At 64.9% G+C, this 56,541-nt stretch carries 54 protein-coding genes and 1 tRNA gene (2 of these 55 cut by a window edge); 30 read left to right on the forward strand and 25 right to left on the reverse strand.

Annotated elements, in window-relative coordinates:
* The 5 genes from M2343_RS01860 to M2343_RS01880 all read left to right on the forward strand — a co-directional run.
* Positions 1–129, forward strand: partial view of a cytochrome c oxidase subunit 3 gene (locus M2343_RS01860; RefSeq protein WP_264575379.1) — the final stretch only. It extends 702 nt beyond the left edge of the window; only the last 129 of its 831 coding nucleotides appear in the window; the start codon falls outside the window, past its left edge; its stop codon occupies positions 127–129.
* Positions 130–266: 137 nt separating this feature from the next.
* Entirely contained in the window at positions 267–695 is a 429-nt protein-coding gene (locus M2343_RS01865) for a DUF983 domain-containing protein (protein ID WP_264575380.1), read from the forward strand.
* On the forward strand, positions 692–1,330 hold the full coding sequence (locus tag M2343_RS01870; RefSeq protein ID WP_264575381.1) for an SURF1 family protein: 639 nt from the start codon (positions 692–694) through the stop codon (positions 1,328–1,330). The genes M2343_RS01865 and M2343_RS01870 overlap by 4 nt, the downstream gene beginning before the upstream one ends.
* Before the next feature lie 44 nt (positions 1,331–1,374).
* Positions 1,375–2,778 (forward strand): threonine synthase, encoded by a 1,404-nt coding sequence (thrC, locus tag M2343_RS01875; RefSeq protein WP_264573255.1) that lies wholly within the window; start codon positions 1,375–1,377, stop codon positions 2,776–2,778.
* A 121-nt stretch (positions 2,779–2,899) separates the two neighbouring features.
* Complete coding sequence (locus M2343_RS01880) at positions 2,900–3,796, forward strand: class I SAM-dependent methyltransferase (protein ID WP_264575382.1); 897 nt, start codon at positions 2,900–2,902, stop codon at positions 3,794–3,796.
* Between the two features lie 242 nt (positions 3,797–4,038).
* Here M2343_RS01880 and M2343_RS01885 read toward each other — a convergent pair whose 3' ends face one another.
* On the reverse strand, positions 4,039–4,680 hold the full coding sequence (locus M2343_RS01885; protein ID WP_264575383.1) for a heme exporter protein CcmB: 642 nt from the start codon (positions 4,678–4,680) through the stop codon (positions 4,039–4,041).
* A complete protein-coding gene (gene ccmA, locus M2343_RS01890) occupies positions 4,677–5,291 on the reverse strand; it encodes a heme ABC exporter ATP-binding protein CcmA (protein ID WP_264577471.1) in 615 nt (204 codons plus the stop codon). Before ccmA ends, M2343_RS01885 begins: the two co-directional genes overlap by 4 nt.
* Before the next feature lie 57 nt (positions 5,292–5,348).
* On the opposite strand from ccmA, the gene M2343_RS01895 reads away from it, so the two are divergent.
* A complete protein-coding gene (locus tag M2343_RS01895; RefSeq protein WP_181560179.1) occupies positions 5,349–5,642 on the forward strand; it encodes a 4a-hydroxytetrahydrobiopterin dehydratase in 294 nt (97 codons plus the stop codon).
* Positions 5,643–5,669: 27 nt separating this feature from the next.
* On the opposite strand, the gene M2343_RS01900 is transcribed toward M2343_RS01895, so the two are convergent.
* Entirely contained in the window at positions 5,670–6,284 is a 615-nt protein-coding gene (locus M2343_RS01900) for a DNA-3-methyladenine glycosylase family protein (RefSeq protein ID WP_181560178.1), read from the reverse strand.
* Positions 6,285–6,378: 94 nt separating this feature from the next.
* On the opposite strand from M2343_RS01900, the gene M2343_RS01905 reads away from it, so the two are divergent.
* Positions 6,379–6,696 carry a 2Fe-2S iron-sulfur cluster-binding protein gene (locus M2343_RS01905; protein WP_264575384.1) on the forward strand — a complete coding sequence of 106 codons (318 nt, stop codon included), beginning with the start codon at positions 6,379–6,381 and terminating at the stop codon, positions 6,694–6,696.
* 40 nt (positions 6,697–6,736) lie between these two features.
* Here M2343_RS01905 and M2343_RS01910 read toward each other — a convergent pair whose 3' ends face one another.
* From M2343_RS01910 to M2343_RS01920, 3 genes are read right to left on the reverse strand one after another with little or no spacing between them, the layout of a single operon-like run.
* Positions 6,737–7,150 carry a DUF2147 domain-containing protein gene (locus tag M2343_RS01910; RefSeq protein WP_264575385.1) on the reverse strand — a complete coding sequence of 138 codons (414 nt, stop codon included), beginning with the start codon at positions 7,148–7,150 and terminating at the stop codon, positions 6,737–6,739.
* The gene (locus tag M2343_RS01915; RefSeq protein WP_319799382.1) at positions 7,147–7,920 is read right to left on the reverse strand and encodes a hypothetical protein; all 774 of its coding nucleotides are present in this window, start codon (positions 7,918–7,920) and stop codon (positions 7,147–7,149) included. Before M2343_RS01915 ends, M2343_RS01910 begins: the two co-directional genes overlap by 4 nt.
* 38 nt (positions 7,921–7,958) lie before the next feature.
* Complete coding sequence (locus M2343_RS01920; protein WP_264575386.1) at positions 7,959–8,711, reverse strand: TrmH family RNA methyltransferase; 753 nt, start codon at positions 8,709–8,711, stop codon at positions 7,959–7,961.
* A gap of 103 nt (positions 8,712–8,814) precedes the next feature.
* Between M2343_RS01920 and M2343_RS01925 the strand changes: the two genes are divergently transcribed.
* Positions 8,815–8,900 (forward strand) — tRNA-Tyr (locus tag M2343_RS01925).
* Between the two features lie 120 nt (positions 8,901–9,020).
* Here M2343_RS01925 and M2343_RS01930 read toward each other — a convergent pair.
* The gene (locus M2343_RS01930; protein WP_264575387.1) at positions 9,021–9,596 is read right to left on the reverse strand and encodes a MarR family winged helix-turn-helix transcriptional regulator; all 576 of its coding nucleotides are present in this window, start codon (positions 9,594–9,596) and stop codon (positions 9,021–9,023) included.
* A 198-nt stretch (positions 9,597–9,794) separates the two neighbouring features.
* Positions 9,795–13,016, reverse strand: a complete 3,222-nt coding sequence (locus tag M2343_RS01935) for a TonB-dependent receptor domain-containing protein (protein WP_264575388.1) — start codon at positions 13,014–13,016, stop codon at positions 9,795–9,797.
* 367 nt (positions 13,017–13,383) lie between these two features.
* Here M2343_RS01935 and M2343_RS01940 point away from each other — a divergent pair, with 367 nt between their 5' ends.
* From M2343_RS01940 to M2343_RS01990, 11 genes are all read left to right on the forward strand, one after another.
* Positions 13,384–15,804 (forward strand): glycogen/starch/alpha-glucan phosphorylase, encoded by a 2,421-nt coding sequence (locus M2343_RS01940; RefSeq protein WP_264575389.1) that lies wholly within the window; start codon positions 13,384–13,386, stop codon positions 15,802–15,804.
* Positions 15,801–17,954 (forward strand): 1,4-alpha-glucan branching protein GlgB, encoded by a 2,154-nt coding sequence (glgB, locus tag M2343_RS01945; RefSeq protein ID WP_264575390.1) that lies wholly within the window; start codon positions 15,801–15,803, stop codon positions 17,952–17,954. The genes M2343_RS01940 and glgB overlap by 4 nt, the downstream gene beginning before the upstream one ends.
* Positions 17,955–18,000: 46 nt before the next feature.
* Positions 18,001–19,266, forward strand: coding sequence for a glucose-1-phosphate adenylyltransferase (gene glgC / locus M2343_RS01950; RefSeq protein ID WP_264570843.1), 1,266 nt, complete (start codon positions 18,001–18,003; stop codon positions 19,264–19,266).
* Between the two features lie 93 nt (positions 19,267–19,359).
* The gene (gene glgA, locus M2343_RS01955) at positions 19,360–20,814 is read left to right on the forward strand and encodes a glycogen synthase GlgA (RefSeq protein ID WP_264575391.1); all 1,455 of its coding nucleotides are present in this window, start codon (positions 19,360–19,362) and stop codon (positions 20,812–20,814) included.
* Complete coding sequence (locus tag M2343_RS01960) at positions 20,811–22,442, forward strand: alpha-D-glucose phosphate-specific phosphoglucomutase (RefSeq protein WP_264575392.1); 1,632 nt, start codon at positions 20,811–20,813, stop codon at positions 22,440–22,442. Before glgA ends, M2343_RS01960 begins: the two co-directional genes overlap by 4 nt.
* A 38-nt stretch (positions 22,443–22,480) precedes the next feature.
* Positions 22,481–24,280 carry a glycogen debranching protein GlgX gene (gene glgX / locus M2343_RS01965; protein ID WP_264575393.1) on the forward strand — a complete coding sequence of 600 codons (1,800 nt, stop codon included), beginning with the start codon at positions 22,481–22,483 and terminating at the stop codon, positions 24,278–24,280.
* Between the two features lie 136 nt (positions 24,281–24,416).
* Positions 24,417–25,331: an SDR family NAD(P)-dependent oxidoreductase gene (locus tag M2343_RS01970; protein ID WP_264575394.1), complete on the forward strand. Its 915-nt coding sequence runs from the start codon at positions 24,417–24,419 to the stop codon at positions 25,329–25,331.
* 74 nt (positions 25,332–25,405) lie between these two features.
* The gene (locus M2343_RS01975) at positions 25,406–26,179 is read left to right on the forward strand and encodes a glutathione S-transferase family protein (RefSeq protein WP_264575395.1); all 774 of its coding nucleotides are present in this window, start codon (positions 25,406–25,408) and stop codon (positions 26,177–26,179) included.
* A gap of 44 nt (positions 26,180–26,223) precedes the next feature.
* Complete coding sequence (locus tag M2343_RS01980) at positions 26,224–27,015, forward strand: glutathione S-transferase family protein (protein ID WP_264575396.1); 792 nt, start codon at positions 26,224–26,226, stop codon at positions 27,013–27,015.
* Between the two features lie 335 nt (positions 27,016–27,350).
* Positions 27,351–29,255 (forward strand): TonB-dependent receptor, encoded by a 1,905-nt coding sequence (locus M2343_RS01985; protein WP_264575397.1) that lies wholly within the window; start codon positions 27,351–27,353, stop codon positions 29,253–29,255.
* A gap of 300 nt (positions 29,256–29,555) precedes the next feature.
* The gene (locus M2343_RS01990) at positions 29,556–30,080 is read left to right on the forward strand and encodes a DUF2141 domain-containing protein (protein WP_181560162.1); all 525 of its coding nucleotides are present in this window, start codon (positions 29,556–29,558) and stop codon (positions 30,078–30,080) included.
* A gap of 36 nt (positions 30,081–30,116) precedes the next feature.
* Here M2343_RS01990 and M2343_RS01995 read toward each other — a convergent pair whose 3' ends face one another.
* The 6 genes from M2343_RS01995 to M2343_RS02020 all read right to left on the reverse strand — a co-directional run bounded on the left by M2343_RS01995 (position 30,117) and on the right by M2343_RS02020 (position 37,300).
* Positions 30,117–31,310, reverse strand: a complete 1,194-nt coding sequence (locus M2343_RS01995) for a glycosyltransferase (protein WP_264575398.1) — start codon at positions 31,308–31,310, stop codon at positions 30,117–30,119.
* Between the two features lie 55 nt (positions 31,311–31,365).
* Positions 31,366–32,304 (reverse strand): hypothetical protein, encoded by a 939-nt coding sequence (locus tag M2343_RS02000; protein ID WP_264570835.1) that lies wholly within the window; start codon positions 32,302–32,304, stop codon positions 31,366–31,368.
* A 73-nt stretch (positions 32,305–32,377) separates the two neighbouring features.
* On the reverse strand, positions 32,378–33,502 hold the full coding sequence (locus M2343_RS02005; protein WP_264575399.1) for a glycosyltransferase: 1,125 nt from the start codon (positions 33,500–33,502) through the stop codon (positions 32,378–32,380).
* Positions 33,502–34,224, reverse strand: a complete 723-nt coding sequence (locus M2343_RS02010) for a DUF2334 domain-containing protein (protein WP_264575400.1) — start codon at positions 34,222–34,224, stop codon at positions 33,502–33,504. The genes M2343_RS02005 and M2343_RS02010 overlap by 1 nt, the downstream gene beginning before the upstream one ends.
* Before the next feature lie 57 nt (positions 34,225–34,281).
* The gene (locus M2343_RS02015; RefSeq protein WP_264575401.1) at positions 34,282–35,649 is read right to left on the reverse strand and encodes a surface lipoprotein assembly modifier; all 1,368 of its coding nucleotides are present in this window, start codon (positions 35,647–35,649) and stop codon (positions 34,282–34,284) included.
* Between the two features lie 31 nt (positions 35,650–35,680).
* Positions 35,681–37,300: a transferrin-binding protein-like solute binding protein gene (locus tag M2343_RS02020; protein WP_264575402.1), complete on the reverse strand. Its 1,620-nt coding sequence runs from the start codon at positions 37,298–37,300 to the stop codon at positions 35,681–35,683.
* 511 nt (positions 37,301–37,811) lie between these two features.
* On the opposite strand from M2343_RS02020, the gene M2343_RS02025 reads away from it, so the two are divergent.
* On the forward strand, positions 37,812–38,006 hold the full coding sequence (locus M2343_RS02025; RefSeq protein WP_181560155.1) for a hypothetical protein: 195 nt from the start codon (positions 37,812–37,814) through the stop codon (positions 38,004–38,006).
* A gap of 4 nt (positions 38,007–38,010) precedes the next feature.
* On the opposite strand, the gene M2343_RS02030 is transcribed toward M2343_RS02025, so the two are convergent.
* Complete coding sequence (locus M2343_RS02030) at positions 38,011–39,333, reverse strand: MFS transporter (protein ID WP_181560154.1); 1,323 nt, start codon at positions 39,331–39,333, stop codon at positions 38,011–38,013.
* Between the two features lie 104 nt (positions 39,334–39,437).
* Here M2343_RS02030 and pgsA point away from each other — a divergent pair, with 104 nt between their 5' ends.
* Genes pgsA through M2343_RS02045 form a run of 3 tightly spaced genes read left to right on the forward strand, consistent with a single transcriptional unit; the run spans position 39,438 to position 40,775 of the window.
* The gene (pgsA, locus tag M2343_RS02035; protein WP_413715999.1) at positions 39,438–40,040 is read left to right on the forward strand and encodes a CDP-diacylglycerol--glycerol-3-phosphate 3-phosphatidyltransferase; all 603 of its coding nucleotides are present in this window, start codon (positions 39,438–39,440) and stop codon (positions 40,038–40,040) included.
* A 2-nt stretch (positions 40,041–40,042) separates the two neighbouring features.
* Positions 40,043–40,303 carry a molybdopterin converting factor subunit 1 gene (gene moaD, locus M2343_RS02040; RefSeq protein WP_264575404.1) on the forward strand — a complete coding sequence of 87 codons (261 nt, stop codon included), beginning with the start codon at positions 40,043–40,045 and terminating at the stop codon, positions 40,301–40,303.
* Positions 40,296–40,775 (forward strand): molybdenum cofactor biosynthesis protein MoaE, encoded by a 480-nt coding sequence (locus tag M2343_RS02045; RefSeq protein WP_264575405.1) that lies wholly within the window; start codon positions 40,296–40,298, stop codon positions 40,773–40,775. The genes moaD and M2343_RS02045 overlap by 8 nt, the downstream gene beginning before the upstream one ends.
* A 12-nt stretch (positions 40,776–40,787) precedes the next feature.
* Here the strand turns inward: M2343_RS02045 and M2343_RS02050 are convergent, their stop codons facing one another.
* Together M2343_RS02050 and M2343_RS02055 are read right to left on the reverse strand one after the other, a co-directional pair.
* A complete protein-coding gene (locus tag M2343_RS02050) occupies positions 40,788–41,717 on the reverse strand; it encodes a hydrogen peroxide-inducible genes activator (RefSeq protein ID WP_181560151.1) in 930 nt (309 codons plus the stop codon).
* Positions 41,718–41,756: 39 nt separating this feature from the next.
* Positions 41,757–42,518, reverse strand: a complete 762-nt coding sequence (locus tag M2343_RS02055) for a sulfite exporter TauE/SafE family protein (RefSeq protein WP_181561460.1) — start codon at positions 42,516–42,518, stop codon at positions 41,757–41,759.
* A gap of 172 nt (positions 42,519–42,690) precedes the next feature.
* On the opposite strand from M2343_RS02055, the gene epsC reads away from it, so the two are divergent.
* The 3 genes from epsC to M2343_RS02070 all read left to right on the forward strand — a co-directional run bounded on the left by epsC (position 42,691) and on the right by M2343_RS02070 (position 45,254).
* Entirely contained in the window at positions 42,691–43,392 is a 702-nt protein-coding gene (epsC, locus tag M2343_RS02060) for a serine O-acetyltransferase EpsC (RefSeq protein ID WP_181560150.1), read from the forward strand.
* Positions 43,392–43,748: a DUF2794 domain-containing protein gene (locus M2343_RS02065; RefSeq protein ID WP_264575406.1), complete on the forward strand. Its 357-nt coding sequence runs from the start codon at positions 43,392–43,394 to the stop codon at positions 43,746–43,748. The genes epsC and M2343_RS02065 overlap by 1 nt, the downstream gene beginning before the upstream one ends.
* A gap of 96 nt (positions 43,749–43,844) precedes the next feature.
* Entirely contained in the window at positions 43,845–45,254 is a 1,410-nt protein-coding gene (locus tag M2343_RS02070) for an OprO/OprP family phosphate-selective porin (protein ID WP_264603853.1), read from the forward strand.
* Positions 45,255–45,290: 36 nt separating this feature from the next.
* Here the strand turns inward: M2343_RS02070 and phoB are convergent, their stop codons facing one another.
* From phoB to M2343_RS02110, 8 genes are all read right to left on the reverse strand, one after another.
* Positions 45,291–45,986 carry a phosphate regulon transcriptional regulator PhoB gene (gene phoB / locus M2343_RS02075; RefSeq protein ID WP_181560147.1) on the reverse strand — a complete coding sequence of 232 codons (696 nt, stop codon included), beginning with the start codon at positions 45,984–45,986 and terminating at the stop codon, positions 45,291–45,293.
* Between the two features lie 3 nt (positions 45,987–45,989).
* Positions 45,990–46,688 carry a phosphate signaling complex protein PhoU gene (phoU, locus tag M2343_RS02080; protein WP_181560146.1) on the reverse strand — a complete coding sequence of 233 codons (699 nt, stop codon included), beginning with the start codon at positions 46,686–46,688 and terminating at the stop codon, positions 45,990–45,992.
* 31 nt (positions 46,689–46,719) lie between these two features.
* Positions 46,720–47,502 (reverse strand): phosphate ABC transporter ATP-binding protein PstB, encoded by a 783-nt coding sequence (gene pstB, locus M2343_RS02085; RefSeq protein WP_264573226.1) that lies wholly within the window; start codon positions 47,500–47,502, stop codon positions 46,720–46,722.
* Positions 47,496–48,788, reverse strand: coding sequence for a phosphate ABC transporter permease PstA (gene pstA, locus M2343_RS02090; RefSeq protein ID WP_264575408.1), 1,293 nt, complete (start codon positions 48,786–48,788; stop codon positions 47,496–47,498). The genes pstB and pstA overlap by 7 nt, the downstream gene beginning before the upstream one ends.
* On the reverse strand, positions 48,785–50,167 hold the full coding sequence (gene pstC / locus M2343_RS02095; RefSeq protein ID WP_264575409.1) for a phosphate ABC transporter permease subunit PstC: 1,383 nt from the start codon (positions 50,165–50,167) through the stop codon (positions 48,785–48,787). Before pstC ends, pstA begins: the two co-directional genes overlap by 4 nt.
* A 77-nt stretch (positions 50,168–50,244) precedes the next feature.
* Entirely contained in the window at positions 50,245–51,279 is a 1,035-nt protein-coding gene (locus M2343_RS02100; protein WP_264575410.1) for a substrate-binding domain-containing protein, read from the reverse strand.
* Between the two features lie 80 nt (positions 51,280–51,359).
* Entirely contained in the window at positions 51,360–52,649 is a 1,290-nt protein-coding gene (locus M2343_RS02105; protein WP_264575411.1) for a sensor histidine kinase, read from the reverse strand.
* A gap of 70 nt (positions 52,650–52,719) precedes the next feature.
* The gene (locus M2343_RS02110; protein WP_264575412.1) at positions 52,720–53,394 is read right to left on the reverse strand and encodes an HAD hydrolase-like protein; all 675 of its coding nucleotides are present in this window, start codon (positions 53,392–53,394) and stop codon (positions 52,720–52,722) included.
* Positions 53,395–53,561: 167 nt separating this feature from the next.
* Here M2343_RS02110 and glmU point away from each other — a divergent pair, with 167 nt between their 5' ends.
* The 4 genes from glmU to glmS all read left to right on the forward strand — a co-directional run.
* Positions 53,562–54,878, forward strand: a complete 1,317-nt coding sequence (glmU, locus tag M2343_RS02115; protein ID WP_264577473.1) for a bifunctional UDP-N-acetylglucosamine diphosphorylase/glucosamine-1-phosphate N-acetyltransferase GlmU — start codon at positions 53,562–53,564, stop codon at positions 54,876–54,878.
* 343 nt (positions 54,879–55,221) lie between these two features.
* Positions 55,222–55,482 (forward strand): ribbon-helix-helix protein, CopG family, encoded by a 261-nt coding sequence (locus M2343_RS02120; protein WP_181560140.1) that lies wholly within the window; start codon positions 55,222–55,224, stop codon positions 55,480–55,482.
* Positions 55,479–55,847: a type II toxin-antitoxin system VapC family toxin gene (locus M2343_RS02125; protein WP_264575413.1), complete on the forward strand. Its 369-nt coding sequence runs from the start codon at positions 55,479–55,481 to the stop codon at positions 55,845–55,847. Before M2343_RS02120 ends, M2343_RS02125 begins: the two co-directional genes overlap by 4 nt.
* Positions 55,848–55,868: 21 nt before the next feature.
* Positions 55,869–56,541, forward strand: the 5' portion of a protein-coding gene (gene glmS, locus M2343_RS02130; RefSeq protein WP_264575414.1) for a glutamine--fructose-6-phosphate transaminase (isomerizing). 1,151 nt of this gene lie beyond the right edge of the window; the window shows 673 of its 1,824 coding nt (coding positions 1–673); the start codon lies at positions 55,869–55,871; its stop codon lies beyond the right edge, outside the window.

Genomic DNA, 56,541 nt, shown 5'->3' on the forward strand with positions numbered 1-56,541 from the left:
ACGCCGAGCCAGCACTTCGGCTTCGAGGCGGCCGCCTGGTACTGGCACTTCGTCGACGTGGTGTGGCTGTTCCTGTTCGTCTCCATCTATGTGTGGGGCGGCTGGGGAGCCCCGATGCACGCGGGCTGATCGGCCGGGGAGCACAGCATGTGCGGCGCCAAGGCCCATGCTCGCTCCTCATTTATCGATAGCAAAGGCGACGCGCGGAAAGCCCTTCCGCGCGTCGCTTCGTTTTCGGCACGCGGCATTTGCGAAGGACAGGATGGATGAGCGAGACTAAGCCCGCAGAGGCGCCAAAGGCAGCCGCGGTCACACCGGCTTATCTGGTCCAGGCGAGCGTCAAGGCCCGCTGCCCGCGCTGCGGCGTCGGGCCGCTGTTCGATGGCTGGGTGCGATTCGCGCCGCGCTGCCGGGCCTGCGGGCTGGATCTGGCCGCGTTCAATGTCGGGGATGGCCCGGCGGCCTTCCTCATTCTGATCGTCGGCGGGCTGGTCACGGCGCTGGCTCTGATGGTCCAACTGGCCGCCGATCCGCCATTCTGGGTGCATATCCTGCTCTGGGTGCCGCTCACCTCCGCGCTGGTCATCGGCTGTCTGCGCCTGTCCAAGGCAGCGCTGCTGATCATCGAATATCGCAACAAGGCGCGCGAGGGACGCATTGCCGATCCGCGTCAGCCGGGCGAGGGCGCGCCATGAGCCGCCGCGTGCCGCTGGTGCCGACCGTGCTGGTCGGCCTCGCCGTCGCCGTGATGATCGCGCTGGGTATCTGGCAGATCGGCCGTGCGCATCAGAAGGAAGCCGCGCTGGATGCCTGGCGTGCGAATCTGCATCTGCCGCTCACAGCCTTTCCCCGGCAGAACCCCACTGATCAAAGCTACATGTTCCGCCGTCTCGCGGCCCAGTGCCTGCGCGTGGTCGACTGGCAGGTGATCGGTGGTCGGGCGCGCAGCGGCGAGACCGGATGGCGGCACATCGCATATTGCGCGACCGGTGCCGAAGGGCCGGGACTTGTGGTGGACATGGGCGTGAGCGTGCGACCGGATGGCAAGACCGACTGGCAGGGCGGCCCGGTGACTGGCACAGCCACCCATGAGCCGGACAATTCCTCACTGCTGGCCCGTGTGCAGGGCAAGGCATCGCCCTTGCGGCTGATGATCGTCGCGGAGGAGCCGGCGCCCGGCCTGCTCGCCTCCGCGCCGCCCGATCCGTCGTCGGTGCCCAATAATCACCGCTCCTACGCGGTGCAGTGGTTCCTGTTCGCCACCATCGCGCTGGTGATCTATGCGCTCGCCCTGCGCAAGCGCTGGCGGGGCGAAGCGCGCGAGGGTTGATCCACTCCGTTGCGCTACGGCAGCCACAAGGCTAAGGGCCGGTCATGCAATATGTGAGCACCAGGGGACGCGCGGCTGCGCTGGATTTCGAGGGCGCAACGCTGGCAGGGCTGGCGAGCGATGGCGGGCTGTATCTGCCCGAGCATTGGCCCAGCTTTTCCGCCGACGAGCTGGAGGCCATGCGCGGCCTCTCTTACGTCGAGACCGCCGTGCGCGTCATTCGCCCGTTCGTGGGCGATTGCCTGAGCGAAGACGAGCTGCGGGAGCTTTGCACGCAGGCTTATGGCCGCTTCTCCCACGCCGCGGTGACGCCGCTGGTGCAGCTCGATCATCAGCACTGGCTGCTTGAGCTGTTCCACGGGCCGACACTAGCGTTCAAGGACGTTGCGCTGCAGATGCTCGGCCTGCTGTTCGAGAAGTTCCTCAGCCGGCGCGACACGCATCTGACGATCGTGGGTGCCACATCCGGCGACACCGGCTCAGCGGCGATCGATGCCGTCGCGGGCCGTGCCAAGATCGACATCTTCATGCTCCATCCCGCAGATCGCGTGTCGGATGTGCAGCGCCGGCAGATGACGACGGTGCTGGCGCCCAACGTCCACAACATCGCCATCGAGGGCAGCTTCGACGATGCGCAGGCACTGGTGAAGCGCATGTTCAATGATGCCGAGTTCGCCGGCCGCTTCGATCTGTCGGCGGTGAACAGCATCAACTGGGCGCGACTCGTGGCGCAGGTGGTCTATTATATCTATGTCGGCGTGCGCCTCGGCGCGCCGCATCGGCAGGTCGCCTTCTCGGTGCCGACCGGCAATTTCGGCGATGTGTTCGCCGGCTATGTCGCAGCGCGCATGGGTCTCCCCATCGAGCGGCTGATCGTCGCGACCAATGTGAACGACATTCTCCACCGGGCGCTCTCGCAGGGCGACTACAGCCAGGAAGGCGTCGTGCCGACGGCCACGCCCAGCATGGACATCCAGGTCTCCTCCAATTTCGAGCGCCTACTGTTCGATCTTGGCGGGCGCGATGGTCTGGCGCTGGCTGAGCAGATGAAAGGATTCGAGGCGACAAAGGCCATGCGCCTCACGAACGCGCAGCGCGACGGGGCGTCCAAGCTCTTCTCGTCCGCGCGCGTCGATGGCGACGACATGTCGCGGGCGATGCGCTGGGCTTATGATGCGGCCTCTCAGGTCATCGACCCGCACAGCGCGGTCGGCCTCGCTGCGGCCCATGCCGTGCCGCTCGATCCGTCCGTGCCGGTGGTGACGCTTGCGACGGCGCATCCCGCCAAGTTCCGCGATGCCGTGGAACGCGCCACCGGCGTGCGTCCCTCGCTGCCGTCACGCGTGGGCGATCTGTTCGGGCGCGAGGAGCGCTATGTGACGCTGCCCGGCACGTTCGAGGCGGTCACCGAATATATCGCGGAACGCGCCACGCCGCGCCGTGGGTAGAGCGTCCTTTCTGAAGCCCCTCCTCTTCAGAGGAGGGGTTGGGGTGGTGTCGGCTACGTCGGCTCCAGAGCGCTACGTAAGCACCTACCTCCGACCCCCCCCCGTGAAGGGGAGGGGCTAGATGTCTATAACCCTGCCACCCACCCTCCCGCTCACCACAATGGTCGGCGAGCCATGGGGCGATTACGGCCTCATCGATAGCGGCGCCGGCCGCAAGCTGGAGCGCTACGGCCCCTATCGCTTCATTCGTCCGGAGCCGCAGGCGATGTGGCAGCCGGCGCAGGCCGATTGGGACGCGCATGGCAGCTTCATTCCGGCATCGGACGAGGATGGCGGCGGGCGCTGGCATTTTGACAAGCCCGTGCCGCGCGATGGCTGGCCGCTGCGCTGGGAGGAGGCGCGCTTTCAGGCGAACTGCACGCCCTTCCGCCATCTCGGATTCTTCCCGGACATGGCGCCGGTCTGGCAATGGGCGCGCGAGCGGCTGCACGGCGTCGACGCGCCCCATTTCCTCAACCTGTTCGGCTACACCGGCGTCGGCACGCTGGCCCTCTCCGCGACCGGGGCACAGTGCGTGCATGTCGATGCCTCGAAGAAGTCGGTGGCACAGGCGCGTGCCAATGCGGCGCTCTCCGGCATGGAGAGCAATCCCGTCCGCTGGATCATCGATGATGCCGCCAAATTCGTGGCACGCGAGGTGCGGCGCGAGCGGCGCTATCATGGCATCCTGCTCGATCCGCCCAAATATGGCCGAGGGCCGGATGGCGAGATCTGGCGGCTTGAGGAAGACCTGCCCGGCCTGATCGCCGATTGCCGCCGCTTGCTGGATGGCGAGAGCCGCTTCCTGTTCCTCACGGTCTACGCCGTGCGCATGTCCGCCCTGGCAATCGGTGAACTGCTCCGCGCGCATCTGGGCGATCTGCCAGGACGGATCGAATGCGGCGAGCTGGCCGTGCGGGAAGAGGCGCGGGGGCTGCTGCTCCCCACCGCAATCTGGGCGCGCTGGACGCGGGACTGAGGGGCTTTCGGGGGAGGGGTTCGCTCGTAGAGTCAGCGCACCGCAAGCGCCTGCGTAAACCTGCCCACCTTTCCGTTCGGGTCGAGCCCTTCGACTGCCCGCAGGGCGGGCGCTCAGGATAAACTTCAGCCGTAGGCTGAAGTCGAGACACGTCTAGCGCTGTGCTTGGTGTCTCGACTTCGCTCGACATGAACGGGGAAGAGGGAAGGCCTGGTATGCCGCGCCCCTCAATCCCGCCCTACCTAATCCCGTCCCGCCCTTAGCGCCGCGCCGCCGGCCACCGGCGCCACCACACACAGTAACAGCGAGCAGGCCGCCACCAGCTTGAGCGCGCTGTCTCCGCCAAATTGCAGGGCGCCGGCCCCGAAGATCAGGATCGGCACCGCCAGCGGCAGCACCAGCAGGCCGGTGAGCGCGCCGCTGCCCCGCAGGCCCGCGGTGAGTGCCGCCACCAGCAGAGCCAGCGCGGCAAGGCCGGGAGTGCCGAGCGCCAGACCGACCATCACCAGCCGCAGCATCTCCGGCTCCAGCTTGAGCAGCGCCCCGGCCGGCAGCGCGGCGATCAGCAGCGGCGGGCCGAAGCTCAGCCAATGCGCGACGCCCTTGGCGAACAGGATCGTGCCTTCCCCCACGCCGCGCAGCACGAGCTGGTCGATCACACCGCTGTCGCGGTCCGGCTCGATCAGCCGGTCGATGGGCAGCAGGCTGGCCAGCAGTGCCGCGACCCATAGCAGTCCTCCGCCGGTCTGGCTGAGCAGCGTGGCATTGGGGCCGACCGCGAAGGGAAAGAGCGCCGCAATCAGCAGCAGAAAGGCCAGCGGCAGCCAGATGCCGCCACTTCGCCAGGCCCGGCCAAGGTCGCGCAGGATGATCGGGCCGATCATGCGTCGCGCTCCCCGCCCGCATTCGGGGCCGGCGCATGAAGGTCGATCACCGCGTCCTGCGTCCAAGCAAGCGGCATATGCGAGGCCGCGAGCACGAGGCCGCCCTGCGCACGGTGCCGGTTCACCAGCTGGCCGAGCTGCGCGGCCGAGGCGACGTCGAGGCCGTTCGCCGGCTCATCCAGCAGCCAGATCGGTGCCGCGGTGATCAGCGTGCGCGCCAGCGCGGCGCGCTTGCGCTGGCCGGTTGAGAGCATCCGCACCGGAATATCGCGCAGATGCGCAATGGCGAGGTCATCGAGCGCGGCATCAATGCGCGCGAATGGCGCCTCATCCACTTTGGCCCAGAAGGCGAGGGCATCGTGCACCGTGCGGTCCCGGTCCAGCGCATCGAGCTCGTCGGTCAGCGCCACGGCGCCCTCGCAGGTCACGGTGCCCGCAAAGGGCCGCAGGAGCCCGGCAATGATGCGCAGCAGGCTCGATTTGCCGATGCCGTTCGGCCCGGCGATCTGGGCGCTGCCGCCGGCCGTCAGGCTGAGATTGACGCCGGCGAACAGCAGCCGTCCCCCGCGCAGGCAGGCGACATCCTCCAGCCGGAGCGCCGCGCCGCTCATGGCTTGACGGTCCATGCGCGCGTGGCCGAGAAGGGGGCGCGCGAAAAGGAGACCGCCATGCCAAGGATCGCCCGTCTCTCCGACGAGGAGCGCGCGCAAGCGCTCAGCACCCTCCCGGCCTGGCGCCTGTCGGATGATGCCAGCGGCATTTCGCGCAGCCTGCGGTTCGATGATTTCGTCGCCGCTTTCGGTTTCATGAGCAAGGTCGCCCTGCTGGCCGAACGCGCCGATCATCACCCGGAATGGTCGAACGTCTACAATCGCGTGGATATTCGCCTGACCACCCATGATGCCGGGGGCCTGAGCGCGCGCGATATTGCCCTCGCCACGGCAATCGACGCGCTGCTCTGACGGGGAGGGGGCTGGGGACGCGGCGCATCAGAAGACCGGGGTGTTATAATGGTGCCAGGCCATCAGCGCCATGGCGCTGCGGTGCGGACGCCATGCCTCGGCCAGCGCGCGGGTTTCGCGTTCGGCCGGGCGCGCATCGAGGCCCATGATCTGCCCGACCGCGATCTGCACGGCGAGGTCGCCCGCCGGCCAGATGTCCCTGCGGCCTTCCGCGAACAGCAGATAGATTTCCGCCGACCAGCGGCCGATTCCCTTGATCCGCACGAGCGCGGCGATGGCCTCCTCATCATCCTGCGGCAGGGCGTGCAGGTCCAGTCCGCCGCTCACCACCATTTCCGCGAGGCTGCGGGCATAGCCCTGTTTCTGGCGGGAGAGGCCGCAGGCGCGGAGCGTCTCGAAATCCTGCGCCAGCAGGGCATCGGGCGCGCAGCCGGCGCCAAGCGCCGCTTCCAGCTTGCTCCATACGGAGGCCGCCGCGGCGACGCTCACCTGCTGGCCGACGATGGTGCGCAGCAGCGTTTCATAACCCGGTTCGCGCTGACGGGATGGGGGGTAACCGAGCCGCTCGATCAACGCGGCGATCGCGGGCTGATCTGCCGCCAGCGCATCCAGCGAAGTCCGCAATGCGGCATCATCGAGCATGGTTCGTCCCAGGATAAAGAGCGGCGCGCGTCGCCGGGTTGATTTCTGTCCAGCAGCCCCTCATAGCGAGCCAAACCATGGTTTGGAGATAAAAATGCCGCAATTGACGGTTGTGACACGGGACGGCGCGCGCCACGAGATCGAGGCCCAGAATGGCCACACGGTCATGGAAGTGATACGCGACAACGGAATCGACGAACTGCTGGCCATTTGTGGCGGCTGTTGTTCCTGCGCAACCTGCCATGTCTATGTGGACGAGGCTTATGCGGACAAGCTCCCGCCGCTCAAGGGCGACGAGGACGATCTGCTCGACAGCTCCGAGCATCGCAATGCCTCCAGCCGTCTCTCCTGCCAGATCCCGGTCAGCTCGGAGCTTGAGGGCATGGTCGTCACGATCGCGCCGGAAGACTGAGCGCTTTGGCCCGGTGCGCGCCAGGGGGCGCCCGCCGGGTCTAGTTATCCACCCGGGTCCAGACCTGTGATCGGCAGCCGATGCGGCCGATCAGGCAGCCTTGCGCGCTCAGCGTCCGCTCGTTGACCAGGGTGATGGTGCCGGAAAAGGTCTTGCCGATATCCGGTACCAACACCTTGCCCCGCCAGACATTCTCCTTCTCGGGCACGAAGCCGCTGAACAGGCGCGCGCCGATCAGACTGTCCATGCCGCCCTTGCGCGCGTCGGCGCGGGCTTTCTCGCTGGCCTGGATCACCGTCCCGCACATCGCCGTGCCGCAGCGATGTGCCTGCACCTGCACGCTGCGCTGCGGATTGGTCCAGATGCCGAACGATTCGCTGTCAGCAGCGCGGGCTGCGCTGGCAGACAGGGCAGCGCTTACGACAAGCAGCGCAAGGCTTGCGCGCGCCCTCATGGCAGCGGCGCCACGCGCAGCACGGCCATCGGTGCATCCCTGGTGGCCGGGGTGACCTTCCAGACGATCCGTCTTTGTCCATCCGTCATGGTTTCGGCGCCTTCTTCCTGATTCTGGCTGACGATCTCTGCCGATGTGGTCAGCGTGAATGTGCCATCGAGAAGCCCGCCGGGACTTTCCCGGCCGCTTGCGGTGCCCATCGGCAGGGCAGCGGCATCGCCATCATTGGCAAAGCCGGGGGCTTTGACGCGCACGCGATCCTTGCCGCGCAGTTCGATGGCGAGGAAGGGAAGGACGACTTCCCCATCCGGGTTGAACGGGAAAACGAAGCCATGGTCGAGCCGCCCGCTGATCCGGTAATCGATGGCCAGCTTGCGGTCGCCGATGTACCGCGCGGAACGGTAGCCATATTCCTTGCTCAGCGCCTCGGCGAGACGCCGGAGTTGCGCCTCATCGTCGGCATCGGCGTCGTCCGCAGTCCCGCTCTTGCTTTGCGGCTGGCTGGCGATCTTGAACATCTGCGCATCGTCCGTCGTCCCGTCCGTGGCGTCGTCCTCCGCTGCGCTGTCTTCATCCAGCAGTCCGTCGGTCATGTCGGACGGACTGCTCTTGAGCAGCTGTACCTCACCCACATAAGCGAAGGTGAAGCTGCGGTCGGCCTTGATATCGAGCGTCGCCGCGAATCGCGTCGGCACGAGCAGGCAGCTCGAAAGCAGCAGGGGCGCGATCAGCACCAGCAGCCAGCGCGTGATCATCGCCCGGTTCGTCAATCGCTCATCCCCCGCGAGGCACGGCGCCAGGCTTGCGCCTAGCGCGTAATGCAGGCGTATAGCGCGATTGCAGCGGCGTTGGAAACGTTGAGGCTCTCCATGCGCGGACTGATCGGCAGGCGGGCGACCATGTCGCAATGATTGACGCTGTTCAGGCGCAGGCCTTCACCTTCGGCGCCCAGCACAAGCGCGACGCGAGTGGTATTGTCCAGCGCACCGACGATCGTATCGCGTGCGTCGCCATCGAGCGCGATGCGCCAATAGCCGGCTTCGGCGATTTCATCGAGCGCGCGGGCGAGGTTCACCACCCGCACCCAGGGAACGATTTCCAGCGCGCCGGCTGCCGCGCGCGCGATCACACCCGATTCGGGCGGTGCATGGCGGTCCTGCGTCACGATGCCGAGCGCATTGAAGGCGGCGGCCGAGCGCAGGATTGCGCCGACATTGTGCGGGTCGGTCACTTGATCGAGCACCAGGATCGGCCTGCGCGCCTGTTCATCCGGCACGCCCTGTTCCAGCAGATCGCCGAGCCAGATGTCCTCCAGCGCTTCCACCTCGGCCACAAGGCCTTGATGTGGCGCGTCGCCTGGCACCATGCGGCCCAGATCCGCCACGTCCGAATAGACGATCGGCAGCACCGGCGGCAGATCGAGCGCGGCCAATGCCTCGCGCGTGCCCCAGATCTTGCGAATCACCCGCTCCGGATTGGCGAGCGCGGCCGTGATGGCGTGGCGCCCATAGAGCCTCGGATACCCGCCTTTCGGCTTTCCTGTTCTGTGTCCCCGTTTCATGCGTGCGCTTTTCCACACCATGGCATTGACAGGCAAGGCCCCATTCGCCATTGAGCCGCCTCCAATCCGTTTGACGGCCCCGCCGTCCGGGTCAGGCGCCTCTGGAAGGGTGGCCGAGTGGTTAAAGGCAGCAGACTGTAAATCTGCCCGCGTGAGCGTACGCTGGTTCGAATCCAGCCCCTTCCACCATCTCCCATGATGATCAGTTGAAACCACGTCCTTCGGGACGGGTGCCCGCATTGGCAATCGATCGATTGCATTGTCCGTGGGCCCGCTTATCCGGCGCGGACCATCCGAGCCCATAAATCGTCAGCAGGTCGTGGGCGGCAGTCCGTCATTCGCGAATCCCGGCAGCTTGCCGATCTGATCGGCGGGCAGATCGAGCCCGGATTCGATGCGTTGGAGCAGCATCGAGAAGAAGTCATAGCCTTCCCGCACCTTCTCCTCGGAGACGTCCTCAAGCAAATGCGCGCGCAGGCTGGCGGCGATTTGGAGCATATGGGCCAGCGTCTGGTAGCCTTCGGCCGTCAGGCGCATCAGCTTGTTGCGCCGGTCGCTGGGGTCGGGCAGCCGCTCCACCAGCCCTTCGGCCTCCAGCAGGTCCAGCGTGCGGGTGAGGGTAGGGCCTTCGATCCCGACGCGCTTGGCGATCTGGATCTGGGTCGTGCCGGGCGGTGCATAGGCGATGGAGGACATCGCCTCCATGCGCGATGCGCTCTGGCCGATATCCCGCAGCTTCTCATCGACCAGCGCGCGCCAGCGGCGGGCCAGCATCACAATGGTGATGGTCAGCGCCATGTCCGGGGAAGGATAGCCCGATTTCGGTGGCAGGACCTTCCCGAAGATTTCAGCTTCGCTGCCTGCCGTCTTGGGAGCGCTTTTCATGCGATGCCGTTCCTTCGTAACCTTGCCAGAAGGGCGCGATCGCCCAAAAAGTCGCAAAAATCTCTGCGGTCCGCAAAATTAGTTTGCGCGTGAGCAATGTGCAACCGCCCGCGCGAACTGCCTTGTCTGCAACCGTTCAGGGGTGCGCCGGGAGGCAAGTAGGCGTGGCGGACGCCCAGTGCGCCCGCCACGCCCTCGTCAAAAGCGCAACCGGGCGCCGAGGAAGAAGCGCCGGCCAAGCACATCGTAGGTACTCGGGTCCGTGACACCGGATTGCGAAGAGCCTCCCTGCGCGAGCGTGCCCGCCCGCACGCCGAGGCGCGGGGGCTGCTTGTCGAACAGATTGTCCACGCCGAACCGCAACTCGACGGTGGATGTCGCCGCGACCCGCCCGGAGAGGTCGAAGATGTCATAGGCGGGGATTGGGAGCTCAGTCGCCGTCGTGCTGGTCGCGTAGGTGAAGTAGCGAACCTTGGGCAGATGACGCCATGTCAGGCTGATCGCCCCCGGGCCGAAATTATAGGCGACATTGGTCGACAGCTTCCATTTGAACTGCGCACTATACTGGTTGCTGCCGATGGTATCGCGGTAATCGGCCGTCGGCCCGCCCGGCAAGCTCTGAACGTCAAACTTGTCGAGATAGTTGAACGCGATATTGGTGATGAACGATCCCTCGTCCCCGAACAGCCCGGGCGCCGGGACGGTCCAATTAAGATTGGCGTCAATACCTGCGGTGTGGATTTTACCCAGATTCTCGAAGAAGGCGCGGGTCGCCGACCAGAAGCCACTTTGCGGCTCACGGATGATCCGGGTGCAGAACTCGTTGCCGGGATCGTAAGTGGGATTGCTTGTGCCATCGAAGTTGAAGCACTGGCGGTAGACATAATCGGTCGACAGGGTCGACACGGCGCCTGCGATCTTGATATTATAATAGTCGACCGAGAGGGTCAGCCGGCTGAGCCACGGGGAATCCCGCCATGGCGAGCGGATGATCATGCCGGCCGTGAAGGTGCGGGCTTCCTCGGACTTGAGATCTGGGTTGCCCAATGTGACATCCCGCCCGAGCGGGAACAGCTGCGGCTGATTGCCGACGAAATCCGGGCCGATCGGAAAGCCGCCTGAGATCGCGGAGCAGAGTGCCAGAACCTGCGCGCGATCCGGGTTGTCGGCGCGATTGCCATAGCCGGGATAAGCAGAATTGTTGGCGTGGGTCGCGCACGGGTCGCCGCCGGGCCAGTTGACCACGGTGTAGATGCCCGGCTGGAAGATTTCCGCGATGTTCGGTGCGCGATTGGCCACCTGATAACCGCCGCGCAACTTCAGCCAGTCATTCACGTCCCAGTCGCCAATGACTTTCCATGTGCCGACCGAGCCTGCCGTGTTGTAGCTCGAGTGACGATAGCCCGCATTGAGGTTCAGTGCCTGAACGAAGGGCAGATCGGACAGAAGCGGAATGAGGACCTCGCCGTAGAAATCCTTGACGAAGATCTTGCCTTCCGTTCGCGAGACGCCGGGCAGGCTGATGACACCGCTGTTGATCGTCTGTGCGTTGAGCGGGCCGCTGGGCTCATAGAAGAAGTTGTTCTCGCGATAGGACGCGCCGGCCGCAAAGCGCACTTCACCGGCTGGCAGGTCGAACAGTCCGCCCTGGAAGTTCACTTCAGCCTGCGTCTGCCCGACGACCGTCTCAGCCTTTATGTTCGCTTGGATCAGGTCTTGGCAGTCCTGCGAGACCGGGGCGGTGGTGAACGGGTTGAGGCCGCTCGTGCAGCTTGCGGACATGCCGAGGCTGGGGTGCAGAAAGGTTGTTCCGGCGCCGTAATTGGGTAGGCCGATGAGCGTCTGGTAGGCATCCAGATCGATGAAATTCTCATAGCGCGTAACTTGCGAACTCTTGCCGTGACCGCCGAAGACATCGAACGTCCAGTCGCGAATGCCGACATTGCCGCGGAAGCCGCCAATCACCTCATAATTATAGGTGTTCGTTTCGGTGCGCGAGGGGCCCATGAACGTCATCGATTGATTGAGCGACCATGGCGCATTCGGGCGAGCGCGGCTGCGCAGGATGTCGCAGAGGTCCTGCGGCACAGGATGCCCCACCGCCGCGCCACATGTCGCGGCGTCGAAAGTGATACCGGCATTCAGTTGACTGAACGCCGTGGCATAAGTGGATTGGGTCTGGACATTGTTCTGGTCGAACTTGGCCTGAACATAGGCCGTAACGTCGTCCGTGATGTCGTAATGCGCGCTGCCGAAGAACGAAATTCGCCGCAGCGGCAACTGGAGATAGCCTTCCTTGCTGACGAAGGAGGCATTGCCGTTCTCCAGGATTTTCACATTGGGATCGGTGCCGTTGTAGTTGGGTGCGGGCGCCCCTGTCACGCGGCCGACGACGCCCGAGAAGATCGTGGCATCGAGCGGATTTGCCGCCTTGTTGAAGAAGAAGCTGGTCGACAGCCCCGGCCCGGCAATCGTGACTTCGCCCGGCGCGAAGCCGTAGCGCGCGAACACCTGATTGACGGCCGCCTGGGACGGGTTGCCGGCTGGTGCGCCAAAGTCGAAGCCGGCCACCACGCCCGGTACGCCGGTCGTATTGGTGCGCGGCGTAACGCCGAAGCTGCTGCCGAAGAAGACCGCGCCGCCGCTGCTGGCGGGATCGGTATAACCGGCCTGATAGAAGGGGCGATCCGCCTGATAGATGATGTCGCGGTCCTGATAGGTCACGCCCAGCATGGCGTCGCCGCGTCCATTGGCGAAGTTGCCACCAACAAGCGCGGATATCTCGAACTGCCGGCCATCGCCACGTTCGCTGATTCCCATGCTGGTATCGATCGTGACGCCGGAATAGTCGCGCTTGAGCTTGAAATTGACGACGCCGGCAACGGCATCCGCGCCATAGGTTGCGCCCGCGCCGCCGGTGATGACCTCGACGCTGTCGAGCGCTGCCTTCGGAATGGTGTTGATGTCGACCACCAGTGTCGCATTGGCCGGCTGAGTGCGCCGTCCATCCAGGAGGACCAGCGTTCGATTGGCGCCGATGCCGCGCAGGTCGAGCGTCGCGATACCGGGGCTGTTGGTCGGTGTGGCCTGCACGTCAGATCCGGCCAGGCCGGTCAGGCCGGCACCGCCGCGACCGGTCGCGCCGACGCCGCCGGTGAACTGCGGCATTTCCTTTAGCCCCTGGTCGATGCTGAGATCCGATGAGGACTGCAAGGTGTCGCTGGTCACGGTGGTCAGCGGCGTCGCTGAGGTATAATCGCGGCGCACGATCCGCGATCCGGTGATGACGATCGCCTGCGTCTCCTGCGCGTCCGCCTCGGTGGACTGGGCCTTTGCCGGGCTTGGCGCGTTGAAGGCAAAGGCGAGTGCCGTACAACTAATCAGGGCACGCGCCGTCCATCTGTCAGTTCGTGGGTTCATCAGTCTTCCTCCCCTGCGTCGCGCGAGCCATTCGCGCAGCGTGGTCGTCTCTCGAGGAAGAGTGAGCGGCGTGGATACGCGTCATCGTGCGCAGGAACATCGAATGAGCGAACGCCATCTGCCTGCGCGAACCTGTGCCGCGCAGCCATATCCTCCCCGTCTGCGTCGCCGACTCGAAAGGTCAGCTTCAAATGAATGCTATTCAAATAAATGCAGACAGCAACTACTAAGATTCAATCGAAAATTGCGCCTCAACCCGTCCGGCCGTTCCGCGAAAAGCATTGAAAGCAAGGCTGGCGCATGCGTGCGTCTGTGTTATCGATGGGTGATTCCGCGACGCGGCATGAATCGAAAAGGGGCAGGGCTAATGGCGAGCAGAGACAGCAGGTCGGACAAGGCGCTTCAGATGCGGATTGTCGACGCGCTGGTCCATCGGATTGGCAAGGATAGTCAAGCTGCGCTGCCGCACGACTGGCTCGCCGCGACGATCTATACCCTGCGCGACGAGATCATCGAGCGGTGGATGGAATCTTCCAAGGCGGCTCATGCTGCAGGTGCGAAGAGAGTCTATTATCTCAGCCTCGAGTTCCTGATCGGTCGGCTGCTGCGCGATGCGCTGAGTAATCTCGGCGTGGTCGAGGAGGTGCGCGCGGCGCTGGCCGAGCATGGCGTCGATCTGGACGAGATCGTCGAGATCGAGCCGGACGCTGCGCTGGGCAATGGCGGTCTCGGGCGTCTCGCCGCTTGTTTCATGGAGAGCCTCGCGACGCTGGACATCCCCGCTTATGGCTATGGCATCCGCTATGTGAACGGCATGTTCCGCCAGCGCATCGATGATGGCTGGCAGGTCGAACTGCCGGAAAACTGGCTGGCGCACGGCAATCCGTGGGAGTTCGAGCGGCGGGAGAGCGCCTATCGCGTCGGCTTCGGCGGCGAGGTCGTCGGCGATGTCGACGGTCGCGTCGAATGGCATCCGGCCGAGAAGGTCATCGCCATGGCGGTCGACACCCCCGTGGTCGGCTGGCGCGGACGTCGCGTGAACACGCTGCGGCTGTGGAATGCCTTCCCGGTCGATCCGCTGCGGCTCGATGCCTTCAATGCCGGTGACCATGCCGGAGCGCTGGCCGAGCAGGTGCGCGCCGAAAGTCTGGTTCGCGTGCTCTATCCGGCGGATTCGACGCAGGCCGGGCAGGAACTGCGCCTGCGCCAGGAGTATTTCTTCTCGTCCGCCTCCATTCAGGACATTGTGCGGCGGCACATGCAATATCATGGCGACATCCGCACCTTGCCGGACAAGGTCGCCATCCAGCTCAACGATACCCACCCGGCGGTGTCCGTCGCGGAACTGATGCGCCTGCTGATGGACGATCACGGGCTCGAACTGGCTGAGGCGTGGACCATCACGCGCGCCACATTCGGCTATACCAACCACACCCTGCTGCCCGAGGCGCTGGAGAGCTGGCCGCTGCCGCTGTTCGAGCGGATGCTGCCCCGGCATATGCAGATCGTCTACGCCATCAATGCGCTGGTGCTGCGGGAGGCGCGGGCTAGCAAGCAGCTCGATAATGCAGCCATCTCCGCCATTTCCGTGATCGACGAAAATGGCGAACGCCGCGTGCGCATGGCCAATCTCGCCTTCGCCGGCGCGCACAGCGTCAATGGCGTCGCGGCGCTGCACACCGAGCTGATGAAGCAGACCGTCTTTGCCGATCTGCACCGGCTCTACCCGGACCGGATCAATAACAAGACCAATGGCGTCACCCCTCGGCGCTGGCTGCTGGACTGCAATCCCGGCCTCACCGCGCTCATTCGCGAGACGATCGGCGACGGGTTCATGGACGACGCCGAGAAGCTCCACGAGCTGAACCGGTTCGCTGATGACGCGGCGCTCGGCGAGCGGCTGGGCGCCATCAAGCGCGCCAACAAGGAGGCGCTGACGCAGCATCTGCGCGAGCATATGGGCATCCGCCTCGATCCCTCCGCGCTCTTCGACGTGCAGATCAAGCGCATCCATGAATATAAGCGCCAGCTCCTCAATCTCATCGAGACGGTGGCGCTGTACGACCAGATCCGCAGCCATCCGGAGATCGACTGGGTGCCGCGCGTCAAGCTTTTCGGTGGTAAGGCAGCGCCGAGCTACCATAATGCCAAGCTCATCATCAAACTGGCCAATGACATCGCCCGGCGGATCAACAGCGACCCCTCGGTGGGCGGGTTGCTCAAGGTCGTCTTCGTGCCGAACTACAATGTGAGCCTGGCCGAGAAGATCATCCCGGCGGCCGACCTCTCCGAGCAGATTTCCACCGCCGGCATGGAGGCATCCGGCACCGGCAACATGAAGTTCGCGCTCAACGGCGCGCTGACCATCGGCACGCTCGATGGCGCCAATATCGAGATCAAGGACCGGGTGGGCGATGACAATATCGTCATTTTCGGTCTGACGGCGGATGAAGTCGCGCACCAGCGGGCCAATGGCTATAATCCGCGCCAGATCATCGAGGAGTCGCGCGAGTTGCAGCAGGCGGTGTCGGCGATTGCCTCGGGCGTCTTCTCGCCGGACGACCCCAACCGTTATGTCGAACTGATCGGCGGCCTTTATGACCATGACTGGTTCATGGTCGCTGCCGATTTCGAGAGCTATAGTCAGGCCCAGCGCGCTGTCGATGCGCGCTGGTCAAACCCCGCCGGTTGGCAAAGCGCAGCGCTGCGGAACATTGCGAACGTTGGTTGGTTCTCCTCAGACCGCACCATCGCGGAATATGCCAAAGACATCTGGGGAGTTATGTGAAGCCGCCCAAAGCGGCCCTTGAAGCCTTGCTGGCTGGCACGCATGCCGACCCCTTTTCGCTGCTCGGGCCGCACGAAGGGCCGACGGGCATATTCGTGCGCGCGGTCATTCCGGGTGCCGAGCAGGTGGACGCCTATGATCTGGCGGGCACGCGGCTGGGCACGCTGGAGCGCGTCGATGCGCGCGGTCTGTTCGAAGGCGCAGTGTCGGGACCGCGTCAGCCTTTGCGCTATCGTGCGAAGGGGCAGGGGGCCGAGTGGACAATCACGGACCCTTATAGCTTCGGGCCGGTCCTGGGGCCGCTCGACGATCTGCTGATCGGGGAAGGCACGCACTTCCGATTGTTCGACAAGCTCGGCGCGCATCTCATTGAACATGAAGGCGCCAGTGGCGTCCACTTTGCCGTCTGGGCGCCCAATGCACAGCGCGTGGCGCTGGTCGGCGACTTTAATGATTGGAACGGCCAACGCCATGTGATGCGCCGCCGCAGCGACAATGGCGTGTGGGAAATCTTCATGCCCGGCCTCGGGGCGTGGGAGGCGTATAAATATTTGATCGTCGGGCCGGACGGCACGGTCCAGCCGCTCAAGGCCGATCCGTTCGCCTTCGCCTCCGAACTTCGTCCGAAAACCGCGTCGATGACCTTCTCTCCTGCGAAGCCGGACTGGGGGGATGCCGCCCACCGCGCGCATTGGGCCTCGGTCGATCCGCGCCGTGTGCCGGTGAGCATCTACGAGGTTCACCCCGGGTCTTGGCGACGGGATGAGGACGGCTGGTTCCTGTCATGGGACCGGATGGCCGAGGAACTGATCCCCTATGTCGCGGACATGGGCTTTACGCATATCGAATTCCTGCCGGTCTCCGAGCATCCCTATGACCCGAGTTGGGGCTACCAGACCACCGGCCTTTACGCGCCGTCGGCCCGCTTTGGTGATCCGGCCGGCTTTGCCCGCTTTGTCGATGGCGCCCACCGCGCCGGCCTTGGCGTGCTGCTCGACTGGGTGCCTGCGCACTTCCCGACCGATGCGCACGGGCTGGCCCGCTTCGATGGCACGGCGCTCTATGAGCATGAAGACCCGCGCCAGGGTTTCCACCCGGACTGGAATACGGCGATCTACAATTTCGGGCGGCGCGAGGTGGCGAGCTTCCTCGTCAACAATGCTCTGTTCTGGGCCGAGCGCTACCATGTCGACGGATTAAGGGTCGATGCCGTCGCCTCGATGCTCCACCGCGACTATAGCCGCGAGCCGGGCGCTTGGGTGCCCAACGCGGAGGGCGGGCGCGAGAACTGGGAGGCCGCAGCCTTCCTCCAGACCATGAACAAGGCGATCTACGGCGCCCATCCCGGCATCATGACGATTGCCGAGGAATCCACCACATGGCCGGGCGTCACGCATCCCGTGCATGACAATGGGCTGGGTTTCGGGTTCAAGTGGAACATGGGCTTCATGAACGATACGCTCAGTTACATGGCGCGTGATCCGATCCACCGGCGGTACCATCACGAAGAGATCACCTTCGGGCTGACCTACGCCTATACCGAGAATTTCGTGCTGCCGCTCAGCCATGACGAGGTGGTCCACGGCAAGGGCTCGCTGCTCAACAAGATGGCCGGCGACGATTGGCAGAAATTCGCCAATCTGCGCGCTTATTATGCCTTCATGTGGGGCTATCCCGGCAAGAAGCTGCTGTTCATGGGGCAGGAATTCGCCCAGCGCCGCGAGTGGAGCGAAGCGCGGGCGCTTGACTGGGAGCTGCTGGGTGCGCCTGCCCATGCCGGCATCCGGACGCTCATTCGTGATCTCAATGGTTTGTACCGGTCTCTTCCCGCCCTGTATCAGCGCGATTGCGAAGGCGAGGGCTTTGAATGGCTGATCGTGGACGATCGCGAGAATTCTGTGTTCGCCTGGGTCCGCAAGGCACCCGGCGCGGCGCCTGTCGCGGTGATCGCGAACATGACGCCGGTGGTGCATTATGATTATCGCGTGCCGCTGCCGCATGATGGCATCTGGCAGGAGGTGATGAACACCGATGCCGCGATCTATGGGGGCAGCGGTGTCGGGAATTTGGGTGCGGTGAAGGCCGAGAAAGGCGTGGCGAGGATGACCTTGCCGCCGCTCGCCACAATCATGCTGCACGGAGAGGATTGAGGCGTCCGCCGTCATAATGGCGCGCCAGAGGAAGGAGTGGGAACAGGTGACACAAAGAGAAGGCCGCAAACAACCTCTGGCACGCGACGCGATGGCTTATGTCTTGGCCGGCGGGCGCGGCAGCCGCCTGATGGAACTGACCGACAATCGCGCGAAGCCTGCGGTGTATTTCGGCGGCATGTCCCGCATCATCGATTTTGCGCTCTCCAATGCGATCAACAGCGGCATCCGGCGCATCGGCGTGGCGACGCAGTACAAGGCCCACTCGCTCATCCGCCACATGCAGCGCGCCTGGAACTTCCTGCGCCCCGAGCGCAACGAGAGCTTCGACATTCTGCCCGCCTCGCAGCGCATCGACGAGTTTCACTGGTATGAGGGTACAGCGGACGCGGTGTTCCAGAACATCGACATCATCGCCAGCCACGCGCCCAAATATATCGTCATCCTGGCGGGCGATCACATCTACAAGATGGATTATGAGCTCATGCTCCAGCAGCATGTGCAGGAAAATGCCGATGTGACCGTGGGCTGCCTGGAAGTCCCGCGCATGCAGGCGACGGCCTTTGGCGTCATGCATGTCGATGATAAGGGCCAGATCACCAGCTTCCTCGAGAAGCCCGCCGACCCGCCAGCCATGCCCGGCAAGCCGGATGTCGCGCTCGCCTCGATGGGCATTTATGTCTTCACGACCGAATTTCTCTTCGAGCAACTGCGCCGCGATGCCGATGATCCGGAGAGCAAGCGCGATTTCGGCGGAGACATCATCCCCTATATCGTCAAGCACGGCAAAGCCGTCGCCCATCTGTTTTCATCCAGCGCGATCCGCGCTGCCGAGCAGATCGAGGAATATTGGCGGGATGTCGGTACGCTCGATGCGTATTGGGAAGCCAATATCGACCTGACCGACGTGGTGCCCAAGCTCAACATGTACGATCGCGACTGGCCGATCTGGACCGACCAGATCATCGCCGCGCCCGCCAAGTTCGTGCATGATGAGGAAGGCCGCCGGGGCATGGCGGTGAGTTCGCTCATCTCGCAGGATTGTATCGTCTCGGGCGCCGAGGCCCATCGCAGTCTGCTGTTCACCGGCGTGAAGATGGGCAGCTTCGCCAGCGTCAAGGAGGCGGTGATCCTGCCTTATTGCAACATCGGTCGCGGTGCGCGGCTCAAGCGGTGCATCATCGATAGCGGCGTCCGCATTCCGGAAGGTCTGGTCGTCGGCGAAGATCCGGGCCTGGACGGGCAGCGGTTTCGCCGCACGGAAAGCGGCATCTGTCTGATCACCAAGGCGATGATCGACCGGCTGGACTAGCGTCTAGGGCCGCGCGCAGCACTTGCGCGTGTCGAACCGGATTTTTCATCCTTTGCCTTAAGGCACGTCGCCGTCCATCGGGTTGTTACGAACATGACAGAGCTTTCCGTCCTCTCCGCCGCGTCCGAATGCTGGCCGCTCATCAAGACCGGCGGCCTTGCCGATGTGGCCGGGGCCTTGCCGGCGGCGGTGGCGCGGCATGGCGTGGCGATGACGCGCTTTCTGCCGGGCTACCCCTCCGTCTTGAAGGCCCTGCCGCGCAAGCGCACCGTCTTCCGCTATGACTCGCTGCTCGGCACGCCGGCGCGCATTCTCGCTGCCAAGCATGAGGGGCGCCCGCTGCTGGTGCTCGATGCCCCCGGCTTTTTCGAGCGCGATGGCGGACCTTATGCCGATGCCATGGGGCGGGACTGGCTGGACAACGGCCTGCGCTTTGCCGCCTTCGCCAAGGCCGCAGCCGATCTCGCCGCCGGGCGCGCGGGGCTCAAGCCGTTCGATGTGCTCCACGCGCATGATTGGCAGGCCGGGCTGGCGCCGGCCTATCTGGTCTATTCCGGGGATCAGACGACAAGGCCCGCCAGCGTGATGACCATCCACAACATGGCATTCCAGGGCTGGTTCGACGCGGCTTTCTTTGCCCGGCTGGACCTGCCACCGGTCGCATGGTCGATCGAGGGCGTGGAATATCATGGAGGCGTGGGGATGCTGAAGGCGGGGCTGGTCCTCGCCGATGCGATCACCACCGTGAGCCCCGGCTATGCCGAGGAAATCCGCCGACCCGAATTCGGCATGGGGCTGGAGGGGCTGGTCGTCGGCCGGCAGGACCGCATGCATGGCATCGTCAACGGCATTGACGCTGCCGAGTGGAATCCGGCCAAGGATGCAGCGCTGGCCGCGCCATTCACGGCGGACGACCTCTCCGGTCGCGTGGCCAACAAGCGGGCGATCGAGGCCGCCTTCGGGCTGGAGAGCGGCGATGGGCCGCTGTTCGTCGTCATCACACGGCTCACCTGGCAGAAGGGCATGGACGTGCTGTTGGAGGTTATCGATCACCTCGTCGGCCTGGGCGGCAGGCTCGCGGTGCTGGGCAGCGGCGATGCGGCGATCGAGGCAGGGCTTCATGCCGCCGCCGGCCGCCACCCCGGTCGCGTCGGCATTCGCATCGGCTATGACGAGCCGCTCGCCCATCTGATGCAGGGTGGGGGCGATGCCATTCTCATTCCCTCCCGGTTCGAGCCCTGCGGCCTCACGCAGCTTTACGGTCTGGCTTATGGCTGCGTGCCGGTCGTCGCGCGCACTGGAGGGCTGGGCGATACGGTGATCGACGCCAATGAGGCCGCGATGAACGCGGGGGCGGCCACCGGCGTGCTGTTCTCGCCGGTCGATTATCAGGGCCTTGCAGCGGCGATCAGCCGCACCATCCGCCTTTATGGGGCGGGAGCGCGCTGGCGGCCGATCCAGCAGGCGGGCATGAAGACGGACAATAGCTGGGGACGGAGCGGCGCTGCCTATGCTGCGCTCTACCGGCAACTCAAGGAGCAGAGATGACGATCACGCGCGTTCCCACCACGCCGTTTGAAGGCCAGAAGCCCGGCACGTCCGGCCTGCGCAAGAAGGTGCGGGTGTTCCAGCAGGCCAATTATGCCGAGAACTTCGTCCAGTCGGTCTTCGATGCGATTGATGGCAAGGATGGTGCCCTGCTCGTGATTGGCGGCGACGGGCGCTATCATAACCGAACGGTCATCCAGCAGACGATCCGCATGGCCGCCGCCAATGGCTTTGCGAAGGTGATGGTGGGGCAGGGTGGCATCCTCTCGACGCCAGCCGCCAGCCACCTCATCCGCAAATATGGCGCGCTGGGCGGGCTCATCCTCTCCGCCAGCCACAATCCCGGCGGGCCGGACGAGGATTTCGGGATCAAGTATAACGTCTCCAATGGCGGGCCGGCGCCGGAGAAAGTGACCGAGGCAATCTACGCGCGCACACAGACCATCACCCAGTGGCAGATGGTGAAAGCGGGTGACATTGATCTCGATGCGCTGGGCACCGTCACGGTCGGCGGCATGGCGGTCGAGGTGGTCGATCCTGTGGCCGATTATGCTGATCTCATGGAGGAGCTGTTCGACTTCGCCGCCATCCGCGCCATGGCGGCGGGCGGCTTCACGCTCGCCTTCGATGCGATGAGCGCGGTCACTGGCCCTTATGCGACCGAGATTTTCGAGCGACGCCTGGGCTTTGCGCCCGGCACCGTCCGCAATGGCACACCGCTGGAGGACTTTGGCCATCATCACCCGGACCCCAATCTCGTCCACGCCAAGGTGCTTTACGATCTGATGATGAGCGCGGACGCCCCCGATTTCGGCGCCGCGTCGGATGGCGATGGCGACCGCAACCTGATCATCGGCAAGGGGCGCTTCGTCACGCCGTCGGATTCGCTGGCGATGCTGGCGGCCAACGCCCATCTCGCCAAGGGCTATCGCGGCGGCCTCAAGGGCATTGCCCGCTCCATGCCAACCAGCGCGGCAGCGGATCGCGTGGCGGAAGCGCTCGGCATCCCGAGCTTCGAGACGCCAACCGGCTGGAAATTCTTCGGCAATCTGCTGGATGCCGGCATGGCGACCATCTGCGGCGAGGAAAGCGCCGGCACGGGCAGTGACCATGTGCGTGAGAAGGACGGCGTGTGGGCCGTGCTGCTCTGGCTCAACATCCTAGCCGAGCGGAAGATCAGCGTCGATGCCCTGGCCCACGATCATTGGGCGCGCTTTGGCCGCAATTATTATGCGCGGCACGATTATGAAGGCATCGAGACGGAAAAGGCCAATGCGCTCATCGAAGCGCTGACGGCGGCGCTCCCCGCGCTGCCCGGTGCGCGCTTCGGCGCGCTCACCGTCGCAGCGGCGGACAGCTTCTCCTACGCCGACCCGGTCGATGGCTCGGTCAGTGCCAATCAGGGCCTGCGCGTGCTGTTCGAGGGCGGTTCGCGCGTGGTTTTCCGTCTTTCCGGCACAGGCACGGAAGGCGCGACGCTGCGCGTCTATCTGGAGCGTTACGAACCCGTGGGCGGCACGCTGGATGAAGAGACGCCTGCGATGCTGGCGGAGCTGATCGCAGCGGCGGAGGCGATTGCCGGTATCGCGCGCCACACGGGCCGCACTGCCCCGGATGTCGTGACATGAGGCGGCGCGCCTTTGCGTCGCAGGCGTTGAGGGCCTGAATGTACGGCGTTCACCTCACCCGTGAGGGCGCGACATTCTCCGTCTGGGCACCCGACGCCACTACCGTCACTTTGTGCCTGTTCGACAATGACGGATGCGAGCATCGCCATGCCATGGCCCAACAGGGCGATGTCTGGCAGGCGCAGATTGCCGGGGTTGCCGCCGGCCAGCGTTATGGCTTTCGCGCTGACGGCCCATGGGCGCCGGAGCAGGGGCTGTGCTTCGACCCTGCCAAGCTGCTGGTCGATCCCTGGGCGAGCGCGATCGATCGGCCTTTTGTCTTTGATCCCCAGCTTGCCGAGCGCGGCGTGGAGACGGCGCCGCTGGTGCCGCGCAGCGTCGTCACCGCGCCGCTGGCCGATCTCCCGCCAGCGCCGCCGCACTTCCGCCAGGGCGCCCTGATCTACGAGCTGAACGTGCGCGGCTTCACCATGCTGCACCCGGACGTGCCGCCGGCGCTGCGCGGCACGGTGGCGGCGCTCGCACACCCGGCGGTCATCGCGCATCTCCAGAAGCTGCATGTCGGCGCTGTCGAACTGATGCCGATCGTCGCCTGGATCGATGAGCGGCATCTGGTCGCGCGTGGTTTGGCCAATGCCTGGGGCTACAACCCGATCGTGCCCATGGCCCTCGATCCCCGGCTTTGTCCCGGCGGCATGGCGGAATTGCGCGAAACGGTGGCGTGCCTGCACGAGGCCGGCATCGGCGTCATTCTCGACCTTGTGTTCAACCACACTGGTGAGAGCGACCGGATCGGGCCGAACTTGTCGATGCGCGGGCTGGGCGAGCGGAGCTATTATGCGCTGGAGGCCGATGGCGACCTCGTCAACGTTGCCGGAACCGGCAACACGCTTGATTTTACCCAGCCTGCGGTGCGGGCGCTCGCGCTGGACACGCTCCGACGCTTCGTGCGCGAGGCGGGCGTAGATGGCTTCCGCTTCGATCTCGCGCCAGTGCTCGCGCGCGGCCCGACGTTCGATCCGCAGGCGCCAATCTTCGATGAGATCGCGCGCGATCCCTGGCTGGCGGATCGTGTCCTGATCGCAGAGCCATGGGATATTGGCGCGGACGGCTATCAGCTCGGCCGCTTTCCTGAGAGTTGGCTGGAGTGGAACGACCGCTATCGCGACGATGTGCGCCGCTTCTGGCGTGGCGACGGCAGGATCGGCGCCTTCGTCACGCGTCTCGCCGGATCATCGGACATCTTCGGCAAGCCGAGCCGGAGCGTCAATTTGCTCGCGTCTCATGACGGCTTCACGCTCGCCGATACCGTGGCTTATGTCCATCGTCACAATCTCGCCAATGGCGAGCATAATCGCGATGGGCATGGCGAGAATTTCAGCTGGAACCACGGTGTCGAGGGGCCGAGCGACGACCCCGCCGTAATCGCGGCCCGCGGGGACGATCTGCGGGCCTTGCTTGCGACGCTCTTTGCCTCGACCGGGACGATCATGCTCACCGCCGGCGATGAATTTGGCCGCACTCAGCAGGGCAACAACAACGCTTATGCGCAGGATAATCCGCTCTCCTGGATTGCCTGGCATGATCGCGATACCGCACTCGAGGCTTTTGCCTGCGCGCTCTCCGCCGCGCGCGCGGCGGATCTCGATGCGTTCGCGACATTTCCTGAGCCCGGCCGCTGGTCCCGGGCGGACGGGGCGGATATGAGCGTTTCCGACTGGGAATCGGCCGAGACCGGCTTTGTCCGCTACGAAACGGACTTGCCGAACGGTCGCCGCTTCACGTTCCTCGTCGACCGCGCGCAGCGCCGACTCATTGTTGACATTGTCCGGCATTGAGTGAAAACCGGGCGGGGAATGGGGAATCATTCCGCGCAAAGCGAAGGGCCAGCGGCCTGGCGCAGCAGCACGGAACACCCTGAGGGGCATAACAGGTCAGTCTCCCGTCGGATGACCGGAGCGAGGAGTGGATTGCATGAAGGATTTAAAGGGCCAACTGGCTTTCATCACCGGTGGCGCTTCGGGTGCCGGCTTCGGTCAGGCAACCGTGTTCGGACGGGCGGGCGCTGAGATTGTCATTGCGGATGTGCGCGCCGAAGCTATCGACGCCGCCCTTGAGAAGCTGCGGGCAGAGGGCGTCCGCGCCCACGGCATCAAGCTCGATATCATGGACCGCGACGCCTATGCGAAGGCTGCGGACGAGGTCGAATCCGTTTTCGGCCGCGCGCCGACGATCCTGTCGAACACTGCTGGCGTCAACAGCTTCGGGCCCATCGAGAAGACGACCTATGATGACTTTGACTGGATTGTCGGGGTCAACCTCGGCGGCGTCATCAATGGCATGGTCACCTTCGTCCCGCGCATGATCGCGGCCGGCGTGCCGGGGCATATCGTGACAGTGTCCTCGCTCGGCGGGTTCATGGGCAGCGCGCTGGCCGGCCCTTATTCGGCGGCGAAGGCGGCCAGCATCAACCTCATGGAAGGCTACCGGCAGGGTCTGGCGCAATATGATATTGGCGTCTCGGTCTGCACGCCGGCCAATATCCGCTCCAACATCGCCGAGGCGAGCCGCCTGCGTCCTGAGAAGTTTGGTTCGAGCGGCTATGTCGAGAATGACGATTCCATCGCCTCCCTGCACTCAATCCACCAGCATGGGCTCGATCCCGAGAAGCTGGGCGAGGCGATCATGAAGGGCATTCAGGAAAACGCGCTCTACATCATTCCCTATCCGGAAGTGCGCGAGGGGCTGGAGAAGCATTTCCAGGCGATCATCGAGTCCGTCGCGCCGATCGAGAGCGACCCGGAGGGCGCGCGTCTGCGCACCGAGGCGTTGATCAACTGGGGTCGCGACCGCACGCGCGTCTTCGCCGACGGCAAGAAGGGCGAATAATCGCATTGCGCGATCGAATTGCGCTGGGGCGCCATGCGGAGCCATGGTCGCGCTAAGAACTATCGGAGAGAGACATGACCCTCAAATTGTACAGCTTTGGCCCCGGCGCCAATTCGCTCAAGCCGCTCGCGACGCTCTATGAGAAGGGCCTCGAATTCGAGCCGGTGTTCGTGGACCCGGCCAAGTTCGAGCAGCATTCGGACTGGTTCAAGAAGATCAACCCGCGCGGTCAGGTGCCGGCGCTCTGGCATGATGGTCAGGTCGTCACCGAATCCACCGTGATCTGCGAATATCTTGAAGACGTGTTTCCGGAAGCCGGCACATCGCTGCGCCCTGCCGATCCATTCAAGCGCGCCGAAATGCGCGTGTGGACCAAATGGGTGGACGAGTATTTCTGCTGGTGCGTCTCCACCATCGGCTGGGCATTCGGCATCAAGGCGATCGCCCAGAAGATGACCGACGAGGAGTTCGAGGATCATGTCACCAACAAGGTGACCATTCCCGAGCAACAGGTGAAGTGGCGCCGCGCCCGCAACGGTTTCCCGCAGGAAATGCTGGACGAGGAGTTCCGCAAGGTCGGCGTGTCGGTCCAGCGGCTGGAGGAGACGCTCTCCAAGCAGGACTATCTGGTCGACAGCGGCTTTAGCCTCGCAGACATCTGCAACTTCGCCATTGCCAATGGCCTGCAGCGCCCCGGCGGCTTTTTCGGCGACTATGTGAACGAGCAGAAGACGCCCGGCCTGTGCGCCTGGCTGGCGCGCATCAACGAGCGTCCGGCGATCAAGGCGATGTTCGAGAAGGCCAAGAGCGAGGATCTGCTCAAGGCCAAGCCGCAGCCCGCCGCCTGAGCCGGGCGGCGGTCATACCCCAACGATAAGAGGCGGACCGGGCAATGACGCAGGATCTCACCATCTACCACATTCCCGGCTGCCCCTTCTCGGAGCGCATCGAGATCATGATGGCGCTCAAGGGCGTGGCGCTGAAGGATGTCGAGATCGACATCTCCAAGCCGCGCCCGGACTGGCTGCTGGCAAAGAGCGGCGGCACCACGGCGCTGCCGCTGCTCGATGTTGAGAATGGCGAGAGCCTCAAGGAGAGCATGGTCATCCTGCGCTATCTTGAGCAGCGATACCCGCAGCCTGCCGTCGCGCATCCCGACCCGTTCCACCACGCCGTCGAGGGAATGCTGGCGGAGCTGTCCGGCCCGTTCTCGGGCGCGGGTTACCGCATGATCCTCAACCGCGATGCCGACAAGCGTGAGGAAATGCGCGCGGCTGTGGACGCGGAGTTCGGCAAGGTGGATGCTTTCCTGCGCCGCTACGCCACCGGCGCGGACTTTCTGTTCGAGGATCGCTTCGGCTGGGCGGAGGTCGCCTTCACGCCGATGTTCAAGCGGCTGTGGTTCCTCGAATATTACGAAGATTATGCGGTGCCCGCCCAGTTCGACCGGGCGTTGCGCTGGCGCGCAGCCTGCGTCGCGCATCCGGCCGCGCAGCACCGCAGCCATGAAGAGCTGATCAAGCTCTATTATGATTATAGCCAGGGCGGCGGCAACGGTCGCATACCCGAAGGGCGCGCCGTCTCCAGCCTCTCGCCGGATTTCGACTGGCGTAAGCGCCCTATGCCTCCCCGGGACAAATGGGGGCGCCCTGCGACCGACAAAGAACTGGGCCTTGCCGCTTAACGCGCAAATTGCTTAGCATGCTATGATCTGATTGCCACATCCTTCATGCTTTCTTGCCAAGGTGCGTCTTCGGGCCATGACATGAGGAATTGTTAACCATAATGAGGGACTTGGCCTGTGGGAGCGAGCAGGCCAGTCGGCTTCCCGAGAGCCGGTGTGGGTATCGCCTTGGGGGATCTGGTTTGTCACGCCGCAAGTGGCTGATCTTTGGATATGTGTGTCTGGCCGGTCCAGCTTTGCCAGCGCTGGCACAGGGGCAGCCTGCAGACCAATCGCGCGGCTCCGTTTATGAGGCCGCTTTTTTTAGCCCCTCCGCACCCAGCAATGCGCTGGAGATGATCTCCCTGGTGCCCGGCTTCACACTGGACGAAGGCGATGCCGAGATTCGCGGTTTTCGGCAGGCGGCAGGCAATGTCGTGATCAATGGCCGACGGCCCAATGCCAAGAGCGAGACGCTCGGCACGCTGCTCTCGCGCATACCCGCCGCCCGCGTCGTCCGCATCGAACTCGCCTCGGGCGATCGGTTCGGGACGGATTATGCCGGTCGCGCGCTGGTCGCCAATGTCGTGCTGTCGCAGGAGGGCGGGCTCGCCGCGACAGTTGAGACGACCTTGCGCCGGGAATATCGCGGCGCGATCCTTCCGGAAGGAAGCATATCCGCGCTGTGGAATCGGGGCGCTTCGACTTTCAACGTCGCACTCGCCGTTAAAAATGCTGCGACATCGGAGGAGGGGTTTGACCAGCTGGTCACGCTGCCCGGCGGCACCGAGCAGGAATATCGCGAGAAGTTCAGCCGCTTCCGCAATCCCCAGCCCTCCGGCTCTGTGCGGTGGACGCTGAACGAGGGGGAGCATCGCACGGTCAATCTTAGCGCCAGTCTCAACCTCAATTATGATGACCTGACGCAAAGCAGCTTCGTGCAATCTGCTGACGGATCCGAGCGCAACGACGCCCTTGTGCAGCGTTGGTTTACCCGCACCATGGAAGTCAGCGGCGACATCACCCGCCCACTCGGCTCTGGCGGCATCAAGCTGCTCGGTCTGGCCTCCCGGCGATATCGCAGCCTGCGCGATCAGGCGACCGAGGCCAGCCTGGCAGGGGACGATCTGGGCGGCCTCTTTCAGAACCAGCATGACTGGCGGGACGAGACGCTGGCGCGCCTGAGCTGGAATGGCACGGCATTCTCGGGCTGGACCGTCGAGGCAGGCGTGGAGGGCGTCCGCACCCGGCTGGATGGCCAAGTGGATCTGTTTTCCGTCGATCCCGATGGGGCCGTCACGGTTTATGATCTGCCCGTCAGCCACGCGGTGGTGACGGAGGATCGCGGCGAGGTCTTTGCCAATGCGGGCCGGCCACTGTCATCCCGGCTGCGGATCGATTTGGGCCTTGCCTATGAACGCTCGCGTCTCAGCGTAAGCGGCGATGTCAGCGCCCGTCGGACACTCGACTTCGTCAAGCCCAAGGTCGCGCTGGACTGGCGCCACGGCGCCTGGCACAGCCAGATCAGCGCCGAAAGGACCGTGGCCCAGCTCGATTTCGAGGATTTCGTCAGCGCCGCGGAGCTTTCGGCGGACCGGGTGAACGGTGGCAATCCCGATCTCCTCCCGCAACGGGCCTGGGAGTTCAAGCTGAGCGTCGATCGCGCCTTGCCGGGCGACGGGCGGATCACACTCGATCTGGGCTATGATTTCATTGCCAAGGTTCAGGACCGCGTGCCGACGCCGGAGGGCTTTGATGCACCGGGCAATCTGGGCGACGGCACCCAGTTCAGCGCGGCGGCCAATATCGATCTGCCGCTCTCCCGGCTGGGCGTCAAAGGCGGGCGGCTCACCCTTTATGGCTCCTACATCGATACCTCCGTGCGGGATCCGTACACGCTGCGCTACCGCCCCTTTTCCGGCTATGCGCCCTTCTACTACGAGGCGCGCTTCCGGCAGGATCTGGGCCGCTTCGCCTGGGGCACGAGCATGACCGGCAATAGCGGGTCGGACAGCTATCGGATCGACGAGGTGGACTTCAACCGGGGGATCGCGCCCAATGTCGCCGCCTTTGTCGAATATCGCCCGAATTCCCGTTGGACGGTGACGCTCGGCAGCGAAAACCTGCTGGATGGCGGCAAGCGGCGCGTGCGCGACTTCTACGATCCGGACCGGCGCTCGCTGATGCCCTATGAGCGCGAACTGCGTCATCGCGAGAGCCACCTGGTCGCATATCTGACCATCAAGCGCAGCATCCGGTAGCCGCTCCCCTCAAGGGGCACGCAACGGCCGATCCATCCTGTGTTCAGGCGCATCATGCCATGGATCTTTCAGGTCGGCGCGGCATTGTAACGGTTCACGGACGCGCTGACGCTGTAACTGTCCGTGCCAGTCAGGCATTGCCGAGCCGGATGATGTCATGCAGATAGGCTTTCAGCTTGTCGCAACGGGCCTCTGCGCCCTTGTCGGTTCCGGCTTTGAGCCGGGCTTATGGTAGTTTGACCAGTGCGGATCGCGCGCCATGCGGTGCGGGGTCTGCCCGGTGCAGGAGAATGAGTGCTGATGACACTGAGTGTGTTGCTTGCCGCGGCGGCGGCCGCAGGATCGCCGCAATATATCCCGTCCAGCCCCACGCTGGGGATGGCCGAAGGGCGCTGCCGCGCGAATGAAAGCGGCCCGGCCTATATGATCAACATCAACGGGTTGAAGGACCGTCAGGGTCTGGTTCGCGTCGAGCTCTATCCCAATAGCGACGAGGATTTCCTCGCCGACGACAATGTCCTGCTCATGGCGGGCAAACCCTTTCGTCGCGCCGAGATGAAGGTGCCGGCCAGCGGCCCGGTCGTGCTCTGCATCCGCGCGCCGAGCGCGGGCACCTACACGCTGAGCCTGCTGCATGACCGCGATTCCAACCGCAAGCTCGGCCTGTCGGTGGATGGCGTCGCTTTTCCGGGTGATCCCAAGCTGTGTTGGGGCCAGCCCAAGGGTCGCGATGCGCGGGCGACCGTCGGCAATGGCCCGACCACGATCAACGTCACCATGCAATATCGTCGCAGTCTGGTCTGCTTTGGCCCGCTCAAGAAGTAGCGGAAAGGGGAGGGCTGGCGTAGCCGCCCTCGCGTGTCAGGCTGCCAGCGTGCCCGTCCGTCGCACGACGGGGTTGTCGACGAGCTGCTGATAATAAGCGAACAGATCGGCGAAATGCTCGTCGATGGTGCGCACATGTTGCGCATAATGGAGGGCTTTGGCTCGCACCTCTTCCTTGGGCGTTGCAATAAAGTCCAGGATCGCCTTGGCTGCGGCTGTTGGATCGGCTGACTTGTACAGCCACCCTTCGCACAAGCGGGCGTGATCCGCCGCGCCACCACGATCCGGCATGATGAGGGGCAGGCCTGCCGCGCGCGCCTCACCGCCGACGGTGCAGAACACTTCTGCCTCGCAGCCATGGATCAGGGCATCGCAGCTGGCGAAAAGACGCGCGACTGCCTGCCTGTCGGAGATCGGTGAGAGCAGATGGACGTGCGGGATTTGCGCGGCGGCGCGGGCCACCCGCGCGCGATCGCGCCCATCGCCGGCAATGACGAGGCCGACCGGCGCCTTGTTTCCCGCCATGGTCACGGCCTGGATCACCATAGGCCAGCGCTTCTCCGGGCCGTGCCGCCCAGCCCCCAGCAGCAGCGTTGCTTCAGGCGGCAGGTCGCAGCGCGCAAGGAGGCGGGCGCGCAGGTCTTCATCACGAAAGTCCGGAGAGAAAATGCCTGGCTGAACGCCCATCGGATTGGTCACGACCCGATTCATCCCACCCGCCAGCAGGCGATTGGTCTGGTCCTCGCCAGTCGTGATCGAGCCGTCGAAAAGCTGGTCCATTCGCTTAAGGTGGCGCCAGAACATGCCGAAAGCCCGGTCAATGGCCGGACGGGGTAGGAAAGGATCGAACCAGCGATAGGCATAAGCCGACATGGGATCGGCATGCATCACCAGCGCCCGCGGTGCTTTGCCTGGCCACTCGCCAACAAAGCGGGCGCTGCGCCAGGGCGAGGAGCATTCGACGACGTCGGGTTCGAGTTGGCTCAGCGTATCGTGCAACGTGTCGACGTCGCGGAAATAATGGTAACGCCGGTCCAGCGGAAATTGAGGGTTTTCCAGGTAGATGATCCGCGCGTTGGGGCCATGATCCTCAACGCGGAAACCCGGCCCTGGTGCGATCACCACCACTTCATGTCCCGCCGCGGGTCCGGCGAGAAGCTTGCGATCGATGTAGGTTTTTACGCCGCCGCCATAGGGCGTGTAGAAGGCGGCGACATCCACAATGCGCATGGATGTCACCCGGCGCGGGCGCACATGGCGTCCACCTTGTCGCGCGATCCTGCCATCAGGCCCGCTTTTCTTTTCTGCCAACCCTGATCGTGGCGAGATCACCGATGGCCAACACCGCACCGATGACGAGATGGGTCAGCAGGATAAGGGTGGTGATGAGCGCGATGAGAATGTGGATCTCGCTGTCTTGCCCGACCGCGAACACGGCGACCGCCGCGAAGATGATATCCTTGTTGCTGATGAGCGGCAGGCGCGAGAGCAGCATCCGCACCGTGGCCAGCACCAGCCACCAGCCCAGCGCCACGTCCGGGAGGGCCAGGCTCCACACCACCGCGAGCAGGACGTTACCGACCAGTAGTCGCGCGAAATGCAGGCCGGAAATGGCCCAGAGTTGCGTGCGCGTGAGGCTGAAGATGCGCTTGCTGAACACGAAGACCAGCAGGGAGACGACCATGATGACGCCGACCGATGCGGCCAGGGCGGAACTGGTAATGCCGAGGTTCAGGCTCTTGGCATAAGGATAGACCAAGGCCATCATCGCAAGCGTGAAGATGTTGGACACCACAGCGGAGAGGATCGCGACGTCCTTGACGGCGCCGAAGGGCGAGCCCTCCATTTTGATCTTCTTGCGGGCCCAGCTGTAGAAATAGGCCTCGCCGAGATAATCGACGATCAGCTCGTTGGTGACGTTCTTGCGCGCAAGGGCGATGAGACCTTCGCCCGGAATATGCCAGAGCCAGCGGAAAATGATGAAATCGAAGGCCAGGCCCGTGAAATAATAGCCGAAAAAGGCGACCCAGAACAAAGGATTGGCCGGGATGGTCTGCAACAGATCGTCCAGGCGGAACGACCGAAACTGCCAGATGACAACCGCAAGAATGGCAATGGACAGCGCCGGGGTGATCCACACCCACCACGAGGTCTGCCGGACAGGAAGCGGAATCGGGTCTTTGGAAGGATCGTCGCTCGACGGAGCAGGGGCTGGTGTCTGCATGTGTGTTTGCTTACTTGATAAGGCCCGATCGCGTCCGCGCTGCGGATAGCAACAATCTGGCCGGGGTCAAAGTCTATTTCCCCGCGACACGGCGGAAGAGGGCGATCCACTTCTCCAGCGTCGCCTCCATCGTGAACAGCGATGCACGCGCGCGCATGGCGGATATCTGCGGCTTCTGGTCGCACACGCGATCCATGGCGGCGGCAAGAGCCGAGACATCCTTGATCGGAACCAGCGTGCCCACATCCTCCATCATCATCGGCATGGCGATGGTGCAATCCGTCGCGACGATGGGGATCGCGGCGGCCAGCGCTTCCGCGACCACTGCGGGCACGCCTTCGAAGTCCGAGGAGAGGATGAAGGCATCGGCTTGCGCAAACCAGGGGTCGACAGGGTTGTGATGGCCGGGAAGACTAAGCTGCGCGGCGACGCCGAGCGCCTGCGCCTTCGCTTCCAGCGTAGCGCGGAGCGGGCCTTCGCCCACGATCGTCAGCCGGTCGTCCGGTCGCGCGATCCGCGCAAAGGCATCCAGCAGCAGCTCGAAGTTCTTTTGCGGGAAGAGGCGCCCCACGCCCAGGAAATGCCGGCCCGGGTTATTGCGCGGCGTGCTGTCGCGCAGACTGGCCAGACGCTGCGCCACCGCCGCCGTCATCGAGGCATTGTGAATGATGGCGATCCGCTCGGGTGGGACGCCCATCTCGGTTTCGATTTCGTCGCGGACCGGCGGCGCCATCGCGACAACAGCCGCATAGATATGGCTGTGGCCATGCATGATGAACCGGCTCAGCCGCCGTCGCAGCGGGCTGCTGTGGCGCTCGTCGAGGCTGTTGCTCGGGCGCAGCACGATGGGCGGGCAGCTCTTGCCCAGAACAAGGCGCGTGACCGCAGCCACCGCCATCAGCCCGTTGCTGGGGAAGAACAGCACATCGGGCTTCAACCGCCGCACGATGCCCGGCAGCTTCAGCATCATCCACAGGCTCTCGGTCTCGATCCGCGCGAGCCGGCCCGGGGGCGGGATGATATAGGGGACGTCCGGCGCCTCTTCCTGCAGCCGGCCTTCCCACCGGCCGAGCGCGATGCGGGCATCGAGCCCAGCCTCTCGCCAGGCCTTGGTAAAGCGCAGCAGATCGCGCTCGACCCCGCCCGGTTCGAGGCTGTGGAGCACGCTCAGGACGAACAACGGCCTCTCGTCAGCCATCAGGCGGCAAGATCCGCATAGCGCGCGGGCGTGTGGGTGCGCATGAACTTGCTGTACGTCGCGTCGATGCTGTCGAGCAAAGCGGGTACGGTGGTGTCCGGCGGATGCACCGCAATGCGGGCATTGGGCAGCGCCCAGGGCGCGGCGCGGGCGGCGGCGGCGACCATCAGCGAACTGGCGATCCGTCCCTTCGTGCGGCTGGCCCAGGTGATCACCGGCCCCTTGGCGACGACGCGGCCGGTTTCCGGCTGCCAGACCTTGAGATGATCCTCGGCGAGCGGAAAGCCGCAATCGGCGAGCGCCTGCAGGCTGTCCCGCGAGTAGAGCCAGGCCGGGGCGATGAACCCGGTGACGGGCCGGCCGATGGCGTCCTCGACGATCGGGCGACCACGCTCCAGCCGGCGACGCGCTTCCTCCCGCGAGAGCTGCGCGAACTCACCGGCGCCGGCCGTCATGTGCTTCTGCATGAAGCCCTTTTCGCGGGCATCGTCGCGGTGGCACCAGCCGTGGAGGAACATTTCCACCCCGGCATCGGCCCAGCGACGCAGTTTGCCGGCAAAAGCGGCATTACCGGCGAGGGGCGCCTTGTCTTCGAAATCGGGCACCACCAGCATGGCGAGGCGCGGACCACCGAGCAGGCCGCTCAGGCGGTCGAACAGCGCATCGACTTCGCTTTCAAAATGCGGCGTCACATCATGGATCGAGGCGAGCAAACGAGGCATGGGCGAGCCGTTACACCCTTTCCCGCGCGCCGTCACGCCCCACCGCATGGGGCAGAGTCAGAAGGCGCGGGTGATGCCCAGATCCACGGTCGTGCGCCGATAATCGTAGATGCCGACCGTCGAGATATTGCGCTCATAGGCCAGCCGCACGACCGGCGAGAAGCCTGCCACCTCGATCTGGCGGAAGGTCGCGCCGACCGATCCGCGCAGGAACCACTCCTTGCGGCGCTCCGGGAACAGGGCCAGCCGGGCATCGGCTTCGAGCCGCCGCACCGTGGCATTGGCGAACAGGGTCGTGCGGCCCATGTCCCGCCAGCCGAGCAGGGTCGCCCCGCCCGAGGCGGTCGCATAGCCGGGATCGCGCGCGGTCTGGCGCGTGCCGCTCAGCTGAATGCCGACGCCGCTGCGGGCAGACAGCGCGCGCTCGATGCCGGCGCTCAGATTGTAGAGCGCGCCATCTTGCAGAGCGTTGCGGTAGTAATGCGACTGGCCGTAGGAAAAGCCGACATCGCTTTGCGCGCGCCGCCCAATCCGCTGCGTCCAGCGCAGATCGGCAGTCTCGGTGCGCGCATAAGCCTTGCCGCCATAAGTGCGCCAGGTGACGCCGGCAGAAGGCATCAGGCGGCTGCGGCCGCGCTGCCACTCCAGCCCCAGCAGGGCGCTGCCGGAGAGGTCGTTGAACTGGCTGGCGCGATAGAAGGTGCCGTCACCCGAAAGGCGCGGTACCAGCGTTAGTCCCTGGCCCAGCCCGACACGGGCATAGACCTGCCCTGAGAGGCGCAGGCCAATGCCGGATTGCTCGCGCGCATCCTCGTCCAGCGTGAGCGGGGCGATCACCGTATCCAGTTCCTTGGCGTCGGTGGCGCGGTTGATGTTGCTGTCCGGCGCCATGGCCAGCTCGAAATTGCCGCCGAAGCGCCGGTTGGAGCGCAATGCGGCGGCGAACCGATCCACCACCTGCTGCACGTCCGGTGGCAAGCCATTGGCTTGCGCTTGCCGCAATTGTTGGCGGGCGCGGCTTTCATCGCCCATCGCCGCCAGCACGCGCGCGAGTTCCAGCCGCACGCGGGTCGCGCCCGGCTCCTCATCCAATATGGCGCGGAAGGCGAGGGCGGCATCGGTCTGCCGGCCCTGCTCATCGAGCATCATGCCCAGGCGAAAGCGCGCTTCGGAGCGGACCTTGAGATCGGGATCGCGGGCAAGCGCACGATAGATGGTCTCGGCATCCTCCAGGCGCCCCGCGACGCGCGCCTGATCGGCGAGGTCGAACAGTTGCGCAGCATTGAGGCCGGAGATGGACCTGGCGTCTTCGGAAACGGTCGGCGTGCTGCCAGCGGGCGGTTGGGCCTGCGCCTGCGCTTCCAGCGGGGCATGCAGGCACAGGCCTGGGATCAGCCCCAGCCAACTCAGTCGTCGCAATGTCATGGCAGGCCCTTGCCGGTGCGCTATGGACAAATCAATTGGTGCGTTTGCCCACCGTCGCGCCGCTTAGATAATATGTGCTGCTGGTATCGCCCGGCGCGGTCTGGAAGCCGAAGGTGCCGCCGATCTCCGTCGCCGTCGGGCCGTAGAGAGCGCCCTCGAAGAAGCCGAGATAGGCATTGCTGCCGTTCACGACGTCCGCCGTCAGTCCGGCGTCGATGTCCATGACCCCGCGGTCGAAGGTAAACGTGCCGAAATTGCGGGTGCTGCCGTCGAAATTGCTCTTGCCGATCGGGTTGAGCGAGCCAGTGAATGTGCCGGCGCCGAAATTGACGGCGAAGTTGCTCGTTCCGCTCAGCGCATAGGTCGCGCCGCCGCCGAACTGCGCCGCCGTGCCGCGAATGATGCCCGTGAAGCTGCCCGAACCGGTCGGGATCTGGAAGCCATTGGTGCGGATGCCCCAGGCGAACCAGCGGTCGAGCCTGTCGCTGCCCGGTGCTTGCGCGCGCTCCCACCGGCCGAAGCTCGCATAGCTGAGCGCAATGGCGGTGTTGCCCGAGCCGGCCTTGTTGAGCGAGAGCGTGTAGGACAGGCCGTCGCCCCCGGTGATCCTGTAGACAGCAAGAGCGTTCGAGGAGGCCGCCGAGTCCAGGCTGGCGGAACCGAATGTCGTGTCGATGCCCCGGTCGCTATCCTGATAGCGATAGCTGCCTTGCGCGGCATTATAGGTGAACAGACCGTTGGAGCGCAGCAGCGCTGCATTGTTCGCGCTGTTTCCATTGCCGGTATCGGTGAGGCTCAGCTGGCTGAACCGGTGCTCGAAGCTGTCATCGAATTGCAGGGTGGTGAGCGACATGTTCAGCCCGGCCACCGTGCTGTCCTGCCGGCCGAGCATATAGCCGGCGGTCACCTCGCCGTCGGCGCTATAGAGATACCAGGTGGCGCCGACTTCCTCGCCATTGGGGCCGTAGAAGCGACCGTCCCAACCGCCGTTGAAGCGCTTGCCGTCATCCATGAAGAAGTTGCCGGAAAAGGCTGTGGTGCCGCTGGTCAGCGCCGCCTCACCGAAATAGGCGCCGATGCCCTTGATGAGGCCGGTGTCCACGTCGATCGTGGTCAGCACGCCGCTGCTGGTCAGCGCGCCGGTCTGGAAGTCGATCTGCAGGGCGCCGCTCCCGGCTACCGCAAAGGGAGAATCGATTGCCCGTGCGCCGACAAGGCTCACGGCATAGCGCCCGGTGCCGGATGGCTGGAGCTGGCCGGCAGGCGTCTGGATGCCATAAGTGAACGGATCATAGGTGAAGTCGAGCGTGTTGCCGGACACGGTGGCGCGCTCCCATGCGCCGCCGCCGACATAACGATAGGTGAGTTCTCCCGATGTGCCGGGCCGTGTCAGCGTCAGTGCCTCGCTGGTCGTGCCGAGCTTCTGGAAGCTGATAAACGCCGGGGATCCGGACGCGACCAGATCGGCTGGGGCGAAGGTGGCGCTGCGGTTGGCCGTGGCAATGGAATAGCTCTGCGTGGCGGCGTTATAGGAGATCGAGAGCGTGCCCCGGGCCGACTGGCCATTCTCGACCGGCCGCTCATCGGCATAGAAGCGGCCGGAAAGATTGCCGCCATTGCTGGTGAACGTCTGGCTCTGCAGCGGCCCCATCAGGCTCGTATTCGGCCCGACAATCGGGTTCGGGCTGGGGGCGGGCGCCGGCGTCGGGGTGGGCGTCGGCGTGGGAGTGGGAGTCGGTGTCGGGGTAGGTGTGGGAGTCGGCGTAGGGGTAGGCGTCGGGGCCGGCGTCGGTGTCGGGGTAGCTGTGGGAGTCGGCGTCGGTGTCGGGGTCGGCGTGGAATTGACGCCGCCCGCTCCACCGCCTCCGCAGGCGGTGGTCAGAAGAGTGATGAGGAGGGGCATAGCCCACTTGCTCTGCTTGACCATGACGGGGCGAAACTCCGGATTAATGAGCGCGAGACGGTTCGAGGGTTCGTGTCCGGACGTTGGCCAAATATAATTGACGAAAAGTTTATCATCTTGGAACTGGGTCCGTTTTTGAGACGGTTGGAGGTGAAGTCGGTAAAATTTCACCGCAAAACTGCACTTGCGGGTGCCGCATGGCGCGTTAACCATCTTCCGGGCTTCCCTGTCGGGTCAGAATGGTTAACAGTTCTTAACTATGAGACGCGCCCCCGTTCTGACTCACGAAGAGGCGAGACATCCGTTTCGCCAGTCGCTTCCCCGCCATGTGTTCCGGCCTGCGCCGGACGCGACGTCGCAAGCCCGCCCCGCGCCGGACGAAGACAAGGACTGGAAGTTGTTTGTGCTGAGCTTCGCGGCGTTCTTTACGGTCGCCTACACGTTCATCGTGTGAGGACTTAGCGGCTGCCGGCTTCCCGCGCGGCTGCCAGGTCCGCTTCACACGCCCGGTGAAGCTTCAGCGCCAGCAGGGCGCAGATGCCGCACATGCCGCACATAATAAGCAGTGCTTCCCGGTTGCTCAGGCCCGCGCTGGTCGCGGCCATGATGACGAGCGCACCGAAGACCATCGCGCCTGAGTTGACGACATTGTTGGCGGCGACTGTCCGCGCGGTCTGGTCCTTGCTCACCGTGGTGGTGAGGAAGGCGTAGAGCGGCACAACGAACATGCCGCCGAATGTCGCGATGCCGAACAGTGCGATCACGATGCGCCAGCTATGTGGCGCGGCGAGAAAATCGCGGACCGTATAGAGCGTATCGGCAGGCGCGCGCACCCAGTCGCCGGATGCGTAGGAAAAGAACCAGATGAAGCCGGCCATCATCAGCACCGAGATGGGCGAGTAACGGGCGGAGACGACGCCACCGAGCAGGCGGTTGACCGCCACCGATCCCACCGCCACGCCGATCGAGAAGATCGCGAGGAACATGCTTGCCACTTCCTTGGTCGCGGTGAACTCGTTCTTCACCAGCGGCGGGAAGATGATGACCAGCACCGTGGCGATCATCCAGAAGAAACTGATCGACATGATCGCCAGGAACAGGCGGCGAATGTGCATGGTCGCCGAGATCAGGCGCCAGGAGGCCCGGAAGATATTGTAATCCATGTCGATGGGCGGGCCGACGCGCGGGGCGGGCGGCACCATGCGACCGGATAGATAGCCGATCATCGCGATGATGAGGACGCCGCACGCCGCAGCGGTCGGGCTGATCCAGCCCGCGACGATCGTCCCGGTCAGAATGGCGATATAGGTGCCGGCTTCGACGAGCCCTGTCCCGCCGAGCACCTGATCCTGCTCCAGATGCTGAGGGAGAATCGCATATTTGATCGGCCCGAAGAAGGTCGAGTGAACGCCCATCGCCAGCAATGCGGTCAGCATGAGGCCAACGCCGGTCATCGGGTGCCGCGCGCTCACCAGCAGGCCGGCCGCGCCGACCGTCATGATGAGGATTTCCGCGAGCTTGACCGTGCGGATGATCCTCGACTTGTCGATATTGTCCGCAAGCTGGCCAGAGAGCGCCGAGAGCAGGAAGAAGGGCAGCACGAACAGCCCGGTCGCGACTGCGTTGAACGCCGATTCCTGCTGCGGGTCCTGAAACACGCCATAGGTCGCGAACAGGATCATCGCAGTCTTGAAGAGATTATCGTTGAAGGCCCCGAGGAACTGAGTGACGAACAGGGGCAGAAACTTCCGGTGGCCGAGCAGCCGCAGGGATGCCTGCATAAGTGCGTGAACTCTTGTGATCCGGCCGGACTCGTGCCGTCGCCGGGCTTCTAGCGGCGAAATGGGCAGGTGAAAAGACATTGGATGCCGCATCGTGCAGCCCCTTGTCTGCGCTGAACGGCTGTGGCACCCGCATTGTCGTGAAGTTCTTGCCAAACATTCTCACCCTCTCGCGGATTCTCGCGGTGCCCCTGCTCGTCGCCCTTTTGTGGCCGGCCGAGTCTGTCCACGCCTGGCGCCTCGGCTATCTCGCGGCGTTCGGGCTCTACTGCCTGATGGGCATCACCGATTATTTCGATGGCTATCTCGCCCGCGCGCAGGGCACGGTCTCCAAGCTGGGCGTGTTTCTCGATCCGATCGCGGACAAGATCATGATCGGCGCGGTGATTCTCATCCTGTGTGCCAACCAGAACATCAACGGCGTCCATATCATCGCGGCGCTGGTGATCCTGCTGCGGGAGATTGCGGTTTCTGGCCTGCGGGAGTTTCTCGCGGGTCTGCGGATTTCCGTGCCGGTGTCGCGCCTCGCCAAGTGGAAGACGGCGTTTCAGCTTGTCTCGCTGGGTGCGCTCATTCTGGCGGGCGGATTGCCGCATATCGCGTTCATCCAGCTTGCCGGCCTCGTCACCTTGTGGGCGGCCGCTCTGCTCACCCTGCTTACCGGCTGGGATTATCTGCGCGCCGGCCTCAAGCACATGACGATCTGATCATGGCCGACATCACGATTCTCTATTTCGCCTGGGTGCGCGAGCGGATCGGTCTGGACGAAGAGCAGCAGCCCGTGCCCTCGCCGGAGACGACCGTTGCGCAACTTCTCGATGCCTTGGCAGCCGGTAGCGCTGGTCATGCGGCGGCCTTTGCCGACCGGGCGCGTCTGCGCGCGGCGCTGGACCAGAAGTTCGTGCCGTTGGACACTGCCATCGGCCAGGCGCGCGAGCTGGCGATCTTTCCGCCCGTGACCGGTGGCTGACGCCACGCCCTCGGTCTCGCTGAGCGTCACGGCGGAGGATTTCGATCCCGGCCGCGAACTGGCTCGGCTTGAAGGGCTGGATGGTGGCGGGATCGCGAGCTTTACGGGGCTGGTGCGCGATGATGGCGGGCTGCGCGCGCTCCTGCTGGAGCATTATCCCGCGATGACACAAGCGCAGATCGGAGCGGTGGTCGAAGAGGCCTGCGCCCGCTGGCCGCTGCTCGGCGTGACGGTGATCCACCGGTTCGGTGAACTGCCGGTCGGCGCGCGCATCGTCTTCGTCGGCACCGCCTCCGCCCACCGCGTCGCCGCACTCGAATCCTGTGCGTTTCTCATCGACTGGCTCAAAGTCTCTGCGCCCTTCTGGAAGCAGGAGATCCGGCATGACGGCTCGGCGGGCTGGGTCGAAGCGAAAGGCGCCGACGACGCGCGCGCCGCGATCTGGCGGCAGGGGCGGCTGGACCCGATCTGACGGCCGCCGCGCTCAGGCGGCCTCGGCTGTCTCCTGCTGGCTGGTCGCGGCGTTGCGCAAAATGTCCGCCATCAATCGGAAGTCGGCTTCCCGCGGCGAGTTGCGCCGCCAAACCAGGGCGATCTCGCGATGGGCGCTCGGCGACTGGATCGGCCGCGCGGTGATCTTGGTGTTGGCAAGAATGCCGCCCCTTATCGCCATGTCCGGCAGCAAGGTCAGGCCCAGGCCATTATCCACCATCTGCACCAGCGTATGCAGCGACGTGCCGGTGATGGTCGCCTCGGTACGCAATTCCGCGCGGTTACAGGCGGCCAGCGCATGTTCCTTCAGGCAATGGCCATCCTCCAGCAGCAGCAGGCGGTTGCCGTCGATCATCTCGGGCGTGATCAGGGCCGGCGGATCGCGTGGATCGTCCTTGGGGAAGGCGACGAACAGTGCATCGTCGAACAGCACCTCGATTTCCGCGTCGCCGCAGGGGAAGGGCAGGGCGAGCAGCACGCAATCGGCATGGCCGTGGCGCAGCGAGTCGAGCGCCGCATGGCTGGTTTCCTCGCGCAGATAAAGCTGCAGCGCCGGGCGCTCCTCGCGCAGTCTGGGCAGCAGCCGGGGGAGGAGAAACGGCGCGATGGTGGGGATGACGCTCATCCGCAATTCGCCGACCAGTGGCGTGCCGGATGCCTGCGCGATAGCGGCCAGTTCTTCGGCCTCGCGCAGCACCCGGTGGGCTTTGGTGACGATGCGGTCGCCCAGCGCCGTGAAGCGCACGATACGGCGCGTACGCTCGACCAAGGTGACGCCGATCAGCGATTCAAGTTCGCGAATGCCGGCGGAGAGCGTCGACTGGGTGACGAAGCACGCATCCGCCGCACGCCCGAAGTGGCCATGTTCCTTCAGCGCAACCAGATATTGGAGCTGCTTGAGGGTCGGCATGTAGATCGACATTGATCGCCCTTTCCGCTGGAAAGGGGCAATTTAATCGATCTAGCCGATCAGTTCAAGCGAGCGCAGGATGCCGTAGCCGGTGGTCAAGGTCAGCACGCAACCGACCATGATGAGCAACGGCCGGGCCGGCACATGCTTGGCGATCCAGGCGCCGAGCGGCGCCGCCAGCACGCCGCCAATCAACAGCCCGGTCGTGGCGGTGGTGAACGTCTCCCAGCCGAGATGGACGAGAAAGGTGATGCTGATCGACAGCGTCAGGAAGAACTCGACCGTATTGACCGTGCCGATGGTGTGGCGCGGGCTCGTGCCCTGGATCAGCAAGTTCGAGGTCACGACCGGACCCCATCCGCCGCCACCGGATGCATCGAGGAAGCCGCCGAGGAGGCCGAGCGGCGACACGAACCGGGGGTCGCGCACATGCGCCTCGGTATGGCGCAGGCCGCGCCACAGCAGCCAGAGGCCGATAAAGGCAAGGTAGGAGAGGATATAGGGCCGGATCAGCTCGCCATCGATGTTCGAAAGGAAATAGGCGCCCGCAACGCCGCCGATCATCCCGGGAACCACCAGCTTCCAGAACAGCTTCCAGTCGACATTGCCATGCAGCACATGGCTGATCGCGGAGACGGCGGTGGTGCACGTCTCTGCGGCATGAACGCTGGCGGAGGCTGCCTTGGGCGGAACACCGAGCGCGAGCAGGAGGCTGCTGGAAATGACGCCATAGGCCATGCCGAGCGCGCCATCGATTATCTGCGCACCGAAGCCGACGGCCACGAAGGGCAACAGCATCAGCGCAAAATCCATCCAGGCGTCGGGCAAGGGCAAGCCTTTCTCAATTAACTCACTGGACAATAGGCCCGCCGTTTCCGGCTTGGCAAGGAAATTGTCCTTGGGCCTAATCCTGGCAACGCTCTAGAAATTTCAACGCATCGCGACTAGATAGCTGCTCTTGTCGGCCAGCAAGGGACGCTTTGCCATGGGGCTTTTGTCCTATCTCGATTCCGTGAAAGAGCGCGATCCCGCGCCGCGTTCGCGGCTGGAAATCCTTATTTATCCGGGAGTCTGGGCGCTCGGCCTGCATCGGGTCGCGCATCAGTTGTTTCGCTGGCGGCTCTTCTTCCTTGCGCGTCTGGTCAATCATTTTTCCCGCTTCCTGACCGCCATCGACATTCACCCGGGTGCGACGATCGGAAAGAATTTCTTTATCGATCACGGCTTCACGGTCATCGGCGAAACGGCGCTGATTGGCGACAATGTCACCATCTACCAGTGCGTGACGCTGGGCGGCACTGATCCGGCGAACGGAATCGCCGGTAAGCGCCACCCGACGATCTGCGATGGCGCGATCATCGGATCGGGCTCGCAGGTGCTCGGCCCGATCACCGTGGGTGAGCGCGCGCGGGTGGGGGCCAATGCCGTGGTGACCAAGGACGTGCCGGCCGGTGCGGTGATGATCGGCATTCCAGCCCGCGCGACGCTGGTCGATGCCAAGGAATATCAGAAGCCGTTTACGCCTTATGGTACGCCCTGCAGCGAGACCTACGATCCGGCGACGCAGAAGCTGGAAATTCTCCAGTGCGAAGTCGAAGTGCTGCGCAAGCGGTTGGCGGATCTGGTCGCCGAGCAGGAAGCCCGGCGCGCGGACGGCGCTGATGGCCAGTCCCGCACCTCGGCTTGATGAGCAACGTCACACCATTTCCTCCCCGGCCCACACCGGTCAATAGCCCGCCCACGCAGACGAGTTTCGACCGACTGGAACTCTCGCGGATCATGGATCTGTACGGACGCATGGTCGCGGCGGGGCAGTGGCGCGATTACGCCATCGATCTTAATCGGGACGTCGCGATCTTTTCCGCCTTCCGCCGCACGGCGGAACGCCCGGAGGTGCGCATCGAGAAGCGCCCGTCTCTGCGCAACCGCCAGGGCATGTGGGCGCTGATCGGGGAGAATGGCGTCATCCTGCGCCGGGGGCAGGAACTGGCCGGAATTCTGGCGCCTGTCGAACGCCGGCTGATGAAGCTGATCGAGGACTAGGGGCAGGCGCGTCGCCGCGAGGTCTCTCACCCGACTGTCGCAAAACTGTCATCAAACTGTCATACCGGCGTCCGACATTTGAACGGAGCATGGACCTTGCGATTTCCCCTGATGGCGGCGCTTCTCGCTGCGAGTGCGCTGACGCTTCCTGCGCCTGTTCTGGCCCAGGCGTCCCCGCAAGCCTCCACCCCGGATGACGTCGCCGCGCTGCGGGCCGAGATTACGCGGCTAAGAGCGCAGCTTGAGAGCATGGAGGCCCGGCTCGGCAAGGTCGAGGGCACACAGGGCGCGTCCTCGACGCCCTCCGCGGCCCCCGAGGCGGCGGTCGCCTCTGCCCAGACGGCCACCCCTGCGCCCGCAGCGAGCGCCAAGCCGGACACCCAAGTGAGCTGGCGTGGCGCGCCGCAATTTACCGGCGAGGGGGGGCTTTCCTTCAAACCACGCGGTCGGCTGCAACTCGATACCAACGTCGTCTCCCGCCCGGATGGCATCAATGCGCCCACTTTGGGCTGGTCGGCCGACGTGCGCCGCGCCTATCTCGGCGCGGACGGCACGCTGGGCGGCGGCTTTGGCTATCGGCTGGAGCTGGATTTCGCGTCCGGCAGCGCGCAGTTCACCGACGCCTGGCTCACTTATGAGCGTGGGCCGCTTACGCTGACGGTCGGGCATCACCGCATCACCACGCTGGAAGACCTGACCAGCGATCTGGAAACCAGCTTCCTCGAGCGCGCGGCCTATACGCAGGCCTTTGGTCTGGAGCGGCGGCTGGGGCTGTCGGCCACCTACCGCATCGGCGACATACTGCTTTCCGCCGGCGCCTTTGCGGATGATCTCGCGGCGCTGGGCACGTCCGGCGTCACCAGCAACAGCTATGCGCTGGATGGCCGGCTGGTGTTCATGCCCAAGCTCGGCGAAACGCAGCTTCATCTCGGCGGCTCGCTGCATCACCGGGAGCTGAACGATCTGACGGACGTCCTCCACTATCGCGCCCGGCCCGGCGCGCGGACGACCGATGTGCGCTTTGTAGACACCGGCCTGTTCAGCGCCAGCGCGGAGACGGGCTATGGCCTGGAATTTGCGGCCTTGCGGGGGCGGTGGCATGTGGCAGCGGAAGGCTTCTGGCAACAAGTGGCGCGTCCGGGCCTTGCCGATCCGACCTTCTTTGGTGGTTATGGGGAAGTCGGCTACATCCTCGCCGGGGCTTCCGGCCGGGGCTATCGCAACGGCGCCTTCGGCTCGATCAAGCCCACACGCGGGCTGGACAAGGGCGGCTCGGGCGCCTGGCAGCTCAACCTGCGCTATGACTGGCTCGATCTCGACGATGGCCTGATTAATGGCGGCCGCGAGCAGACCTATGGCGTGTCGCTCATCTGGGTGCCGATCGAGCGGGTGAAGTTCCTGGCCAATTATCTGCGCGTCGAGGTCAGTGACACGCCGGTGCTCGCCGGATCGCGCGACGATTATGGCAGTGACGTCTTCGGTCTGCGCGCGCAATACGAATTCTGACGAGCGGCGCGACCGCGCGTTTCTAAAGGCGCGCGGTCAGGCGGCGTCGGCATCCAGCGAGTAGCCGGCCGAGCGGACGGTGCGGATGATGTCCGGCAGTCCGCCGGCATTCACGGCCTTGCGCAGCCGGCGAATATGCACATCGACGGTGCGCAGTTCGATCTCGCTGTCCTGCCCCCAAACGCTGTCGAGCAGGCGCTCGCGGGAGAACACCCAGCCGGGATGTTCGAGCAGATGGCGCAGCAGGCGGAATTCGGTGGGGCCGAGCGCGACGAGTTGCCCCGCGCGCCGCACCTTGTGGGCCACTGTATCCATTTCCAGGTCGGCAAAGGTCAGAACTTCGCCGGCGAGGGCAGGGCGGACGCGGCGCAGCACAGCGTTGACGCGGGCGATCAACTCCCGCGGGCTGAACGGCTTGGTGACATAATCGTCAGCGCCGGTTTCGAGGCCCCGCACGCGGTCTTCTTCCTCGCCGCGCGCAGTGAGCATGATGATCGGCACATTGGCGGTCTCCGGCATCCGCCGCAGCCGCCGGCAGACCTCGATGCCGGAGAGATTCTCCACCATCCAGTCGAGCAGCACGATATCCGGCGTGCTCTCCTGCGCCAGAATGAGCGCTTCCTCGCCGTCGGGCGTCTGCGTGACGTCGAAGTCTTCGCGCTGGAAGTGCCAGATGAGCAGTTCCGCCAGCGCCGCATCGTCCTCGACGAGCAACATCTTTGCGCGGACCACCACTCAGTCCTCCGCCAGCAGGTCGACTGACGTTCCCTTCTCCCGCTCCGGCGGCTTGGCGCCGGTCGCGACATAATGGACCATCTCGGCGATGTTGGTGGCGTGGTCGCCGATGCGCTCCAGATTCTTGGCGATGAAGAGAACATGGGCGCTCTCGGAGATCATCTTCTGGTTCTCCATCATGAACGTCACCATGGTGCGGAAGATGGAATTGTAGAAATCGTCCACCGCCCGGTCCCGCTCGATCACGGCCAGCGCCTGCTGCGCATCGCGCGCGGCGAAGGCATCGAGCGCGGACTTGACCATCTCGCGGGCGATCTGCGCCATGGAGGGGAGCAGCGAGAGCGGCTCCATGCGGCTGGAGGCCGTCACCGTCTCCACGCGCTTGGCGATGTTCTTGGCATAGTCGGCCATGCGCTCGACGATGCCGGCGATCTTGAGCACCGCGATGATCTCGCGCAGGTCGTCCGCCATTGGCGCGCGGAGGGCGATGGTCTGCACCACCAGCCGCTCGATATGCGCGTCCAGCTCGTCGATCCGCGCGTCGCCGGCAACGACGCTCTTGGCGAGCGCCACATCGCGTGTCGTCAGCGCCTTGATGGCATTGTCGATGGCATCCTCGGTGAGGCCGCCCATCTCCGCGATCAGCGCCCGCAGGGCGTTGATGTCGTCGTCGAAGGCCTTGAGCGTGTGTTCCGTCATAGCTCGTTCCTGTCCATCCAATCGGCCGATGTCAGCCGTAGCGTCCGGTGATGTAATCCTTGGTGCGCTCTTCTCGCGGGTTGGTGAAGATTTCGGTCGTCGGCCCCTGTTCCACAAGCTTGCCCAAGTGGAAGAAGGCCGTCCGCTGGGAGACGCGCGCCGCCTGCTGCATGTTATGCGTTACGATCACGATGGCGTAGTTGCCCCGCAGCTCCAGGATCAGCTCTTCGATCTTGGCGGTGGCGATCGGGTCGAGCGCCGAGCAGGGCTCGTCCATCAGGATCACTTCCGGGTCCACGGCAATCGCGCGCGCAATGCACAGGCGCTGCTGCTGGCCGCCCGAGAGCGCGGTGCCGCTCTCGTTGAGGCGGTCCTTCACTTCCTCCCACAGGCCGGCGCGGCGCAGCGACTTCTCCACGACCTGATCGAGGTCGCTCTTGCTGGCGGCAAGGCCGTGGATGCGCGGTCCATAGGCGATGTTCTCATAAATCGACTTGGGGAAGGGATTGGGCTTCTGGAACACCATGCCCACCCGCGCGCGCAGCTGCACGACGTCCATGCCGGAGGCGTAGATATCCTCGCCGTCGAGCGTGATCTCGCCTTCAACCCGCGCGCTCGCCACCGTATCGTTCATGCGGTTGAGCGTGCGCAGAAAGGTGGACTTGCCGCAGCCCGAGGGGCCGATGAAGGCAGTCACATGATCCAGGTCCACATCGATCGAGACATTGTCGATCGCCTGCTTCTCGCCATAGAAGACCTTGACGCCGCGAGCGGACATCTTGGGTGCGCTGGTCTGAATATCGGCCATTACCATTTCTTCTCGAATTTGTTGCGCAGGAAGATCGCGATGCTGTTCATCGTGAGCAGGAAGGCGAGCAGCACGATGATCGCGGCGGAGGTCTTTTCAATAAAGCCACGGCCCACTTCGTCCGACCACAGGAAGATCTGGACTGGCAGCACGGTGGCGGGATCGGTGAAGCCGCCCGGCGGCTGCGAGACGAAGGCACGCATGCCGATCATCAGCAGTGGCGCGGTCTCGCCCAAGGCGCGGGCCATGCCGATGATGGTGCCGGTGAGAATGCCGGGCAGGGCGAGCGGCAGCACATGGTGGAACACCACCTGCACTGGCGAGGCTCCGATGCCGAGCGCCGCATCGCGGATGGATGGTGGCACCGCCTTGATCGCATTGCGCCCGGCGATGACGATGACCGGCATGGTCATCAGTGCCAGCGTCATGCCACCGACCAGCGGCGCAGAGCGGGGCAGGTGCATCACGTTAAGGAAGATGGCGAGGCCGAGCAGGCCGAAGATGATCGAGGGCACCGCTGCCAGATTGTTGATCGACACCTCGATGAGGTCGGTCCAGCGATTGCGCGGCGCATATTCCTCCAGATAGAGCGCGGCGAACACGCCGATGGGGAAACTCAGCGCCAGCGTGATCACCATCGTGATCAGCGAGCCCTTGAGCGCGCCCCAGATGCCAACCATGGTCGGGTCCGTGCCATCGCTGCCGGTGAGGAAGCCGATGTTGAAGGCGGTCGAGAGCGCGCCGGCATCGCCGAGCTTCGTCACCAGCGCTTCGTCGGCGGGTGCGCCATCGCTCTTCATTGCCACGTCCAGGCCGGTCGAGGCGGGCAGGCTCACCGTGGCCTTGCGCTGGAGAATCGTCGGATCGCTGATGATCGCCTTGCGCAAGGTGAGTACGGCGTTGGGCGAGAGGATCTGGGTCTCGGGGAGGCCGAACGCCTCCCTCGTGGCCTGCTCCAGCACCGCCGGCAGATTGGCACTGGCCAGCGCCTGCTCGGGGTTGGTCGCCAGCACCGCCGGATCGATCAGTGCGGGCGAGCGCGGGAAATCGATGGGCACGGCGACTTCCGTCTGCGTGAAGCCACGCAGGCCATTGCCCATCATGGAGATGAGCAGGAAGGCGAGGAAGCCTGCCGAGACCAGCACCGCAGCCATGCCCCAGAGGCGGAACCGGCGCTCGGCGGCATAGCGGCGCGCAATGCGGCGCTTCATCGCGTCGCCGCGCCAGTCGGTCGGCGCGCGTTCGGCGCGGTCGCTGGCCGCAGCCCGGTCGAGAACAGTCTCGCCGCTCATTCGTAAGCCTCCCGATATTTCTTCACGACCCGCAGGGCGACGATGTTGAGCAGCAATGTGACGACGAACAGCACCAGCCCGAGGGCGAAGGCGGCGAGCGTCTTGGCGCTGTCGAACTCCTGGTCACCGGTCAGCAACTGGACCATCTGCGTGGTCACGGTCGTCACGCTGGAGAAGGGATTGAGTGTGAGGTTGGCGGCAAGGCCGGCGGCCATCACCACGATCATCGTCTCGCCGATGGCCCGGCTCACCGCCAGCAGCACGCCGCCGACAACGCCGGGCAGCGCGGCGGGGATGAGCACCTTGCGGATCGTCTCGCTGGTCGTCGCGCCCATGGCGAGGCTGCCGTCGCGCATCGATTGCGGCACGGCGGCAATGCTGTCGTCCGCCATGGAGGAGACGAAGGGGATGATCATGATGCCCATGACGAGGCCCGCGGCCAACGCGCTCTCGGAGGATGCGTTGGAAATGCCGAGTGAGACCGCGAGGCTACGCAGTGCCGGCGCCACAGTCAGCGCGGCGAAATAGCCATAGACCACCGTCGGAACGCCGGCGAGCACCTCAAGGATGGGTTTCATCCACTTGCGCGTCGTCGGGCGGGCATATTGGGTGAGGTAGATGGCGCTCATCAGCCCGAGCGGAATGGCGACGATCATGGCAATGATGGCGCCGATGAAGATCGTGCCCCAGAACAGCGGCACTGCGCCAAAGGCGTCCTCATTGCCATAGCCCATCGCGGCCGATTGCGGGCTCCAGTTGAGGCCGAACAGGAAGTTGAGCGGGTTGACCATCGAGAAGAAGCGCATCGATTCAAACACCAGCGAGGCGACGATGCCGGCGGTGGTGACGATGGCGATCAACGAGGCGCCGAGCAGCGACCACATCACCACCTTCTCGACGCGGTGGCGCGCGGTGAAGGTGGGGCGGACGCGCGAGAGGGCATAGGCGCCGCAGGCAAAGGCCAGGATCGCGGCGAGGATCGCGCCCATGGTCGAATAACGCATCGTCGCGACGCGATAGGGCTCAACCAGCTCCGTGGCTTGCGGATTGAAGGCCGCCGCCTGCGACCCGCTGGCAATGGATTGTGCTTCGGCAAGGATCGCGTTGCGCGAAAAATCATCGGTGGGCAGGGTCTGCGCTGCGGGCGTGGCCAGCACCGAGTCCGCGATCAGCGCGGGCATCACATTCGCCCAGACTGCGAGGAAGGCGAAAGCCGGCAGCATGGTCCACAGCGCCACATACCAACCGTGCTGGGTGGGGCGGCTGTTGGTTGCCAGACGGCCGACTTCCGCCTGCAGCCGGGTGGCGCGTGCCCGGGCGATGATCCAGCCGATCACCCCAAGCGCGCCTATGATCAGGACGATCATTACGCCGGTCATTCGCTCATACCCCCTTGGCCATTCAACCTGGCAGGAACCGGTGGCGGCAGCGCGCCGTCACCGGTTGGATTGTCCGATCAGTGCAGTTCGTCGCCGTTCAGCACGGTGAGGTTTGCGATGCGCTCGGCATTGGCCGTGCGCACATCTTCGGGCGCGGCGACCATGCCACGGCGGGCCAGCGCGCCATCGGGTGCCCAGTTCTTAGCGAAGGCTTCCATATAGGCCTTGAGGCCCGGAATGGCCGCGAGATGGGCCTTCTTCACATAGATGTAGAGCGGACGGGCACCGGGATAGGAGCCGCCGGCAACAGTTTCATAAGTCGCTTCCTGCCCATTGATGGCGATATCGCGCACCGTGTCGCGATTGGCGTCGAGGAAGGAGAAGCCGAAGATGCCGACCGCATCGGGATTGGCATTGAGCTTCTGCACGATCAGATTGTCATTCTCGCCGGCATCGACATAGGCGCCGTCCTCGCGGATCTGCGTGCAGAGCTGCTTGTGCTTGTCTTCATCCTTGGCCTTGAGTTCCTTCATGGCCGGGTCGGTGTCGCAGCCCGGGGTCAGGATCAGCTCGGCCAGCGAATCGCGCGTGCCGGAGGTCGAGGGCGGGCCGAAGACGGAGATGGCAATGGCAGGCAGCGCGGGGTCGATGTCCTTCCAGGTCTTGGCCTTGTTCGGGCCCTTGCCATAAGGATTGGCGGCCAGCGCTTCGTAGACCTGCTTGGTGGTCAGCGCGATCTTGGGGCCTTTCACGGACTCCGCCAGCGCCAGGCCATCGAGGCCGATCTGGATTTCGATGATCTCGTTGACGCCGTTCGCCTTGCACGCCTCGAACTCGGATTTCTTCATCCGGCGAGAGGCGTTGGCAATATCCGGGTTCTGGGCGCCGACGCCCTTGCAGAACAGGCTGATGCCGGCACCGGTGCCGGTGGATTCGATGATCGGCGCTTTCACGCCGGGATTGTCATTCTGGAAGAGGCGCACTGCCTCCTGCGCGAAGGGATAGACAGTGGAAGAGCCGACAGCGCGGATCTGATCGCGCGCGCCGCCACCGGGCTGGTTCTGGCAGGCCGCGAGCATGAGCAGGGACGCGGCGAAAAATGCATGACGCATGGACTGGTCTCCGGGAGGCGCTTGTGTTGCCCGGCGTCGCCTTAGAACCGGGTTCCTCGCGCCTGTGTGACGTTTCTGTTTCACTTTTGTGACTCGGTCACCCCGGCAGGTGCGGCTCGCGCGGCGCCGGCCGCGGCGTCCTCGCCCGCAAGAGCGCGGAAGACCGGCAGTTCCACCCGCACGGTGGTGCCGACCCCGACCTTGCTGTCGAACTGAAGAATTCCGCCATGACGCTGCACGATGTGCTTCACAATGGCGAGGCCGAGGCCCGTTCCGCCCATCGCGCGGCTGCGGCTTGAGTCGATTCGGTAGAAGCGCTCGGTGAGGCGGGGGAGGTGTTCGGGTGGAATGCCCTCGCCCTGATCGCTCACCGCTAGCAGCACCATGTTGCGCTCATGCGGCTCGGCCCGAACCGTCACCGCCGTGCCGGCCGCGCCATATTTGAGCGCATTGCTGATGAGGTTGTGAAGCAGCTGGCTCAACTGCGCACGGTCGCCGCGCACCGGCGGCAAGTCCGGGTCGACCTGCGTCACGATATCCTGCCCGCGCTTGTTCTGCCCCTGGCGGAACACCTGCACCACTTCCTCCACCAGCGGGGCGAAGGCCACCGGCTGGTCGGGCGAGCGATATTTGTCCGCCTCGATGCGGGAGAGGGACATGAGATCGTCCACCAGCCGCTGCATCCGTCGTGCCTCGCCATCCATGATGGTGAGGAAGCGCTCGCGGGTGGCGGCATCCGCGCCAGCGACCGGGTCGCGCAGGGTTTCGATGAAGCCGAGGATGCCGGCCAGCGGCGTGCGCAGCTCGTGGCTGGCATTGGCGACGAAATCCACGCGCATCCGCTCGGCGGCCTGCTTGTCGCTCTGGTCAAAGAGCAAGGCGAGCAGGCGGCCATTGGCAATCGGCTGAATGTCGAGCGCCCAGCTTTGGCCGGCGGCGCCCAGGCCGATGATGTCAACGCGGGCGGGGGCCTGCGCCTGATTGGGACCGGTGAGCAGATCGATCGCGGCCGGGTGGCGCAGCGCCAGCCGCACGTCCTGCCCGATGATGTGGCGGCCGAGCAGCGCCAGCGCGGCGTCATTGCAGCGCTCGATCCGCCCGCGCTCCACGATCAGGCTCGGATGCGGCAAGGCTTGGAGCAGCGTGTCGATCTGGCTGAGGCTCGCGCCATTTGCGTCAGGGGCAGGTGCCGAGATCAGGGACGGCGTTGCGCGGCGCTCCAGCGCATCGAAGAGCAGCGCGACGCCGAACAGGCAGGCCACCGCCGAGGTCAACGTGGCTTCCGCGCTGCCGGTCAGGGCGTAGACGATGACGGTCGCGAGCGCCCCCGTCAGCAGCAAAATCCAGATCGAGCGATCGATGCGGGCCATGGGCAACCCCGTAGATGATTCGCTCTGCCAGCGCGATTCCAAAGATCGCGGCGCTGGGGCGGGGAGGGGCTTAGACCGTCCAGCGCTCCAACAGCGGTACCAACTCGTCATAATGGTCGATGCCGGCATCCGCGCCAATCTCTTCCGCCGTGCAGGGCACGAAGCCGAAGCTGACCGCAATCGAGGGGATGGCGGCAGCACGGGCGGCCAGGGTGTCATTGTCGGTATCGCCCAGGAAGATGGTGCGGCCGCCGCCGGCCTTCTCGACCATATCCAGCAGCAGATCGGGCAGCGGCTTCATCCGGTTGGGGCCGAGCGTGTCGCCGCCCACGATGGCGGCGAAGCGGTGGGTGAGGCCGAGCTGATCGAGCAGGCTGCGCGCCAGTGCCTCGCGCTTGTTGGTGCAGACGGCCAGTCGCACCCCGCGCGCGGAAAGTGCGTCCATGGCAACGATCAGGCCCGGATAGGGTTGGGTATGCACCGCGATGTTGGCGGCATAATGGTCCAGCAGGATCGGCAGCAGCGCATCGACCAGCGCCTCGTCCTGCTCACCCGATTCCTGCAGTGCCCGCGCCAGCATGCGCCGCGCACCCTTGCCGATGAACGGGCGAATGGTCTCGACCGGAAAGGGGCCGTAACCGCGGGTGGCGAGCGCGTGATTGACGGCGGCGGTCAGGTCCGCGCCGGTATCCAGCAGCGTGCCGTCAAGATCGAAGCCGACAAGGTCGAAAGCAAAGGTGGTCATCGCTGCCCCATGCCTTCTGGGCAGTGGCGCGATCAAGTCAAACATGGCAAGGCTTGCCTGCCCTGTCCTGATCGCCCCTCGATCTCGCCAACAAGAGAGTGCCCGTGCCCGATCCGATCAACCGCCCGCTTGCCGTTATCATTCTTGCTGCCGGCCAGGGGACGCGCATGAAGTCGGCCAGGCACAAGGTGCTGCATCCGCTCGCTGGCCGCCCGATGCTGCTCCACCTGCTGGCAAGCGCCGGCGCGCTCGATCCGGCGCGGCAGATCGTCGTGGTCGGCGCCGGGCGCGAGCAGGTGGAGGCCGCCGTGGCCGGTCGCGGGATCGACATCGCGGTGCAGGCCGAACAGCTCGGCACGGGCCACGCCGTGGCGCAGAGCGCGGCGGCGTTACAGGGCTTTGCGGGCGATGTGCTCATTCTCTACGGCGATGTGCCCTTGGTGCGCGCCGAGACCATGCGCGCGATGATCGCACGCCTGCATGACGAGGATGCGCCGGCCTGCGTCGTGCTCGGCTTCCGCCCGCGCGACCCCGCCGCTTATGGCCGCATCATCGCCACTGCCGATGGACGCATTGGCAAGATGGTCGAGTATAAGGACGCGACTGAGGCCGAGCGCGCCGAGGATCTGTGCAATTCCGGCCTGATGGCCGTGCGGGCCGAGGATCTGTTCGCGCTGCTCGACCGGGTTAGCAATGATAATGCAGCGGGTGAATATTATCTGCCGGATATCGTGATGCTCGCTGCCGTCGACGGGCGGGCGAGCGCGGTCATCGAAACCAGCGCTGATGAGGTCGCCGGCGTGAACAGCCGGGCCGAACTGGCGGCGGTCGAGGCGAGCTGGCAGCAGGCACGGCGCGCGGAAGCGATGCGCGACGGTGTGACGCTGGTCGCGCCGGAGACCGTGTTTTTCGCTTATGACACCCAATTGGGCCGCGACGTGACCGTCGAGCCGAATGTGATCTTCGCCCCCGGCGTGGTGGTGGAGGAGGGCGCGACGATCCATGCCTTCAGCCATTTGGAGGGTGCGCATGTGGGCCGCGATGCCTCGGTCGGGCCGTTCGCGCGGCTGCGGCCCGGCGCGCGGCTGGGCGAAAAGACCAAGGTCGGCAATTTCGTCGAGATCAAGAAGGCCGTGCTGGGCGCGGGGAGCAAGGTGAACCATCTCTCCTATGTCGGCGACGCGCAGGTGGGCGAGGCGGTGAACATCGGTGCCGGCACGATCACTTGCAACTATGACGGCTATTTCAAGCACGAAACAGTGATCGGCGACCGCGCCTTTATCGGCTCCAACAGCGCGCTGATCGCGCCGGTGCGGATCGGCCGGGATGCCATCGTCGCGGCAGGCAGCGCCGTATCGCGCGATGTCGGGGACGGAGAGCTACGCTTGGTCCGCGCGGAACAGTTCGTGAAGCCGGGCTGGGCCGATCGCTTCCATGACGCGATGCGCAAAAAGAAAAGTGCGGCGCACAAGAAAGACAGCTGAGGCACTTGCCATCCGGTGGCATTTTATCGACGAACGGAGGAAAATTTCTGCGGGATTGTCGAAAATGTCCAATCGCCCTGGCAGCATTTTTGAGAGGGTCGAGCCCAGCAGATGAGCAGCGATCCTTCGTGGGACACAATCGGCTTTGCCCGGTTGTGGGGAGTGCAGCGCTGATCATCGATCCTTATCGGTGCGAGCCGAACCTGTCCGTGGGAAATGCGCCGCCGGGTGCATTTGGGCAGTTGGGATAGGAAAGAGGGCGGCCAGCTATGTGGTTCGCCCTCTTTTCTTGCGTGGCCGAGGCACGCATTGACATGATATCACGATATGATATCAATATATCATGCGCTTCCTGGCTGACCTTTCCGACGACGATGTGAAGTGGCTTGAGGAGCAGGCCGCGCAGCAGGGGACATCCCGCGCGGCCATCCTCCGCGAGGCCGTCAGCAGCTATCGTGCCGCCCAGTCCATGCAGGGAGTGGAGCGTTTTTTCGGCCTCTGGGCGCAGCATGGCTCGTCAGTGGATGGGCTGGCCTATGAACGTCACGCCCGTGGCGAGTGGGATCGGGACTGGGAGAGCGCCGAGGGCGCACCTCAGCCGTGAGCGAGTTCTACTTCGACACCAATATTCTCATCGATGCGCTTCATGAACGCCCGCAGGCCTGGGCGGAGCTGCAGCGCGCCCGCCGACCGTGGATCAGCCGGATCAGCTGGATCGAGATCATGGCCGGCGCCCCGGACGGGCTCCATGCCGATACCGAGCGCTTTCTGGATCTTTTCGCGATCGCGGAAGTGAGCGAGGAAGTGGGGCGGCGGGCCGCATCGCTTCGGCAGCAGCGCGGCTCGCTGAAATTGCCTGATGCCATCATTCTGGCATCGGCCCAGTTGAGCGGGCGCATATTGGTGACGCGCAACAGCAGGGATTTCCCGGCCAATATGCCGGGCATCCGCATCCCCTACACGATCTGAATTCAAGGAAGGCTCACCCCCATGTGCGGAATCATCGGCATCGTCGGCACGCAGGATGTTGCGGAGCGCCTGCTCGACGGGCTGCGGCGGCTCGAATATCGCGGCTATGATTCCGCCGGCGTCGCCACGATCGTGGATGGCCGGATTGAGCGGCGGCGGGCCGAGGGCAAGCTGGTCAATCTTGCTCGCGTGCTGGCCGCCGAGCCGCTGGCGGGCGCGACGGGGATCGCCCATACCCGCTGGGCCACCCATGGCGCGCCGACCACGAGCAACGCGCACCCCCATGCGACGGACGAAGTCGCGGTGGTCCACAATGGCATCATCGAGAATTTCAAGGCGCTGCGCGATGAGCTGATCGGGCGCGGGCGGGTGTTCGCCAGCGAGACCGATACCGAGGTCGTCGCGCATCTCGTCAGTGAGCTGGTTGAGCAGGGCGCCGCGCCGCAGGAGGCGGTGAGGCAGGTCCTGCCTCGTCTGCACGGCGCCTTCGCGCTCGCCATCCTGTTCCGTCGTCACCCTGATCTGTTGATCGGCGCGCGCCTTGGCTCGCCGCTGGTGGTCGGCCATGGCGATGGCGAGACCTATCTCGGATCGGACGCGCTGGCGCTGGCCCCGCTCACCCAGCGCATCGCCTATCTGGACGAGGGCGACTGGGTGGTGGTGACGCGCGAGGGCGCGCAGGTGTTCGACCGGG

This window comes from Sphingobium sp. B8D3B (assembly GCF_025961875.1).
Classification (GTDB): domain Bacteria; phylum Pseudomonadota; class Alphaproteobacteria; order Sphingomonadales; family Sphingomonadaceae; genus Sphingobium.

Coding starts and splice junctions, on each gene's coding strand:
- M2343_RS01940 (WP_264575389.1), top strand. CDS start 13,384: ATGGCGAGCAGAGACAGCAGGTCGGACAAGGCGCTTCAGATGCGGATT.
- glgX (WP_264575393.1), top strand. CDS start 22,481: ATGTACGGCGTTCACCTCACCCGTGAGGGCGCGACATTCTCCGTCTGG.
- M2343_RS01895 (WP_181560179.1), top strand. CDS start 5,349: ATGCCAAGGATCGCCCGTCTCTCCGACGAGGAGCGCGCGCAAGCGCTC.
- M2343_RS01870 (WP_264575381.1), top strand. CDS start 692: ATGAGCCGCCGCGTGCCGCTGGTGCCGACCGTGCTGGTCGGCCTCGCC.
- phoU (WP_181560146.1), bottom strand. CDS start 46,688: ATGACGGAACACACGCTCAAGGCCTTCGACGACGACATCAACGCCCTG.
- pstA (WP_264575408.1), bottom strand. CDS start 48,788: ATGAGCGGCGAGACTGTTCTCGACCGGGCTGCGGCCAGCGACCGCGCC.
- M2343_RS01960 (WP_264575392.1), top strand. CDS start 20,811: ATGACGATCACGCGCGTTCCCACCACGCCGTTTGAAGGCCAGAAGCCC.
- M2343_RS02110 (WP_264575412.1), bottom strand. CDS start 53,394: ATGACCACCTTTGCTTTCGACCTTGTCGGCTTCGATCTTGACGGCACG.
- M2343_RS02120 (WP_181560140.1), top strand. CDS start 55,222: ATGCGCTTCCTGGCTGACCTTTCCGACGACGATGTGAAGTGGCTTGAG.
- M2343_RS02050 (WP_181560151.1), bottom strand. CDS start 41,717: ATGTCGATCTACATGCCGACCCTCAAGCAGCTCCAATATCTGGTTGCG.
- M2343_RS02100 (WP_264575410.1), bottom strand. CDS start 51,279: ATGCGTCATGCATTTTTCGCCGCGTCCCTGCTCATGCTCGCGGCCTGC.
- M2343_RS01980 (WP_264575396.1), top strand. CDS start 26,224: ATGACGCAGGATCTCACCATCTACCACATTCCCGGCTGCCCCTTCTCG.
- M2343_RS02065 (WP_264575406.1), top strand. CDS start 43,392: ATGAGCAACGTCACACCATTTCCTCCCCGGCCCACACCGGTCAATAGC.
- M2343_RS01885 (WP_264575383.1), bottom strand. CDS start 4,680: ATGATCGGCCCGATCATCCTGCGCGACCTTGGCCGGGCCTGGCGAAGT.
- pstC (WP_264575409.1), bottom strand. CDS start 50,167: ATGACCGGCGTAATGATCGTCCTGATCATAGGCGCGCTTGGGGTGATC.
- M2343_RS01990 (WP_181560162.1), top strand. CDS start 29,556: ATGACACTGAGTGTGTTGCTTGCCGCGGCGGCGGCCGCAGGATCGCCG.
- M2343_RS02000 (WP_264570835.1), bottom strand. CDS start 32,304: ATGCAGACACCAGCCCCTGCTCCGTCGAGCGACGATCCTTCCAAAGAC.
- moaD (WP_264575404.1), top strand. CDS start 40,043: ATGGCCGACATCACGATTCTCTATTTCGCCTGGGTGCGCGAGCGGATC.
- M2343_RS02020 (WP_264575402.1), bottom strand. CDS start 37,300: ATGGGGCCGCTGCAGAGCCAGACGTTCACCAGCAATGGCGGCAATCTT.
- ccmA (WP_264577471.1), bottom strand. CDS start 5,291: ATGAGCGGCGCGGCGCTCCGGCTGGAGGATGTCGCCTGCCTGCGCGGG.
- M2343_RS02010 (WP_264575400.1), bottom strand. CDS start 34,224: ATGCCTCGTTTGCTCGCCTCGATCCATGATGTGACGCCGCATTTTGAA.
- glgA (WP_264575391.1), top strand. CDS start 19,360: ATGACAGAGCTTTCCGTCCTCTCCGCCGCGTCCGAATGCTGGCCGCTC.
- M2343_RS02030 (WP_181560154.1), bottom strand. CDS start 39,333: ATGCAGGCATCCCTGCGGCTGCTCGGCCACCGGAAGTTTCTGCCCCTG.
- M2343_RS01865 (WP_264575380.1), top strand. CDS start 267: ATGAGCGAGACTAAGCCCGCAGAGGCGCCAAAGGCAGCCGCGGTCACA.
- M2343_RS01975 (WP_264575395.1), top strand. CDS start 25,406: ATGACCCTCAAATTGTACAGCTTTGGCCCCGGCGCCAATTCGCTCAAG.
- M2343_RS01910 (WP_264575385.1), bottom strand. CDS start 7,150: ATGAGGGCGCGCGCAAGCCTTGCGCTGCTTGTCGTAAGCGCTGCCCTG.
- M2343_RS01900 (WP_181560178.1), bottom strand. CDS start 6,284: ATGCTCGATGATGCCGCATTGCGGACTTCGCTGGATGCGCTGGCGGCA.
- M2343_RS01930 (WP_264575387.1), bottom strand. CDS start 9,596: ATGAAAAGCGCTCCCAAGACGGCAGGCAGCGAAGCTGAAATCTTCGGG.
- M2343_RS01970 (WP_264575394.1), top strand. CDS start 24,417: ATGAAGGATTTAAAGGGCCAACTGGCTTTCATCACCGGTGGCGCTTCG.
- M2343_RS02015 (WP_264575401.1), bottom strand. CDS start 35,649: ATGACATTGCGACGACTGAGTTGGCTGGGGCTGATCCCAGGCCTGTGC.
- epsC (WP_181560150.1), top strand. CDS start 42,691: ATGGGGCTTTTGTCCTATCTCGATTCCGTGAAAGAGCGCGATCCCGCG.
- M2343_RS01905 (WP_264575384.1), top strand. CDS start 6,379: ATGCCGCAATTGACGGTTGTGACACGGGACGGCGCGCGCCACGAGATC.
- M2343_RS01880 (WP_264575382.1), top strand. CDS start 2,900: ATGTCTATAACCCTGCCACCCACCCTCCCGCTCACCACAATGGTCGGC.
- glmU (WP_264577473.1), top strand. CDS start 53,562: ATGAAGTCGGCCAGGCACAAGGTGCTGCATCCGCTCGCTGGCCGCCCG.
- thrC (WP_264573255.1), top strand. CDS start 1,375: ATGCAATATGTGAGCACCAGGGGACGCGCGGCTGCGCTGGATTTCGAG.
- M2343_RS01935 (WP_264575388.1), bottom strand. CDS start 13,016: ATGAACCCACGAACTGACAGATGGACGGCGCGTGCCCTGATTAGTTGT.
- M2343_RS02105 (WP_264575411.1), bottom strand. CDS start 52,649: ATGGCCCGCATCGATCGCTCGATCTGGATTTTGCTGCTGACGGGGGCG.
- M2343_RS02055 (WP_181561460.1), bottom strand. CDS start 42,518: ATGGATTTTGCGCTGATGCTGTTGCCCTTCGTGGCCGTCGGCTTCGGT.
- M2343_RS02005 (WP_264575399.1), bottom strand. CDS start 33,502: ATGGCTGACGAGAGGCCGTTGTTCGTCCTGAGCGTGCTCCACAGCCTC.
- M2343_RS01920 (WP_264575386.1), bottom strand. CDS start 8,711: ATGAAACGGGGACACAGAACAGGAAAGCCGAAAGGCGGGTATCCGAGG.
- M2343_RS01985 (WP_264575397.1), top strand. CDS start 27,351: ATGATCTCCCTGGTGCCCGGCTTCACACTGGACGAAGGCGATGCCGAG.
- pstB (WP_264573226.1), bottom strand. CDS start 47,502: ATGGTAATGGCCGATATTCAGACCAGCGCACCCAAGATGTCCGCTCGC.
- M2343_RS01995 (WP_264575398.1), bottom strand. CDS start 31,310: ATGCGCATTGTGGATGTCGCCGCCTTCTACACGCCCTATGGCGGCGGC.
- M2343_RS02025 (WP_181560155.1), top strand. CDS start 37,812: ATGAGACGCGCCCCCGTTCTGACTCACGAAGAGGCGAGACATCCGTTT.